Consider the following 56,480-nt stretch of genomic DNA (forward strand, 5'->3'; position numbering starts at 1 on the left):
GCCGGAGTAGTCGAATTCGGCCGCCTGGCCGATCACGATCGGTCCGGAACCGATGACCATGACGCTCTTGAGGTCAGTTCTCTTGGGCATTACTTGTTGTCCTCAGTCTTGGATGCGGTGGCAGTCGTGGATGCGGTGGCGGCGCCGGCGGCGGCCTGCTGGTTCTCCGCCATCAGGTCGATGAAGCGGTCGAAGAGGTACGCCGCGTCGTGCGGGCCGGCGGCCGCCTCGGGGTGGTACTGGACGGAGAAGGCGGGGATGTCCAGGCAGGACAGGCCCTCGACGACGTCGTCGTTGAGGCTGACGTGGCTGACCTCGACCCGGCCGAAGCGCTCTTCGGGGGCGCGGGTGGCCCCTTCCAGCGGGGCATCGACGGCGAAGCCGTGGTTCTGCGAGGTGATTTCGACCTTGCCGGTGCGGCGGTCCAGGACCGGCTGGTTGATCCCGCGGTGGCCGTAGCGGAGCTTGTAGGTACCGAAGCCCAGGGCCCGGCCCAGGATCTGGTTGCCGAAGCAGATGCCGAAGTACGGCAGCTTGGCGTCCAGCACCGAGCGCAGCAGGGTGACCTGGCTGTCCGCGGTGGCCGGATCGCCGGGGCCGTTGGACATGAAGACACCGTCCGGGTTGACGGCCTTGACATCCTCGAGGGTGGCGGTGGCAGACAGCACGTGAACCCGGACGCCGCGTTCGGCGAAGCGGATCGGGGTCATCCGTTTGATGCCAAGGTCAATCGCGGCGATGCTGAACCGCGGTTCGCCGTCCCAGCCCCAGTCGGCGGGTTCGACGGTGTAGGCGGCGTCGACGCTGACTTCCTCGGCCAGCCGGGCGCCTTCCATCGGGGCGCTGGCCAGCACCGCGTCCACCAGTTCCTTGTCCGTGGCGCGGGCCGCGTCGCCGGAGAAGATGCCGGCGCGCATGGTCTTGTGTTCGCGCAGGTGCCGGGTGATCGCGCGGGTGTCCACGCCCTGGATGCCCACGATGCCCTGGTCGATGAGTTCCTCATCGAGGCTGCGTTCGGAGCGCCAGTTGGAGGGTCGACGGGCGGCGTCGCGGACGATGTACCCGGCCACCCAGATGCGGCGGGATTCGGCGTCGTCCCGGTTCACGCCGGTGTTGCCGATGTGCGGCGCGGTCTGGACCACGAGCTGGCGGGCGTAGGAGGGGTCCGTGATGGTCTCCTGGTAGCCGGTCATGCCGGTCGCGAAGACCGCTTCGCCGAGGGCGGTGCCGGTGGCGCCGTAGCTGCTGCCGCGGAAGATCCGGCCGTCTTCGAGGACGAGCACGGCGGGGGTGGTTGCTGCTGCAACGGGGGCGGAGGTGTTCGCTGTCACTGTCTTTTCATTCGCTGTTGTGTCTGGCGCTTGGTTTTTCACTGCTGTTACTGACACTGCTGTTGCAGTCACTGCTGTCTCTGACACTGCGTGGGAGTCTGTCACGTCGTTACTTTCCACTATCGGCTTCTGCCTGAGGGGCTGCGGAGATCAATTCCTGGAGGGCGGTAAGCAGCGGGGCTTTGTCCCCGGCGCGTCGGGTTCGGAACCCGGTGTCCAGTTCCCGGCTGCCCAGCATCCAGCTGACCACCAGGAGCCCGTCCTTTTCGACAAATTTTCCGGCCATCCCGCTTTCCTGCCGGACCCCGGTGAGCCGGTCCGCCGGGATGTACACCGGCCCGGCGCCGGCGCGGTCGAAGAGCACGCCGGCGGGGTGGACGCTGAGCGCGGCGTTGGTGCGCAGGCCCAGCCGGTGGACCGCGATCCGGTCCAGCCAGTCACCGGCGCTGGTGGAGGCGACGTACTGGCCGTCGGCGCGGGCCAGCGGGGCGCCCAGTTCCGCGGGGACCGCGGGCAGGGGCTCGACGTCGGCCTGCCGGCGCAGGCGGTTCCGCCAGCCGACCCCGATCAGGACCAGGGCAACGACCACCAGGACCAGGGTGAGGAGCAGGGAGAGTTCCTTGACCATCAGGGCTGGGCCGCCACTGCGGGGGCGCTGCCGAGCCGCGCAGGGTGTGCTTCCGGGAGCCACCGGTAGGGGGCGTTGAGTTCGCCGTCCAGGACGGTCGGATGGCCCTTGAAGAAGGTGGCCACCACCTTGCCGGGCAGTTCCCGGCCGGCAAACGGAGAGTTACGGCCCATGGTTGCCATCTTAGAAGGGTCCACGCGCCAGCGCGCAGCCGGGTCAACGAGTATGACGTTGGCGGGTTCCCCGGCCTCCAGCGGCCTGCCCTGGTCCTCGAGCCGGCCGATCGCGGCGGGAGTGGTGGAGGTCACCCGGGCGAAGTCCGCCCAGCCCATCAGCCCGGTCTCGATCATGGTGTGCTGCACCACCGAGAGCGCGGTTTCCAGGCCGGTCATGCCCATCGCTGCCTGTGCCCACTCGCATTCCTTGTGCTCGCTCGGGTGCGGGGCGTGGTCGGTGCCGATGACGTCGATGGTGCCGTCCGCCAGCGCGGCGCGCAGCGCCTGGACGTCTTCCTCGGTGCGCAATGGCGGGTTCACCTTGTAGACCGGGTCGTAGCTGCGGACCAGCTCGTCGGTGAGCCAGAGGTGGTGCGGGGTGACCTCGGCCGTGACGTTGATGCCGCGCGATTTGGCCCAGCGGACAATTTCCACGGAACCGGCGGTGGAGACGTGGCAGACGTGCAGCCGCGAGCCCACATGCTGGGCGAGGAGCACGTCCCGGGCGATGATGCTTTCTTCGGCGACGGCGGGCCAGCCGGTGAGGCCGAGCACCGCGGAGACAACGCCTTCGTTCATTTGCGCGCCGGCGGTGAGACGGGGTTCCTGGGCGTGCTGGGCGACGACGCCGTCGAACGCCTTGACGTATTCGAGGGCGCGGCGCATCAGGACCGGGTCGCTGACGCAGACGCCGTCGTCGGAGAAGACCCGGACCCGGGCGCGGGAGTCCGCCATGGCGCCGAGCTCCGCGAGCCGTTCCCCGGCCAGGCCGACGGTGACCGCACCGACCGGGCGGACGTCCACCCAGCCGGCGGCGCGGCCCAGGCTGAAGACCTGTTCTACGACGCCGGCGGTGTCCGCTACCGGCGTGCTGTTGGCCATGGCGTGCACGGCGGTGTAGCCGCCCAGGGCCGCGGCGCGGGTGCCGGTCTCGACCGTCTCGGCGTCTTCGCGGCCCGGTTCGCGCAGGTGGGTGTGGATGTCAACCATGCCGGGCAGCGCTATCAGGCCGGCGGCGTCGATCACGGTGGCGTCCTGCGCCCCGGCGGCGCTTGCGTCGAGGTCCTTGCCGCGGGCGGCGATCATGCCCTCGCGGATCAGCAGGTCTTCAGCGGCGCCGCCGAGGATCGCGGCTCCCCGGATCAGGTAGGTTCCGGTGGTGCCGGACTCCGGTTGCTGTGGTGCCATCAGTGGCTCTCCTTGGAGTAGGCGGCGGGGGTGGTGGCTGGGCTGGCGGGTCCACGGGTGTCCCCGGACAGCAGCAGGTAGAGCGCTGCCATCCGGATGGACACGCCGTTGCGGACCTGGGCCAGGACGGTGGACCGGGGTGAATCGGCGGCGGCAGCGGAAATTTCGAGGCCGCGGTTCATCGGGCCGGGGTGCATGATGATGGTGTCCTTGAGGCCCAGCCGGTCAAGGGCGCGGAGGCGGTTGTCGTCGAAGCCCCAGCGCCTGGAGTACTCGCGGGTGCTCGGGAAGTAGGAGGCGTTCATGCGCTCGCCCTGGACCCGGAGCATCATCATGGCGTCAACGCCGCCGGCGAGGGTCTCGTCGAGGTCGTAGCTGACCGTGCAGGGCCATTGTTCGACGCCGACCGGCAGCAGCGTGGGCGGCGCCACGAGGGTGACCGTGGCGCCCAGGGTGCGGAGCAGCCAGACGTTGGAGCGGGCGACCCGGGAGTGCAGCACGTCCCCGGCGATCGCGACGCGCATGCCCCGCAGGTCGGCGCCGGTCGACGCGGTCCCGGCCAGTTTGGCCCAGTGCCGCCGCATGGTGAAGGCGTCCAGGAGCGCCTGGGTGGGATGCTCGTGGGTGCCGTCGCCGGCGTTGATGACGGCGGCGTCGATCCAGTCTGTCGCGGCCAGGCGGTGCGGGGCGCCGGAGGCCCAGTGCCGGATGACGACGGCGTCAGCGCCCATGGCGGCGAGGGTCTGCGCGGTGTCCTTGAGCGATTCGCCCTTGGAGACGGACGATCCCTTGGCCGCGAAGTTGATCACGTCCGCGGACAGCCGTTTGGCCGCGGCCTCGAATGAGATCCGGGTGCGGGTGGAGTCTTCGAAGAAGAGGTTGACCACGGTGCGGCCGCGCAGCGCAGGGAGCTTCTTGACCTCTCGCTCCCCGACTGCTGCCATTTCTTCGGCGGTGTCCAGGATGCGGGTGGCGTCGGCGTGGCTGAGGTCCTCGGTGGAGAGCAGGTGCCTCATGCGGTGGCCTCGATGACGACCTCGTTCACCGGACCGCCGTCGGCGGAGTCCGTCTCTTCGAGCCGGACCCTGACCTTCTCGGCAGAGGAGGTGGGCAGGTTTTTGCCAACGTGGTCCGCGCGGATTGGCAGCTCGCGGTGGCCGCGGTCGATCAGCACGGCGAGCCGGACAATCCGGGGCCGGCCAAGGTCGACTATCGCGTCCAGCGCGGCCCGGATGGTGCGGCCGGAGTAGAGGACGTCGTCGATCAGGACCACGACCTTGTTGTCGATCCCGGTCCGGGGCAACTGGGTGGGGTACGGCGGCCGCGTGGGCTGGTGTGAAAGGTCGTCACGGAACATGGTGACGTCCAGTTGACCGACGATCGCGGCGGGGTCAACGGAGGGGTCTGCGGCGGCGATCTTGGCGGCGAGCCGGACGGCGAGGGGATAGCCCCGGCGCGGGATGCCCAGCAGGACCAGGTCCTGGGAGCCCTTGTTGGACTCGAGAATTTCATGGGCGATACGAGTGAGTGCACGGTCGATGTCAGCCTGGTTGAGGACAACCCGGCTGAGGTGGACCCTGGCCGGAACCGGTGCTTCTGGTACAGAAGTCAACGCTCGTCTCCCCTTTCCCCGCCTCACGGGACGGAATTAAAAAAGGATCATTTGCGCTTCCAAATTATCACAGGGCCCGGTCCGGACCGGCCTTGCCGAAGGCGTGATGCGTCACATCCGGCTCCGGCGGCCAGGGCCGGAGGCAGCCAGGACCGGAAACGCCAAGGGCCGGTGCCCGCCTCGCGGCGGCACCGGCCCGTGAAGGGTGTTGTGGCTCCTCAGGCGAGCAGCGACGGCTTCAGCTGCTGAAGCCGGCCAAGGAGTCCGTTGATGAACGACGGCGACTCGTCCGTGGAGAGCGTCTTCGCCAGGGCAACGGCCTCGCTCACGGCAACGCCGTCGGGGACGTCGTCGTTGTAGAGCAGCTCCCAGGTGCCGATCCGGAGGATGATGCGGTCCACCGAGGGCATCCGCTCCAGTGACCAGCCCTGGGAGTAAGTTTCGAGGAATTCGTCGATGGTGCCCTGGCGGGAGACCACGCCCTCGACGATCTCCAGGGTGTACGGGTTGACGATCTGGTCCGTCCGTTCCCGGCGGGAGCGCAGTACGTCGAAGGCCGAGGTGGAGCGCTGCTCCGCCTCGAAGAGAACTTCCAGGGCCCGGTTACGGGCCTTACCGCGGGCGCTCACTAGTCGTTGACCCGGCCAAGGTAGCTGCCGTCGCGGGTGTCGACCTTAACCTTGGTGTTGTTTTCCACGAACAGCGGAACCTGGATCTCGTAGCCGGTTTCCAGGGTGGCGGGCTTGGTGCCGGCCGAGGACCGGTCGCCCTGCAGGCCCGGTTCCGTGTAGGTGATTTCCAGCACGACGCTCGGCGGCAGTTCAATGTAGAGCGGGGTGCCTTCGTGGATGGCGATGTTCACCATCTGGTTCTCCAGCATGAAGTTGGTGGCGTCACCGACGATTCCACCCGAAACGGTGAGCTGGTCGAAGTCGCTCGTGTCCATGAAGACGAAGTCCTCGCCGTCCTGGTACAGGTACTGGTAGTCGCGGCGGTCGACCGTGGCGGTCTCGATCTTGAGTCCGGCGTTGAACGTCTTGTCCACGACCTTGCCCGACCTCACGTTCCGCATCTTGGTGCGGACAAACGCGCCGCCCTTGCCGGGTTTGACGTGCTGGAACTCGATGATGTTCCAGAGCTGGCCCTCAAGCTTCAGCACGGTCCCGTTCTTGATGTCGTTAGTCGTTGCCACAATGTCCTCTGGTTTCGTTGTCCGCTGGTCTCAAGCCGCCAGCCGCTTATGCCAGGCAGGCATGCCCGTCGGGGCCTGCCAGCGCGTGTTTATCAAAAATCCAAGAACTATTCTACCGGTTCGCCCGGGCAGCTCCCGGACGGGCCTCAGCAGGCCAGGTCAAGAACGTCCCGCGCGCGCTGCAGCGCCACCGTTGAGGAATAGATCAGTGCCGCGTCGGCGGACCCGGCCACCCGCAGGTCCAGTGCCTTCGCGAAGGATTCGACCGCCGCGGCAATGTTGCCTGCGGCGAAGTAGGATCGGCCCAGGTGCTGCCGGACCACGGCTTCCTCGGCGGTACCCCGCACGTCGCTGAGCAGTTGCCGGTAGAGTTCGACGGCACGGTCGAAGCGGTGCGAGACCCGGAGGACTTCCGCTTCGAACATCAGCAGCCGGAAGGAATCCGGATCCTTGTAGCGGGCTTCGGCCAGCAGTTCGGCTGCCTCGCCGGGGTGGCCCTGGACCAGGCGGACAAAGATCAGGTCCGTGGCGTCGGTCGATGCTGCCAGGGCTGCCATGCAGGCTTCCTCGTCCACGAGTTGCGGCATCAGGGTTTCCGGGTTGATCCGGATTCCCGGGAACCCGCCGTCGGGCCATTCGCTGGTGCCACCGGAGTCGCTGATCATCAGGACGCGATTTCCTGGTAGGCCGCGAACAGCAGCGAGGTGTCCGGCACGTCGAGGATGCCCGGACGTCCGACGCCGTCCAGCACCACAAAGCGCAACAGGTCGCCGCGGGCCTTCTTGTCCCGGCGCATGCCGTCCAGCAGCGCCTGCCAGCGGTCACGCCGGTAGGTGATGGGCAGGCCGAGGCCTTCCAGGATGCTGCGGTGCCGGTCGGCGTCGGCGTCGCTGAGCCGGCCCACGCTGCGGGCCAGCTCCGCGGCGAACATCATCCCGACCGACACTGCGGCGCCGTGCCGCCAGGAGTACCGCTCGGCGAGTTCGATTGCATGCCCGAGGGTGTGGCCGTAGTTCAGGATCTCGCGCTGCCCGGTTTCCTTCAGATCCGCCGAGACAACCCTGGCCTTGACGGTGATGGCCCGTTCAATCAGCTCGCGCAGGATGTCCGAGCGGGGGTCAGCCACGGCCGCGGGATCCTTTTCGATCAGGTCGAGGATGGCCGGGTCCGCGATGAAGCCGCACTTGATCACCTCGGCCATGCCGGAAATCAGTTCGTTCCTGGGCAGCGTGTCCAGCGTGTCGAGGTCCGCGAGGACCCCTGCCGGCGGGTGGAAGACGCCCACCAGGTTCTTGCCTTCGGCGGTGTTGATGCCGGTCTTGCCGCCGACGGAGGCATCGACCATGCCGAGCAGGCTGGTGGGCATGTGGACGACCTTGACGCCGCGCAGCCAGGTGGCGGCGACGAAGCCGGCCAGGTCGGTCACCGCTCCCCCGCCGACGGCGACGATGGCGTCCGAGCGGGTGAAGTCGTTCTGCCCCAGCACCTGCCAGCAGAACGAGGCGACCTCGATGTGCTTACCCTCCTCCGCGTCGGGGATCTCGGCGGTCAGGGCCGTGAAGCCGGCGCCGGCCAGTTCCTCCCGGACCGCGTCGCCGGTGAGCCGCAGGGCGCGCGGGTGGATGACGAGGACGCGCTTGACGCGCTCCCCGAGAAGGCCGGGAAGTGCGGCGAGCAGGCCCCGGCCGACGACGACGTCGTAGTTGTCCACCGCAGCCTGGCCGGTGACGTTAATGACTGTTGATTCGGTGCTCACATTTCAACTTTCTTTGTCGCCGCCGGGGCGGCAGCCGCCGCGGTTTGTTCCGCAGCGTGCTTCTCCAGCGCATCTTCAAGCCGGGCAGCGAGTTCCGGAACGGAGCCGCTGCGAACGTCGAGAACCACGTCGGCAAGCCGTTCGTAGACGGGCTTCCGGGTGGCGAACAGTGCACGCCAGCGTGCCATCGCGTCGCCCGCCAGCAGCGGGCGCCCGGAGTTCCGCGCGATCCGTTCGGAGACGGTGTCGGCGTCGCACTCCAGATAGACCACCGTACAGCCGGCCAGCAGCTGCTGGGTGCCCGAGTCGAGCACGGCACCTCCGCCAAGGGAGATGACGGTGGCGCCGGCGGCTGCGTCCCCGACGGCCTGGGCCACCGCGCGGGCCTCAAGTTCGCGGAACACGGTTTCCCCGCGGCCGGCAAAGATACTCGAAATGCTGCCATGCTGGGCAACGACCTCGAGATCGGTGTCGACGAAGCGGGCGCCGGTCTGCTGCGCGAGCCGGTGCCCGATCGCGGACTTTCCAACCGCCATCGGTCCGATCAGGACGACCGGCCGGCGCGGCTCCTGGCGCGGGCCCTGCGGGAGCGTCTTACGGGCCGGCACTAGTGGCCGATCGAGTCCAGGGACGCCGGGATGTTGTCCAGGTAACCCTTGATGTTGCGGGCGGTCTCCTGCACGGAGTCCCCGCCAAATTTTTCCGTGACGGCTTCGGCCAGGACCAGGGCCACCATGGCCTCGGCCACGACTCCGGCCGCCGGGACGGCACAGACATCGGAGCGCTGGTGGTGCGCCTTGGCGGCTTCTCCGGTGCTGATGTCGACGGTCTTCAAGGCGCGCGGCACCGTGGCGATCGGCTTCATCGCAGCGCGCACGCGCAGGACGTCGCCGATGCTCATGCCGCCCTCAATGCCGCCGGCGCGGTTGGAGGTGCGGATGATCCGGCCGTCCGCGTCCTTGACGATTTCGTCGTGCGCGGCCGAACCGCGCCGCGCGGCGGTCAGGAAGCCGTCCCCGACCTCGACGCCCTTGATCGCCTGGATGCCCATCAGCGCACCGGCGAGGCGCGAGTCCAGGCGCCGGTCCCAGTGGACGTAGCTGCCAAGCCCGGGAGGCAGGCCGTAAGCGAGTACCTCGATCACGCCGCCGAGGGTCTCGCCCTCCTTGTGGGCGGTATCCACCTCGGCGACCATGGCGTCGGAGGTTTCCCGGTCGAAGCAGCGCAGCGGGTCGGCGTCGAGGGCCAGCACGTCTGCCGGCACGGGCAGCGGCCGGCCTTCCGGGACGGCGACGCTGGCGATGGACACCGTGTGGGACACGAGTTCGATGCCAAGCTGCTGCAGGAAGGCTGAGGCGACGGCACCGAGGGCAACCCGGGTGGCGGTCTCCCGGGCGCTGGCGCGTTCCAGGACCGGCCGGGCTTCGTCGAAGCCGTATTTTTGCATGCCGGTGAAATCGGCGTGGCCCGGACGCGGCCGGGTCAGCGGGGCGTTGCGGGCCTGGTCGGCGAGGAGTTCGGCACCCACCGGGTCGGCAGCCATGATTTGTTCCCATTTAGGCCATTCGGTGTTCCCGACCTGGATGGCGACGGGGCCGCCCTGGGTCAGTCCGTGCCGAACACCGCCAAGCACGGTCACGGAGTCCTGCTCGAACTTCATCCGCGCGCCGCGGCCGTAACCGAGCCGGCGCCGGGCCAGCGCGTCAACAATGCGGTCGCTGGTGAGTTGAACACCGGCGGGGACGCCTTCGATAATTCCGACCAGGGCCGGGCCATGGGATTCTCCGGCGGTCAACCAACGCAACATAGATCCATCCTGCCATGCATGATGCTTAGAACACCCGTCGAGGTGCCCCGACTGCGTCGCACATCACATCTATGACTTCCGCCGGGACCGGTCCTTCGAGCCCGGTGAAATGCCGCACCTGCTCGACTGCCTGATAGAGCAGCATTTCCAGGCCCGGGACCACCCGGCCGCCGGCGGCCGACCATGCGGTGGCTATCCGGCTGGGCCAGGGCTCATACGCGACGTCGAGGAGCACGCCCGCCGTCCGGCCGCCGAGCCGGGCGAATTCGTCCGCGAGGCCGTCGGCGGCGCCTGGCGGCAGCGTCGAGATCACGACGTCGGCTGCCATGATGGCCGGCCCAGCGGCGGCCAGGGGCAGGACGTGCACGGGCATCCCGACGGCGGCGGCCGCCCCCCGGGCTTCCGCGGCGCGGGCCACATCGCGGACGTGGACGGCAACGGAGGCGGCCCCGAGCTGCTTCAACGCCGCCACGGCGGCCGCGGCCGTTCCGCCGCCACCCAGGATGACGGCGGCCGGCCGCTCGGATCCGCCGGCGTACCGCACAGCGTTGACGATGCCGGCCACGTCCGTGTTGTAGCCGACGAGCCGGACCGGGGGGCCGCCGGCGGGGCCGCGCTCGAAGGCCACGGTGTTGATGACGCCGAGCTGCCGGGCGACGCCCCGGATCTCGTCCACCTCCGCGGCCATGGCGGCCTTCAACGGCATGGTGACGGAGAGGCCGCGCCACTGCGCGTCCCTGCGCACCTCCGCCATGAAACCGTGCAGTGCCGGCACCGTCACATCGATCGCCTCGTACGCGAGGTCCACACCGAGCCGGGCGTACGCGGCGCGGTGCAGCGCCGGCGACTTCGAGTGGCCGATCGGGTGGCCCAGGACGGCGGCCCGCAGGGTCACACGCAACGTCCGGGGTTGGCGTCGCACCAGGCGTTGTACTTGGCCACGTAACCGTTGTGCTCCGCGAGGGTCTTGGAGAACTTCGTTTCCTTGGTGTCCAGGTTGATGGTCACCCAGTAGAGGTAATCGTTGGTCTTGGGCTTCGCGGCGGCGTCGATGGCAGTCTTGCCCGGGGAGCCGATCGGACCCGCCGGCAGGCCGGGGTTCGCGTAGGTGTTGTACGGGTTGGACTTGTCCGCCTTTTGGGCTTCGTCGATGTGGAAGCTGCGGATCCCGAGCCCGTACGTCACCGTGGCGTCGGACTGGATCAGGCCGTTGGTCTCGGAGTTGTTGGGCTTGAGCCGGTTGTAGATGGCGCCGGCGACGTCGCCGTACTCGGCCTGACCGCCCTCGGCCTGCACAATGCTGGCCACCGTGACGGCTTCGTACTGTTTCGCCGGATCGGTGACTCCCTGGGCCTTAAGTTCGTCCAGGGTGCTTCCCACGAGTTTGCCCAGGACGTCCTTGGCAGAGGTGCCGACCGGGAACCGGTATTCGCCCGGGAACAGGAAACCCTCCAGGTTTTTGGCCTTCGCGGGAACCCCGAACTGCGCCGGCGAGTCGCTGAGGGCCTTCAGTTGCGTTACGGGCACGCCGGTGCCGTCCGCGATCGCCTGCAGCGACTCGCCGAGACGCATGCCGGCACTCAGCGCAAAGTACATGACCTTGCCCTGATCCTTGTTGAGCAGCACGGCAACGGCGTCCGAGTTGTTCATTTCCTTGCGCATGGTGAAGTTTCCGGGGCTCAGTGCCCCGCCGGAGGCAGTGAACTGTTTGAGGAAGGAATCTGCGCTGGCGATGACCTGCTTGGACTGCATCTCCGCGGCCACCGACTTTGGTCCGGCGCCCGGTGGCACGGTGATGGTGATTTCGCCTGTTCCCGGCCCCGGGTAGTCCGCGACGGTGTCCCCGCCAAGCAGCGGCTTCAAAAACTGCGCTCCCACCACGATCGCGACCACGAACACGGCCAGCGTCAGCAACAGGGCCAGGAACCTGCGGCGCCGACGGACCTTCTTGGACGGAGCCTTGGCGGTCGGGATGGACGCCGCCCCGGCCAACAACGGCTCAGGTTCGGCTTCGTAGCCGTGGTGCCCGTCGTCCTCTATGTAGCCGGGAACGAAGTGGGTCTGCTGCCGGTCGTAGCCGTACTGCAGTTCATCGGCGCGGCGAAGGGTTTCCTCACGGGACATCGCGGCGTACTCGGGCTGCACAGCGTCGGGGTGCGCGGCGTCGTGCAGCATGGTCTCAGGGTGCACGGCATCCTGGTGCACGGCGTCCGGGAACTGGTCGGCGTCGTGGTGCCCGGCCTCCGGGAACGGCTCGGGCTGGGCCGGCGCCTCAGCGGCGGGCTGCGGGTGCAGCGGCGCGGCGGACTGCGGCGGTGCTGCCGGCTCGGGCGTCTCGTCGCCGGCGCTCCGGCCGGTCAGATAGGCCTGCGGCGGGACGATGTCCTGGCTTTGGGTGGCCTGGGACTTTTCCTGGGCCCTGATCTCTTTGCGCGTCAGGGGGCGGCGGCCGGCGCCGCTGTTACCAGCACCAGAGGAGTCGTCACTGTTGACCGGGCTCACTGTAGCCTTCCATGTTGTGCACACTGCGTTCTGCAGAATGCGCGTCTACTGCCGGAGCGGCCTGAGCGCCGCCGCCGGATGGCCCCGGAAGGTGGTCTGCGCTGACGCGACTGCCCACATCCGTTCCCCTGGCCTTTTGCATGTCGATGGCGTGCTGCAGGATACCTGCTGCCGCAACCTGATCCACTACCTTACGGTGGTCCCGGCTGCTCATGCCAGCTTGGTGCAGGTCGCGGTGGGCGGAGACAGTGCTCAGCCTCTCATCGACCAGCCTCACCGGTATGCCGGACCCGCCCTCCAATAGTGTACTGACCAGTAGCTTGGCATAGTCGGTCGCCATCCGGGCGGAGGCGTGCTCCTCGCCCTTCATGGTCCGCGGCAGGCCGACGAAAATTTCCACGACGTCGAGCTCCAGCGCCAGCGTGGCGAGGATCCGCACGTCGTTGTTTTTCTTCGGGTTCCTGGCCAGCGTCCGCAGCGGAGTTGCGAGGATGCCATCGCGGTCGCACACCGCGACGCCGACCCGAACGGTCCCGACGTCTACCCCGAGTTTCACGCCCCGGGGGTAGCCGCCGGGGCCGGTCGGTTCACTCATCAGTCGTACCGGTTAACGCTTGGCGATGGCATCCGCGACGGCGGTGAGGGCGGCGCCGACCTTGGATGCGTCAGTGCCGCCGCCCTGTGCGACGTCGTCCTTGCCGCCGCCGCCGCCGCCAAGGATGCCGGCCGCCAAGCGCACCAGGGCGCCGGCCTTGACGCCTGCGGTGCGGGCGGCCTCGTTGGTGGCGACCAGGATCATCGGGCGATTGTTGCTGACGCCGGCGACCGCGACGGCGGCAGCGTCGGAACCGAGCCGGGTCCGCAGGTCGAGGGCAAGGCTGCGCAGGTCGTCGGCGCCGCCAACCTGGCCGGCATCGTGCACAACGACCTTGACGCCGGCCACGTCGGTGGCGGTGCCGACCAGCCGTCCGGCAGCAGCGGTGAGCTGCTCCTTGCGCAGCCGCTCCAGCTCCTTTTCGGCCGTCTTGAGCCTGGTCAGCGTACTGGCAATGCGTTCGGTCAGCAGGCCGGAGGGGACCTTCAGCATTTCGGTGAGTTCGGTGACGAGGGCGCGCTCGGCGGCGAGGTGCCGGAAGGCATCCATCCCGACGAAGGCTTCGACGCGGCGGTTCCCCGAACCGACGGACTGTTCGCCCAGCAGCGACAGGCTGCCAATCAGCGAGGTGTTCGACACGTGCGTGCCGCCGCAGAGTTCACGGGACCAGGCGCCGTCGATCTCCACGACGCGGACCTCGTTGCCGTAGTTCTCGCCGAACAATGCCATGGCGCCCAGCGCCTTGGCCTCGGCGAGTCCCATCACCTTGGTCTGCACCTGGAAGTTGTTGCGGATGGCGATGTTCGAGACTTCCTCGATCTCCGACCGCGTCGCGGAGCTCAGCCCCTCGCCCCAGGCGAAGTCGAAGCGCAGGTACCCGGCCTTGTTGAACGAGCCGCGCTGCGTCGCCTCCGGGCCGAGGATCTGGTGCAGGGCCGCGTGCACAATGTGCGTGCCGGTGTGCGCCTGTTCGGCGGCGTGCCGCCGCTCCCGGTCCACGGCGGCCAGGACCTGCGAGTCGGCGCCGATTTCGCCCTCGCGCACAATCGCCTTGTGTACGCTCAGGCCCTTGATCGGACGCTGCACGTCGAGGACCTCGACGACGAAGCCGTCTCCGGTGATCAGGCCGGTGTCGGCTGCCTGGCCGCCCGCCTCGGCGTAAAAGGGCGTTTCCGCCAGGACCAGTTCAATCTCGTCGCCGGTGGACGCCTGGGCGACTTTGCGGCCGGCGGCAAGGATGCCGCGGACCTTCGACTCGCCGGCGAGTTCGGTGTAGCCGGTGAAGACCGTCTCACCCTCGGCCAGCAGTTCCTGGAACGCGCTGAGGTCCGCGTGGCCGCCCTTCTTGCCCTTGGCGTCCGCCTGGGCACGCTGGCGCTGTTCGAGCATGAGCTTGCGGAACTCCGGCTCGTCCACCTGCAGTCCGGCTTCCTCCGCCATTTCGAGCGTGAGGTCGATCGGGAAGCCATAGGTGTCGTGCAGGGCGAACGCATCGGCGCCGGAGAGCGGGTGCCCGGCGGCCTTGGACTCCTTCACGGCGTCTTCGAGCCGTGCGGTGCCGGAGGCGATGGTCCGCAGGAACGCCTTCTCCTCGGCGTACGCGATCCGGCTGATCCGGTCGAAGTCGGTCGCCACGACCGGGTAGACGCCCTTCATGGCATCGCGGGAGGCCGGAAGCAGTTCCGGGAGGCAGGCCTGTTCGACGCCGAGCAGCCGCATCGAGCGGACCGCGCGGCGGATCAGGCGGCGCAGCACGTAGCCGCGGCCCTCGTTGGAGGGCGTGACGCCGTCGGCGATCAGCATCAGGGAAGAGCGGATGTGGTCCGCGACGACGCGCATCCGGACGTCGTCGGTGTGGTGCGGGTCTTCCGGGGTCTCCGCGGAGGTGTACTCGCGGCCGGACATGGCTGCGGCCTTGTCAATCACCGGGCGGACCTGGTCGGTCTCGTACATGTTCTCGACGCCCTGCAGGATCATCGCGAGGCGTTCCATGCCGAGGCCGGTGTCGATGTTCTTCTTCGGCAGTTCGCCAGTGATATCGAAGTCCACCTTGGAGCGGACGTTGTCGATCTGGTACTGCATGAAGACGAGGTTCCAGATTTCGATGTACCGGGTCTCGTCCGCGAGCGGGCCGCCCTCCATGCCGTAGGCCGGGCCGCGGTCGTAGTAGATTTCGGAGCAGGGACCGGCGGGGCCGGGCTGGCCGGTGGACCAATAGTTGTCCGCCTTGCCCATCTTTTGGATCCGCTCGGCCGGCACGCCGGTGTTCTTGAGCCAAAGGTCCTTGGCCTCGTCGTCCTCTTCGTAGACGGTCACCCAGAGCCGCTCCGGCGGCAGGCCGTAGCCGCCGTCGTCAACGCTGGTGGTCAGCAGCTCCCAGGCGTACTTGATCGCGTCTTCCTTGAAGTAGTCGCCAAAGGAGAAGTTGCCGCACATTTGGAAGAACGTGCCGTGCCGGGCGGTTTTGCCGACCTCTTCGATGTCGCCGGTCCGGATGCACTTTTGCACGCTGGTGGCCCGCGGGTACGGTGCTTCCTCCCGCGCCGTCAGGTACGGGATGAACGGGACCATGCCGGCCACCGTGAACAGCAGGGACGGGTCACTGGAGACCAGCGAGGCGGAGGGCACCGCCGTGTGGCCCTTGCTGACAAAAAAGTCGATCCAGCGCTTGGTGATCTCCTGCGACTTCATAACCTGGTTTTTTACCCTTCAATATTCACTGCGTAGTTAATGCCGGGGAATAGTCTTGTCGGCGGTTGCGCCGGCACGGTGGAGCGGGCCGGGGCAGGGTGGCGGGTCCCCGGTCCAAGGGGGCCGGGCCGCGCGTGCTTTTTCATTGTCTCCCGGCTAGCGCCGGAGCGCACCCCGGGTGGCGGCGCCGGCTACGGCGGCGGCATCGGCGTTCTCGTCAACTCCGAGCGCGCCCCGCAACTCGGTTTCCCGTTCGCACATGCCGGCGCGAACGGCGTCGGCGAAATCGTAGACGCCGTCAGCCAGTCGGCCGGCGGCCCGGTTCAGGCCCTCGGGCCCGAGCGCGGACTGCGCCGCGTTGAGCTTGCGGAAGGCAATCACTCCGATTGCGACGCCAATGCCCATCCAGATGATTCGGTTCATGTCGGCTCCTGTCGGCGGGGTCGGGTGCTCAGCGGCTGCGGCGGCCGGTGGCGGGCTTTTTCCGGGCGGAGAGCGCGGACCGGACACCGTAGCTGAAGGCGGCCACCTTGATCAGCGGAGAGCCGACAGTAGCCGCGACCAGCGAGGACAGGGCCGAGATGTTGGCCGAGGCGTCCGAGACGTTCGCGGCGATGCCGTCCACCTTCTTCAACTGCTGGTTCGTGGTGGTGACCGTTGCGGTGACTTCATCCATGAGCGGGGTGGCGCCGTCGCTGATCGAGCGGATGCTGCTGCGCACCTCGTCGAACACTCCGCCGAGCTTCAGGATGGGCACGGCGAGCAGCAGGACCAGCAGTGCAAACACTCCGGCCGCGATCAGGCCGGCAATATCGCCACCAGACATAGATTTCATCTCCTTGAAACAACGTGGATTCCTGCGTGGGTCCGGCTGCGGAATGCCTCGGCCGGGGAGCCCCCCAAGTACCTTACCTACAAAGAAGCCCGCGGCGCTTGCCACGGGCTTCTTTGTAGGTGTCGTGCGGGTTCTAGCGTGCGTAGAATTCCACGACGAGCTGCTCTTCGCAGGTTACGGGGATCTCCGAGCGCTTCGGGCGACGGACCAGGCGTGCCTGCAGGGCGTCCAGCTTGACGTCCAGGTAGGCCGGGACCATCGGGAGCACGTCGCGGTGGGCGCCGGCTGCGGCGACCTGGAACGGAGGCATGGTCTCGCTGCGGCTGTGGACGTGGACCAGCTGGCCCTCACCGACGCGGAAAGACGGGCGGTCAACGCGGATGCCGTCAACCAAGATGTGGCGGTGCACAACCAGCTGGCGGGCCTGGGCGATGGTGCGGGCGAAACCGGCGCGCAGCACGAGGGCGTCGAGACGCATTTCGAGCAGTTCGATCAGGTTCTCGCCGGTCAGGCCCTTGGTGCGGCGCGCTTCTTCGAAGGCGCGGGTCATCTGGGCTTCGCGGATGCCGTACTGGGCGCGCAGACGCTGCTTTTCGCGCAGACGTACGGCGTAGTCGGAGTCCTGCTTCTTGCGGGCACGGCCATGCTCACCGGGGCCGTACGGGCGGCGCTCCATGTACTTGGCGGCCTTGGGGGTCAGAGCGATGCCGAGTGCACGCGAGAGGCGTGCGGTACGGCGAGCACGAGTGTTGTTAGCCACTTGTGTCCTTCCAATATCTGCGGTGTGTCAGTGTTACTGGCCTCCACGATGGAGAGCATCGGCCAACCGCTGCCTTTTGCTACTGGGCGCAGGCAAGCCCATCCATACAGCAGGAACTGCCGCAAACTGGAGGGATTGTGTGTCCGCGCCTTGCCAGACAAACATCCATCCTAGCACGGCGGCTACTTGCCGCGGATGATCTTGCGCAGCCGCTCCAGCCTGCCGGCGATCTCGCGTTCGGCCCCGTTGCCGGTGGGCCGGTAGTAATCCCGGCCCACCAGATCGTCCGGCGGATACTGTTGCGCGGCCACGCCGTGCGGGGCGTCGTGCGCGTACTGGTAGCCCTTGCCGTGGCCCAGCTGCTTGGAGCCGGGATAGTGGGCGTCCCGCAGGTGCGCCGGAATGCCGTTGCCCATGCCGGCCCGGACATCCGCGATCGCCTGGTTGATGCCCAGGTACGCGGCGTTGGACTTCGGTGCGGTGGCCAGGTGGACCACGGCCTCGGCGAGGATGATCCTGCCTTCGGGCATCCCGATCAGCTGCACGGCCTGCGCCGCTGCGACCGCCGTTTGCAGCGCGGTGGGATCCGCCATCCCGATGTCCTCGGCCGCGGAGATCACGATCCTGCGGGCGACGAAGCGGGGGTCCTCCCCTGCCTCCAGCATCCGGGCCAGATAGTGCAGCGACGCGTCGACGTCGGACCCGCGGATGGATTTGATGAAGGCGCTGGCGACGTCGTAATGCTGGTCGCCCGCGCGGTCGTAGCGCACCGAGGCGACGTCGAGGGCGCGCTCGGTGTGCTTGAGTTCGATTCTGATGCCTACTTCTTCCGTGCCGGCGCCGCCGGCGTCACCGACATCGTCGGCGTCCCCGAAGGCGACACCGGCGGCGGCTTCCAGCGCTGTGAGGGCGCGCCGCGCGTCGCCGCCGGAGAGCCGGACCAGGTGGGCGACGGCGTCCTCGTCGAGTTCGGCCTTGCCGCCGAGCCCGCGCGGGTCCGCAGCCGCGCGGCGCAACAGCCCTTCGACGTCGTCATCGGTCAGCGGTTTGAGCGTCAGCAGCAGCGAGCGGGACAGCAGCGGCGAGACCACCGAGAACGAAGGGTTTTCCGTGGTCGCGGCTACCAGCACCACCCAGCGGTTCTCGACGCCGGGGAGCAGCGCGTCCTGCTGGGCCTTGTTGAAGCGGTGGATCTCGTCCAGGAACAGCACGGTGGTGGTTCTGTACAGGTCCCGTGCCGTCAGGGCCTCGTCCATCACCCGGCGGACGTCTTTCACTCCCGCGGTGATGGCGGACAGTTCGACGAACTTGCGGCCCGGCCCCTTGGCAATGACATGGGCCAGCGTGGTCTTCCCGGTTCCCGGCGGCCCCCAGAGGATCACCGAGCTGGGTCCTGCCGGGCCGGTGGCGTCACTGCCGGCCGCCAGCTGGCGCAGCGGCGAGCCTTGACCGAGGAGGTGCTGCTGGCCCACGACATCGTCGAGGCTCCGCGGCCGCATCCTGACGGCGAGCGGGCTGCGCGGGGCGGCGCGGCCTTGGCCCGGCGCCTGGCCGGCGGGCTCTTCGGCATCGTCGTCGCCTACGGACGCGTCGTCCCGTCCTGCAGCAAAGAGATCATCCACATAGATAGGCTACTTCTAGTTCCCGGCCGCCCCGACACGCGGGCCCGGGCGCCAGCCACCAACCGCCCGAGCCAGGAAGGTCCGCGATGCCCCATTCCGAGACACGTGCGGCGTTCGTCTCCGGTGAACGCCTGGCGGGCTGGGTGGGGCGGTTCGGCGCCAGCCACGGGAGCCTGCTGCTGACCGAGGTCGACGGCGGCGTGCAGCTGCGGGCGGCCGATGGCGCCGAGGCACGACTGCGGGCTCCGTGGCCCGCGGACGGCCGCCCGGGACGCGGCGACGATGCGGTGGCCAGGCTGGCCGCCCTGGCGTCGCAGCCGCGGCCGCTGGGAGTGGTCCTGGTGCGCCGCGGCGGCTATTCGGTGGCGGTGGTCTCCGCGGGCCGGGTGCTGGTGTCCAAGGCCGGCACCCGGCATGTCCAGTCCCGGACGGCGGCGGGCGGCTGGTCCCAGCAACGCTTTGCCCGCCGCCGCGCCAATCAGGCCGATGCCCTGGTGGAGGCGGTGGCGGCCCATGCGGCCCGGATTTTTGCTGATGACCGGATTGAGTATGTTGCGGCCGGCGGCGACCGGGCACTGGCGGAGCTGGTCCTCGCCGAACCGGTTCTGAAACCCTACGCCGCGCTCCCCCGGCTGCCCTTTCTCGACGTTCCGGACCCGCGGGCCGCCGTCCTGACGAAGGCCGCGGCCGACCTCTGCGCAGTGCGGATCCTGGTCACGGACCCGCCCGCGTAGCCCCGGCCGCCTGGTTTCGCCCCCAATTCGACGGTTCCCTGCCGGTTCGATGCTTCGGAACGTCGAACGGGCGGGGAACCGTCGAAACGGGCCCCGGGCAGCGGCGGCCGAGGCGTGCCTCAGCAACCGGTCAGGTGCCGCTTGGGCCGCTCCTGCCGGTACAGGTACCGTCCCGCCGTTGCGAAACCGGCACGGGCGTAGAGCTCCTGGGCCCCGGTGTTCGCCGCGGTGACCAGCAGCCAGTAGCCGGCCAGGCCCCTGCCTGCCCCCTCGCCGAGCAGGGCCGCAAGGACGAGGCTGGCGTAACCGCGGCGCCGCGCGTCCGGGCGGGTCGCCATGCAGTACAGGCCGCCCCAGCGGGCTCTCCCCTGTTCTGCGCCGGGCAGGGCCAGGCGCCCGACGGCGGCGGGCAGGCCGTCGTCGTCCCTGACCAGGGCGTAAAGCGAGGGGCATCCCGCGAGGATGCCGCGGGCGACGCCAAGGGCTGTCTCGTCGCCCCGGCCGTCCACGCTCCACCAGAGCCGCAACCAGTCCGGGGACGGCTCGGACGAGATCTCAACCCGGACATCCGGCGCCGGAATGTCCGTGCCGCCCGCACGGGCCAGCACCAGAGTCTCGGACTGGCGGGTAAAGTCCTCGGCGTCGAGTACGGCGTTGAGCGACGAGTAGCGCAGGTCGTCGAAGACCTGAAAAATCAACGGCTGGCGTCGGGCACGGTACCAGAGCCGGGCAGCCCGGAGCGCCGCGAGCTGGGCGTGCGGGTCGACTCCCGGTTCACGGGGCCACACCGAGTTGGCCCGCTGGGTCACGCCCGAGGCGGCGCGGAGCAGCCAGCCGCCGGACTCCTCCCGGTCGGCGGCGGGCCACGCGGCATCCATCAGCGCCTCCAGCGCAGGCCCGGATTGCAGTTCCAACGGGGTGTCCCTTTCCTGCACGGATCATGGGGTCGTCAGCCGACGGCAAAGGCCCCCCGGAATGCCGGAGAGCCTTCGCTGCGGAGCAGGTGCGGCTACTTGGCGCCGTCGTCCTTCTTGGCCTCCGGCTTGAAGTCCACGCCGGCTTCCTTGCGCTGCTGCGCCGTGATGGGCGCCGGCGCCTGGGTCAGCGGGTCATAACCGTTGCCCGTCTTGGGGAACGCGATGACGTCGCGGATTGACTCCACCCCGGCCAGCAGGGCGACGACCCGGTCCCAGCCGAACGCGATGCCGCCGTGCGGGGGCGCGCCGTACTTGAACCCCTCGAGCAGGAAGCCGAACTTCGTCTGGGCGTCTTCCTTGGCCAGGCCCATCAGCTCGAAGACCCGTTCCTGTACATCGCTCTGGTGGATACGGATGGAGCCGCCGCCGATCTCGTTGCCGTTGCAGACGATGTCGTAGGCGTAGGACAGGGCCGACTCGGGATCCTTGTCGAAGCTGTCCATGAATTCCGGCTTCGGCGAGGTGAAGGCGTGGTGCACGGCCGTCCACTGGCCGCCGCCGACGGCGACGTCACCGGACGCGACGGCTGCTGCGGCCGGTTCGAACATCGGCGCGTCGACTACCCAGCAGAAGGCCCAGTCGGCCGGGTTGATCAGGCCGGTGCGGTGGCCGATCTCGACGCGGGCCGCGCCGAGCAGGGCACGGGACGGCGACTTCTCGCCGGCTGCGAAGAAGATGCAGTCGCCCGGCTTGGCGCCGACGGCGTCGGCGAGGCCGGCGCGCTCGGTCTCGGTCAGGTTCTTGGCCACGGGGCCGGCGAGTTCGCCGTCTTCCTTGAACAGGACATAGGCGAGGCCCTTGGCGCCGCGCTGCTTGGCCCATTCCTGCCAGGCGTCCAGCGCGCGGCGGGCCTGCGAGGCGCCACCGGGCATGACGACGGCACCGACGTAGGGGGCCTTGAAGACGCCGAAGTTGGTGTCCTTGAAGAACTCGGTCAGCTCGGTCAGCTCAAGGCCGAAGCGCAGGTCCGGCTTGTCCGAGCCGTAGCGGGCCATCGCGTCGTGGTAGGTGATGCGCTGGATCGGGGTGGGAATCTCGACGTCGATCAGCTTCCAGAGCGCCTTGACGATGTTTTCGCCGAGCCGGATGATGTCGTCCTGCTCCACGAAGCTGGCTTCGATGTCGAGCTGGGTGAACTCCGGCTGGCGGTCCGCGCGGAAGTCCTCGTCCCGGTAGCAGCGGGCGATCTGGTAATACTTTTCGAAGCCGCCGACCTGCAGGAGCTGCTTGAACAACTGCGGTGACTGCGGCAGCGCGTACCAGGAACCCGGCGCGAGGCGGGCGGGGACGACGAAGTCGCGGGCGCCTTCCGGCGTCGACCGCGTCAGCGTGGGGGTCTCGACCTCGACGAAGCCGTCCTGGTGCAGCAGCTCCCGCGCCACCCGGTTGGCTTCGGAGCGCAGCCGCAGGTTATGGGCGGGACCGGGCCGGCGCAGGTCCAGGTAGCGGTGCTTGAGGCGGGCTTCCTCGCCGACTTCGACGTGCTCGTCGATCTGGAACGGCAGGGCCTCGGAGGTGTTGAGGATGATGACCTTCTCGGCGATGACCTCGATCTCCCCGGTGGCCAGGGCGGGGTTCTCGTTGCCCTCGGGCCGGCGCGACACGGTGCCGACCACCTGCAGCACATATTCGTTGCGGAGGCCGTGGAAGACCTCTTCCTCGCGGACTACCACCTGGGCGACGCCCGAAGCGTCGCGCAGGTCAACGAATGCGACACCACCGTGGTCACGACGCCGGCCGACCCAGCCGGCGAGGGTTACGGTTTGTCCAATGTGCTCGGAGCGGAGGGATCCGAGGTCATGTGTGCGCAGCACAGCACGCCTTTCTGAAGAAGACAGAGGGAAAATCAAAGTCAGGTCAAACAGGTACAGCCATCAGGACCGTCACTGGAACGGTCCCGTTCGAGTTTACCCGGTGGATCGGTGCCGCCGGCCCGGGGTCCGGGCGGCCGGCCTAGTTCTTGAGCACCCGCACCTGCAGGTCCTCGGCGGCGGGGGCCCACTCGGCCGGATCGGCGTCGACCTGCTCGCCGGTGCGGATGTCCTTGACCTGGTGCTTGCCGTCATCATCGGTGAACCAGACAAACGGGATACCGCGCCGGTCGGCAAATTTGATCTGTTTGCCGAACTTCTCGGCCTTCGCCGCGACCTCGGTGGCGATTCCGCGGGAACGCAGCCGCGCGGCCACGTCCTGCGCCGCCCCCCAGCTATCGTCGTGGCTCAGTGCCACGAGCACGGCGGTGGGTACCGCGCGGGAGGCTTTTGCCAGGTCCTGGCTGAGGATCCGCGACACGAGCCGGGTCACGCCGATCGAGAGCCCGACGCCGGGAAAGGTGCGGTTGCCCTTGCTGGCCAGGGCGTCGTAACGGCCGCCGGAGCAGATCGAACCGAGCTGTTCATGCCCCACCAGGACCGTCTCCACGACGGTGCCGGTGTAGTAGTCCAGTCCGCGGGCGATGCTGAGGTCAGCGACGACCTTGCCCGGGGCGCGCTGGACGGCGGCGGCGATGACCTGTTCCAGCTCGCTCAGGCCTTCCTCCAGCAGGTCGTTGCTGACGCCGAGGCCGCGGACCTGCTGGACGAAGGAGGTGTCCGTGGCGCGGATGCCGGCCAGTTGGAGCGCGGCCTGCGCCTGCTCGGCAGTGGCGCCGAGCTCGGACTGCAGCAGCTCGGCGACCTTGGCCGGGCCGATCTTCTCCAGTTTGTCGATGCTGCGCAGCACGCCTGCGGTGTCTGTGAGGCCGATCCCGTTGTAGAAACCTTCGGCGAGCTTGCGGTTGTTGATCCGGAGCAGGAAGTCCGGGATGGGCAGGGCGCTGAGCGCTTCGGCAATCACCAGCGCAATTTCGACGTCGTAGCGGAAGGGCAATTCGCCGTCGCCCACAATGTCGATGTCCGCCTGGGTGAATTCGCGGGCACGGCCTTCCTGCGGCCGCTCGCCGCGCCACACCTTCTGGATCTGGTAGCGCCGGAACGGGAACGCGAGGTAGCCGGCATTTTCCACCACGTACCGCGCAAACGGCACGGTGAGGTCAAAGTGCAGGGCCAGCGCGTGCGGGTCTGCCTTGGGCGCGGCGGCTCCCGCGCCGGCGGCGTCGGCCTCGTCGTCCTGGAGCCTGCTTAGGCCGTAGACTTCCTTGTCGATTTCGCCCTTGCGCAGCAGCTGTCCGACGGTCTCCACCGCGCGCGTCTCGATCGAAGAGAAGCCATGCAGCTCAAAGGTCCGCCGCAGGGTGTCCAGCACATGCAGCTCCACCAGCCGTTCCTCGGGAAGCCACTCGGGGAATCCGGACAGGGAGGCGGTGCGTGCCATGGTGGAATGTTCTCCTCTTACTACGACGACGGGTCCGACGGCCGCGGCGTTGCGCGCAGACCGGCCCGTCGTGCATAAACTGTGTGCGGCAGTCAGTTTATGCTTTCGCGGCGCGCATCTCTAATGCGCAGGCGCATCGCCAGCACTGCCGGCAGCATGCCTGCCGCACCCCCGGTTCGCCGCCACGGCGCGGCGATGGTGCGGCCCTACCCCAGGAGGACCTTTGGCGGCCAGTTCACGCAGTGCCCGCGAAGCCAAGCGGCGCGTCCAGCAGATGGAGGCCAAGCGCGAGCTCCGCCGCGGCCAGGAGCGCCGCCGGCGGCGTGACAACATCATTGCCATCACCGGCGGCGCTGTCGCCTTGGTCCTCGCCCTGGTGCTGCAGCTGACGGTGTTTTCCGGCAACCCCACGGAGGACGAATTCAAGGCTGCCGAAGCCGGGCTGCGGAGCCCCTCGGCCTCGGCCAGCGCGTCGGCCAGCCCGTCCCCCAGTGCGACCAACGGCGAGAACATCCCGAAGCCGGAAACCGCCGCGGGCAAGACCTTCACGGGCGAGCTGGCCTTTAACCGGGGCACCCTTGGCGTCGAGCTGGATGGGACCAAGGCCCCCCAGGCCGCCGCGGTGTTCAAATCGCTGACGGACCAGGGCTTTTTCAAGGGCCTTAGCTGCCACCGGCTGACCACCGGAGACTCGTTCGGGGTGCTGCAGTGCGGCTCCAAAACCGGGGACGGCGCCAGCGACCCGTCCTACACATGGGGTCCGCTCGAAAACACACCGGCGGACAACAAATACCCCGCCGGCACCATCGCAGTGGCACGCGGCGGCGGGAACGCCTACAGCAACGGGACGCAGTTCTTCATCGTGTACAAGGACACCACCATCCCGGCCGACGCGGCCGGCGGCTACACGGTGGTGGGCAAGGTGACGTCCGGCCTGGATGTCATCACCGGCATCGCCGCGGCGGGCGTCAAGCCGGGGGCCGGCGCCACCGACGGCGCACCGGCAGAACCAGTCACGATAGACTCGTTCTCTCTGAAGTAACCAGCCGGGGCCCTCGTGGCCGCGGTGCCGGTATTTCCCTCCAAGCGAAAGACTTCTAGCGGTGACAGACAGTCAGCAATCCGACGAAACAGTGGCAGCAGCTGCCCATGAGACCGAAGCCGAGGTCACGGTGACCGACGCGGCCCAGGAGCCCGCCCAGGAGCCGGCCGACGCCGCCACCGAGGCCGGCGGAACGGAACCCACGCCGTCGCCGGCTCGGGCCGATGCCGCCCCCTCGCCGGCCGTTTTCGCCGCCCGGCCAGGTGCGCCGTCGCCGGCCGCTTTTGCCGCCCGGCCCAAGGCTGCGCCCTCCCCCGCAGTGCCCGCCGCCACCGCTGCGTCCAGCGCAGCATCATTGGCCGAGGCCGCGCGGTGGGGCCGGGTGGAAGGTGACGGGCACGTCTTCCTCACCATCGACGGCGAAGAACACCCGGTCGGGCAGTACCCCGGCGTCAGCAATGACGATGCCTTGGGCTACTTCGCGCGGAAATACGACGACATCGTGGCCCAGATCGTCCTGCTGGAGCAGCGGGTGGCCTCCAAGGCCCCGGCCGCGGACATGCAGAAGACCGTGATCCACCTGCGCGAGCAGTTGGCCGAACGGAACATGGTGGGTGACCTCCGCGCCGCCGAAAGCCGGCTGGACGCACTGTCCGGCCAGATCACGGAGCTCGAAAAGACCGAAAAGGCCGAGCACGACGCGGTGCGCGCCGCCGAACTCGCTGCCCGTGAGGCGATTGTCGCGGAGGCCGAGCAGATCGCCGCGCACGATCCGGCGCAGATCCAGTGGAAGACCTCGAGCGCCCGCATGAACGAGCTCTTCGAGAGCTGGAAGACGGCGCAGAAGAGCGGGGTCCGGCTGGGCCGCAGCAACGAGGACGCGCTCTGGAAGCGTTTCCGGGCCGCCCGTACGGTCTTCGACCGGCACCGCCGCGCTTACTTCTCCCAGCTGGACAGCAACAACTCCGCCGCCAAGGCCGCCAAGGAGAAGCTGATCACGGAGGCCGAGGCGCTCTCGTCCTCGACCGACTGGGGCTTCGCTGCCGGCGAGTACCGGCGGCTGATGGATCAGTGGAAGGCCTCGCCGCGGGCCAGCCGCAAGGACGACGATGCGCTCTGGGCACGTTTCCGGGCCGCGCAGGACGTCTTCTTCACCAACCGGCAGGCCGCCAACGATGAGATCGACCAGGAGTACGGCGTCAACCTCACGGTGAAAGAGGCCCTGCTGGTCGAAGCCAATGAGCTGTTGCCGATCAAGGACCTCGCCGCAGCCAAGAAGGCCCTGCAGTCGATCCGCGACCGCTGGGAGGAGGCCGGCAAGGTTCCCCGCGCGGACATGGCCCGGATCGAGGCCGGCCTGCGGAAGGTGGAGGACGCCGTCCGGCATGCCGAGGACGAGAACTGGAAGCGTTCGAACCCTGAGACCAAGGCGCGCACCAACAGCGCTCTTTCGCAGCTGGAGGCAGCCATTGCCGGGCTCAAGGAGGACCTGGCCAAGGCTGAAAAGGCCGGCGATGAGCGCAAGATCAAGGCGGCCCGGGAAGCTCTGGACGCCCGGCAGGCCTGGCTGGAGCAACTGGAGCGTTCCGCCAGCGAACTCTCGTAGGCACCACCGACAGCCAAGCTGAGTATCGGCCAGGCCCCGCACCGGTTATCCACATGACCGGAGCGGGGCCTGTCCTGCGTTCGGGGCCCGGGCGCACGATGGCTGCATGGTCTTCCCAGCCGGCCAGCCCGCCCCGCTTCGCCCCGCCCCGCTTCGTCCTGCCGGGCCCCCACCGGAGCCGTCCGACCGCAGCTCCGGCAGCCCTCCGCCGCTGTTGTACTTTCCCGGATCCCCGTTCTCCTGGGCGGAACTTCAGGCCATGACTGCCGACGGCCTGCTGACCCGGTTGTCCCAGCGCGGCTTCCTGCCTCCCGGGGCGGCGTCCACCCCGATGCTGCGGGCCCGGGCGGCCGCCGGCTGTCTCCCGCCGCCGGTCCGGAAACGGGTGGTGGCCGGGCGGATGACGGCGGCCTGGATCTACGGCTGCGCGGATGAACCGGACCGCCTCGCCCTCCTGGTCGATGCCCACCACCGGGTTTCAGGCCTCCGCGGGATGCGCGGGTGCAGCTTCCACGAAGTCAGGCTGGGCCCGTGCGACGTCGTGAGCCTGGGCGGTCTGATGGTCTCCAGCCCGCTGCGGACCGCGCTGGACATCGCCCTGCACGTTGCCCCTGACCGGGCGCTGCCCGCGCTGCAGGGCTTCCTGTCCGCGCCGGAGCTGAACGTCCCGCTCGGGCTGCTGGTCCGCGCAGTGGAAGCCTCCCCGCGGCTGCCGTACAAGAAGGCTGCCCTCGCCAAGCTGGCGGCGTTGGCGCAGGAAGGGCCAGCGGCCGGCGGGGCCTTTGGCGGCTAGCTGCGGCGCCGGTTGCCTGTGGTGCGGTAGACGTCGAAGACGCCGTCGATCCGCCGGACAGCGCTGAGCACGTGGCTGAGGTACTTCGGATCGCCCATTTCGAAGGCGAACTTGGAAATGGCGACCCGGTCGGTGGAGGTGTGCACGCTCGCCGCCAGGATGTTGACGTGGTTCTCGGACAGGACCCGGGTGACGTCCGAAAGCAGGGACTTGCGGTCCAGCGCTTCGACCTGGATCTCGACCAGGAACACGCTGGACTGCGTCGGCGCCCATTCCACTTCCACGATCCGGTCAGGCTGGTCCATCAGGCCGGCGACGTTGGTGCAGTCAGTCCGGTGCACCGAGACGCCGGAGCCGCGGGTGACGAAGCCGAGGATCGGGTCCGGCGGGACCGGTGTGCAGCAGCGTGCCAGCTTGACCCAGACGTCGTCGACGCCTCGGACCACGACGCCGGAGTCCGAGTACCGGGTCTTGGACACCTGGGCCGGGATGGAGACCTCGGTCAGGTCGTCCTCGGGCGTGTCGTTGCCGCCCAGGCTTTCGACGAGCCGCTCCATCACCGACTGGGCGGAGGTGTGCCCGTCGCCCACCCCGGCGTAGAGACCCGAGATGTCGGTGTACTTGAAGTCCTCGGCGATCGCGGCGAGGGCGTCGTGCGTCATCAGGCGCTGCAGCGGGAGGTTCTGCTTGCGCATGGCCTTGGTGAGCAGGTCCTTGCCGCGGTCGATCGCTTCCTCGCGGCGTTCCTTGCTGAACCACTGCCGGATCTTGTTCCGCGCCCGGGCACTTTTGACAAAATGCTGCCAGTCCTGGCTCGGACCGGCGCCCTCGGCCTTGGACGTGAAGATCTCCACCCAGTCGCCGTGGTTCAGTTCGCTGTTCAGCGGAACCAGTTTGCCGTTCACGCGCGCGCCGATGGTCCGGTGCCCCACCTCGGTGTGGACCGCGTAGGCGAAGTCCACGGGCGTTGACCCGGCCGGCAGTGCCATCACCTCGCCCTTGGGGGTGAAGACAAACACCTCGCGGGCGTTGATCTCGAAGCGCAGCGAGTCCAGGAACTCGCCGGGGTCCGAGGTCTCCTGCTGCCAGTCGACCAGCGAGCGGAGCCAGCCCATGTCGCCGTCGCGGGGGCTGCCGGGGCCGGCCGCGGTCCGGTTCGGCTGGTCCTTGTACTTCCAGTGTGCCGCGACGCCGTATTCGGCGCGGCGGTGCATCTCGTGGGTGCGGATCTGGATCTCCACGGGCTTGCCGCCCGGGCCGATCACGGTGGTGTGCAGCGACTGGTACATGTTGAACTTGGGCATCGCGATGTAGTCCTTGAACCTGCCCGGCAGCGGGTTCCAGCGCGAATGCATCGCCCCCAGCGCCGCGTAGCAGTCCCGGACCGAGTCGACCAGGACCCGGACGCCCATCAGGTCGTTGATGTCGTCGAAGTCCTTGTCGCGGACGATCATCTTCTGGTAGATGGAGTAGTAGTGCTTGGGCCGGCCGGTGATCGTGGCCTTGATCTTCGCGGCGCGCAGATCCTCGGTGATCTGGTTCCGGATGACCGCCAGGTTTTTCTCGCGCTCCGGGGTCCGGTCCCCCACCATCCGCACGATTTCCTCGTAGACCTTGGGGTAGAGGGCCGCGAAGGACAGATCCTCCAGCTCCCACTTGATCGTGTTCATGCCCAGGCGGTGCGCCAGCGGGGCGAAGATTTCGAGGGTTTCGCGGGCCTTCCGCGCCGACGATTCCGCGGAGACGAAGCGCCAGGTGCGGGCGTTGTGCAGCCGGTCCGCGAGTTTAATCATCAGGACCCGGATGTCCTTGGCCATGGCCACGACCATTTTGCGGACGGTTTCGGACTGGGCGGCCTCGCCGAAGCTGACCTTGTCCAGTTTGGTGACGCCGTCCACCAGCATGGCAACTTCCGGCCCGAACTCACCCTTGAGGTCCTCCAGCGTGTAGGACGTGTCCTCCACCGTGTCGTGCAACAGGGCGGCGGCGAGCGTCGTTCCGCTCAACCCCAGCTCCGCGAGGATGGTGGCGACGGCCACGGGGTGCGTGATGTAAGGGTCACCGCTCTTACGCTTCTGTCCGCGGTGGCACCGTTCCGCCACCACGAACGCCCGCTGGATCAGTTCGAAGTCGTCCTTCGGGTTGTTGGCGCGCACGGTGCGCAGCAGCGGTTCCAGGATCGGCGAGTACGCCGGGGTGCCGCGGCCGGTCAGCCGCGCGAGCCGCGAGCGGGTGCGCTCCCGGCGCCCGGGGAAGGTCGGCCGGGTGCCGGAGTTGTCCACGGGCACGGCAGCGTCGGGGCGTCCGGCAGCTACGAGGCCGGTCTGGGCCCCTTGGCCGGTACCCTTGGCCGCCTGAGCTGCAGGCGCCGGCGTCGAACGTTCTTCCACTGAAGCACCTCTCACAACCCGTTAATTATTCAAGTCTATTCCGCGCCGGGACACTTCGATAACCGCGCCCCAACGGCGACGGGCCGGAGAGCGTCGAAGTGACGTTCTCCGGCCCGTCATGCGGATACCGGCTAGGCCGTGGCGGGTTCCGCTTTGGCGGCGCTGTCCGCCCGGCGCTGCTGCACCCGCCGCGCCTGTTTGACCAGGTCCGGCTCGCGGTGGCGCAGCGCGGCGTACAGCGGCGCGGCGATAAAGATGGTCGCCGCCGTGCCGATCAGGATTCCCACGAACAGGGCCAGCGAGAGGTCCCGCAGGGTTCCGGCGCCCAGCAGCCCGGCACCGATGAACAGGATGGCACCGACCGGCAGGATGGCTACCACCATGGTGTTGATGGAGCGCACCAGGGTCTGATTGACGGCGAGGTTGACCTCTTCGTCGAAGGTCCGCCGGGTGGAAGCCTGCAGGTCCGAGGTGTTTTCGCGGATCTTGTCGAACACCACCACGGTGTCGTAGAGCGAGTAGCTGAGCACCGTGAGGAAGCCGATGATGGCGGACGGGGTTACCTCGAAGTCGCTGAGCGAATACACCCCGGCGGTGATCAGCATCGTCACCACCATGCCGGCGAGGGCGGACAGCGACATCTTCCAGGTCCGGAAATACAGCGCCATCAGCACCGCTGCAATGCCCACGAAGATCAGCAGGCCGAGCAGCGCCTGCTGGGTAACATCCGCGCCCCACGTCGGACCGACGAAAGTCGAGGTGACCTCGTTGTCGGTCACGCCGTAGGCCTTGGTGAGTCCGTCCTTGATCCGGAGCGTCTCGTCATCGCTGAGCTTGTCCGTCTGGATGCGCATCGTGGTCCCGGCGACGTTGGCGACGCGCGGCACGGTGCCCGAGACGACGTCGTGCACGGCCTTCTCGCCGAGGCCCGGGTCCGTGTCCTTGACGTTGGAGACCGTGAACTCGGAGCCGCCGCGGAACTCGATGCCGAGGTTGAACCCGCCCTTGGCGATGGGCAGCAGGATGGACAGTGCGACGGCGACGGCGGCGACCAGGAACCAGATCTTCTTGGATCCGACGAAGTCGTACGAGCGCTTGCCCGTGTAAAGATCATTTCCGAATGTGGCGAAACTGGCCATTTACTTGCCTTCCTTGGACGCGCTCTTGGAGGAACCGGCAAGCTGGGCCTGGTTGCGCTGTTCCTGCCGTTCGGCGAGGCGTCGTTCTGCAATGGTCATCCGGCGCTCGGCCTCCGCCGCCGCACCGGTGTTCTTGGCGCGCGGCGCGGGGACCGGCTTGTCCTGCGGGGAACGGATCCGGCCTGCGCCCCGGTAGAGCGGCACGGCACCGAGGCGCTTTGGATCGAGGCCGGAGAACCTGTGGCCTTCGCCGAAGAACTTGGTCCGTGCCAGGACCTGCAGGGCTGGGTGCGTGAACATGAAGACGACGATCAGGTCGGCGATCGCGGTCAGGCCCAGGGTGAAGGCGAAGCCGCGGACGTTGCCGACCGCCACGAAGTACAGCACCAGGGCGGCGAGCAGGTTGACGGCCTTGGAGGCCAGGACCGTCCGCTTGGCACGCTTCCAGCCGTTCTCGACGGCGGATACCAGGCCGCGGCCCTCCCGCAGTTCATCGCGGATGCGTTCGAAGTAGACGATGAAGGAGTCCGCTGTCTGGCCGATCGCCACGATGAGGCCCGCGACGCCAGCCAGCGAGAGGCGGTAGTTCTCCGTCCAGCCCAGGATCGCAATGGCCAGATAGGTGAGCGCGCCGGCGACCACCAGCGAAGCGACCGTGACGAAGCCAAGCGCCCGGTACTGGAACAGCGAGTAGACCACCACCAGCAGCAGGCCGATCAGACCGGCGAGCATGCCCATCCGGAGCTGTTCCCCGCCGAGCGTGGCCGAGATCTGCTGTTCGCTCTGGATTTCGAAGCTGATCGGCAGGGCACCGAAGCGCAGCTGGTCGGAGAGCGCCTTGGCAGTCTGCTCGGTGAAGCCGCCGGTGATCTGCGGGCGGCCGTCGGTGATCACGGCCTGGGCCCGCGGCGCGGAGATGACCTGGTCGTCCAGGACGATGGCGAACTGCGCCTTCGGGTCGGCCCCGGTCTCGCCGCCCGCGGCAACGTAGAACCGGTTCAACCGTTCGGTGATGGTCTTGAACTTGGCGGTACCCTCGCCGTCGAACTGGATGTCGACGGCCCACTGGTTGGTCACGGCGCCCTGGGCTCCGCGCTGCAGCTGGAAGGAGGATGTGGTGATGTTGGAGCCCTTGACCTCGACCGGTCCCAGGATGTACTTCAAGGCTGGTTTGCCGTCTGCCGCGGGTTCGCAGGTCACCAGCGGTTTGGCCGGGTCGGAGCGCTCCTGCTTGTCCTGCGACGGGTGGTCGCAGTCCAAGGCCTCGTACTTCTTGTAGACGTCTGCGGTGATCCAGTTCTCGTCGCTGCTGTTGGTGGGGGCCGCGGTGGGCTTGGGCAGCTTGTCGTCCGGGGCCCGGGACTCGACGGGGACGGCTGCGCCGGCGCCGGCCTGGATCACCGGGCGGAAGTTCATGTCGGCGGACGCCTGGATCAGCGCGCGGGTCTCCTTGGACGGCGTGCCCGGGAGGCTGACGACGACGTTGCGGCCCGACTGCGTGCTGATTTCGGCTTCGGCGACGCCCGATCCGTCCACGCGTTGGCGGATAATCGCCACGGCCTGGTTGAGCTGTTCTTCATTGATGCTCGAACCGCCCTCCACCTTGGGCGCCAGGATCATCTGGGTGCCGCCCTCGAGGTCCAGTGCCAGCTTGGGGGCCCAGCTGGCGTGCCCGGCCATGGTGCCGCCGGCCAAGACTGCGGTCAGGACGGCGATCATCACGCCGAGCCAGACCAGCACCCTGCGGGCTGAGTTTTTGGGGCCAGTTCGTGCCATTGTCGATCTTTCTATTGTTGACGGAGGAACCGCCGGTGCGGACCGTCAGGCCTGCACCGGCGGATGTCCGCGCACCGAAGCCTCGCGGGATAGCTCAGGAGGCAGACTAGCTGTCTTTCTTGCCTTCGTCGTTCAGGCGGCGGAGGGTTTCGTCCGGCGTTTCGGTCCGGTTCAGGTCGCCCGCTGCCGGCGCACTCTCGACGGCGGCGTCGGTCCGGTGGTCGGTCAGGGAGGAGGCGTCGTCGGGAACGACAGTGGGCTCCTCGACGGCGGCGACCGGCTCGACGATCTTGGTGACGGCCTGGCGGTGCACGGTGGCGGTGTTGCCCGGGGACAGCTCCAGGACAACCTTGTTCTCAGCGTCGTCAATGGCCACGATGCGGCCGAAGAGGCCAAAGCTGGTCATGACCTCAACGCCGGGTCCGAACTTCGACTGCAGCTGCGCCTGCTGCTGCTGCGTCTTCTTGTTGCGGCGGAACATCATGAAGACGAAAACGCCGAGCATGACGAACAGGAGAATTGTCATTGGATCCAAAGTGAATGTTCCGATCTGTACTGGGAAGCTGGTTTCACAGCAACGTCCGCCTCGCTCCGGGCTGGTGGAACCTGGCAGATAACCATGCCCGGCCGACAGCGCCTAGCGGTAACCGCACACGGAAACAAAGGCCCGAACGTGCCGAGCGTCATTCCAGTCTAAAGGGAAAAGGTCAAGACCGGGTGCTATTGAGCATTACGGATCCATTCCGGATCCGATTCTCCTTCGATCCCGGCACCGTAAACGGCGGCTTCGGCCCCGTCCTCCCCGGCCTGGAACAGGTCCAGCGGATCCTGTCCGAAGACTCCGGCCGGTACGGCGAAGCCCAGGTGGGTCCAGGCCGGTGCCAGTGCGATCCGTCCGCGCGGCGTCCTGCCGAGCAGCCCTTCACGCACCAGATAGGGCTCGGCGACGGTCTCGACCGTCTCGGTTTCCTCGCCGACGGCGATGGCAAGCGTCGAAAGGCCCACGGGGCCGCCGCCGAATTTGGTGATCAGCGCCTCCAGCACGGCACGGTCCAACCGGTCCAGGCCCCGCTTGTCCACTTCGTACATGTCCAGCGCGGCGGACGCCGTACGCGCGTCGATCTGGTCCACCCCGTGCACCAGCGCCCAGTCCCGGACGCGCCGCAGCAGGCGGTTGGCGATGCGGGGGGTGCCCCGCGAGCGGCCGGCGACCTCGCTGAAGCCGGCGGAGTTCACCTTCAGGTCCAGCAGGCCGGCGGAGCGCCGCAGCACTAGCTCCAGCTCCTCCACCGAATAGAACTCCAGGTGGCCGGTGAAGCCGAACCTGTCCCGCAACGGCCCGGGCAGCAGGCCGGCGCGGGTGGTGGCGCCGACCAGGGTGAAGGGCGGCAGCTCCAACGGGATCGCCGTGGCACCGGCCCCCTTGCCGACGACGATGTCGACGCGGAAGTCCTCCATCGCCATGTAGAGCATTTCCTCGGCCGGCCGCGACATCCGGTGGATCTCATCGAGGAAGAGGACTTCGCCCTCGGAGAGCGATGACAGGATCGCCGCCAGGTCCCCGGCGTGCTGGATGGCCGGCCCGCTGCTGATCCGCAGCGGCGCGTTCATTTCGGCGGCGATGATCATGGACAGGGTGGTCTTGCCCAGGCCCGGCGGCCCGGAAAGCAGGACGTGGTCGGCGCTGCGCCCGCGCATCCGGGAGGCCTCCAGGACCAGCGAGAGCTGTTTGCGGACACGGTGCTGGCCCACGAAGTCGTGCAGGTTCTTGGGCCGCAGGGCAGCCTCGATGACACGCTCCTCGGGCTCCTCGCCACCGGCGACCAGGGACGGCTCAGCCACGGGCGCCTACCCGGTTTCCGGCGCGGGCGCCGTCCTGGCCCAGCCAGCGGAGCGTGGCGCGGAGAATTTCCGCGACGTTGCCTTGGTCAGCGAGCTCCGGCGAGTCGGCCAGCGACTTGTCGATGCTGGCGGTGGCGTCTTTTTCGGACCAGCCCAGGCTTGTCATGGCCGCCACCACCTGCGGTTTCCAGACGGCTTCGGCGGAACGCGTTGCGGCGGCACCGTCGGCACTGCCCGCGGTGCCGTGCGGGACCAGCTTGCCGGCCAGTTCCAGCACGATCCGGCCCGCGACCTTGGGGCCGATGCCGGGGACCTTCGTGAACGCCTTGCCGTCGCCGGAGTGCGCGGCGACGCGGATCGCTTCGGGTTCGTGGACGGCCAGCACGGCCAGCGCCAGCCGGGGACCGACGCCGCTGACACTGAGCAGGACATCAAAGACCTCGCGCTCGTCGTCGCTGGCGAAGCCGAACAGCGTCAGGGAATCCTCGCGGACGATCAGCGACGTGAAGACCTTGCCCTCCTCTCCGACGCGGAGCTTGCTGAGGGTCTGCGGCGTGGCATTGACGCTCATGCCGGCACCGTTGAGGTCGATCACCGCCGAGGACAGGCCGACGTGCGCAACGGTTCCGCGGAGAAAACTGATCAAGGCCTGGCTCCTGGGTTGTAGCCGGTCGGTGTGCAGCCGGGCTCGAAACCTGTTCAATCCCTTGCGAAGCACCGGAAAGACCGGCTATCCGAACATATCTACGAATACCCTAGCAAGCGGCCCGGACATTCAGCGGGCACGGCGCGCTTTGGCTTCCGCATCCGCCCAGGCCCGCTGGGCGGGCGTCAGGGACCGGCTTCCGGGTCCGGGCGCCGCCGCCCCCTGGCCGACGGCGCCGCCCGCCCGCCACGCATGCGTGATCGCCAGGGCCAGCGCGTCGGCGGCGTCGGCGGGCCGGGGTGGCGCGTCCAGCCGCAGGATCTTGGTGACCAGTTTGGTGACGGCGTCCTTGTTCGAGGTGCCGCTGCCGGTGACGGCGGCTTTGACCTCCGACGGCGTGTGCAACGCCACCGGGATGCCACGGCGCGCGGCCGCGGCGATGACGACGCCGGATGCCTGGGCCACGCCCATCACCGTGCTGACGTTGAGTTGGGAAAAGACCCGTTCAACGGCGAGGACGTGCGGCTGGTACTTGTCCAGCCAGTCCTCGATCGAGGTGGCAATGACCAGCAGCCGCTGGTCGAGGCTCTCGTCCGGGGACGTGCCGACGACGCCGAACGCGACCATGGTGGCGCGCCGGTTCGGCTCAACGTCCACGACGCCGATCCCGCAGCGGGTGAGGCCCGGATCGACGCCGAGGACGCGAAGGGTCACTCGGCTTCCAGTGCGGCCTGCACTTCATCGCTGAGGTCGGCGTTGCTGTAGACGTTCTGCACGTCGTCGAGCTCTTCCAGGGCGTCCACGAGCTTCATGAACTTCTTGGCTGCGTCCAGGTCCAGCGGCACCTGCATCGAGGGCACGAACTCAGCCTCGTCGGTGTCGTACTCGATCCCGGCTTCCTGGAGCGCATCGCGGATGGCCTGCAGGTCGGTCGGTTCGGAGTGGATCTCGAAGCTGTCGCCGTGGTCCTTGACTTCCTCGGCGCCGGCGTCGAGGACCGCCATCAGCACGTCGTCCTCGCTCAGCCCGTTCTTCGGCAGCGAGACGACGCCCTTGCGGGAGAACAGGTAGCTGACCGATCCGGGGTCGGCGATGCTGCCGCCGTTGCGGGAGATGGCGAGCCGGACTTCGGAGGCGGCGCGGTTCTTGTTGTCCGTCAGGCACTCGATCAGCAGGGCCGAGCCCTGCGGGCCGCGGCACTCGTACATGATTTCGGTGTAGTCCACCACCTCGCCGGTAAGGCCGGCGCCGCGCTTGATGGCGCGGTCGATGTTGTCAGCGGGGACCGAGGTCTTCTTGGCCTTGGTGACGGCGAGTTCCAGGCCCGGGTTGCCGGCCAGGTCGGGGCCGCCCATCCGCGCGGCGACTTCGATGTTCTTGATCAGCTTGGCGAACGACTTGGCCCGGCGGCTGTCCAGGATGGCCTTCTTGTGCTTGGTCGTCGCCCATTTGGAGTGGCCTGACATGCTTACGCTTCTCCTCTGATCATTCGAATAAACAGTTCATGCACGCGCTTCTCACCGGTCACTTCCGGGTGGAAGGAGGTTGCCAGCAGCTTGCCGGAACGCACAGCAACAATTCTAGCGGTCCCGTCGAGGGATTCCGGGTGGCCGGCCTTGGACGGTTCCACCTGGGCGAGGACCTCGACGCCGGCGCCGACGCGTTCCACCCAGGGTCCGCGGATAAAGACCGCATGCACGGGGGCAATGCCGCCGCCCGCACCGGCCTGCAGTCCCTTGAACTCAAGGTCGGTTTCGAACGATTCCCGCTGCCGGCCGAAGGCGTTGCGCCGCACCGTGATATCCAGTCCACCGAAGGTCTGCTGCGGGTTGCCGGCCAGGTCCGTGGCCGGATCGGCGATGTCGTCGGCCAGCAGGATCATGCCGGCGCAGGAGCCGTAGACCGGCAGCCCGGATTGTATGTGTTCGCGCAGCGGGTCACGCAGGTCGAAGGCCCGGGCGAGCTTGTCGATGGTCGTCGACTCGCCGCCGGGAATGATCAGGCCGTCGAGTCCCAGCAGTTCGGAGGGCCGGCGGACGCCGATGCCGGTGGCACCCGCGCCGGCCACGACGCGCAGGTGCTCGCGGAAGTCGCCTTGGAGCGCAAGGACACCGATCCGGAGACCGGACGCCACGCCGGAGCCCGGCGAAGAAAGGGGGTTGGTCATCGTGCCAGCATAAACTGCCGTACCGCCCGGGACCGCGCCTGCGCGGGCCCGCGGGCCCGGTCCACGGCTGCCGCTGGGATATATTACAAGGCATGCTCTACTTCAGCGTTCCGCTCGGCAAGCTCGTCCGCCGGGTCTCCCGGCTCAGGGGCGGAGGCTCGGCACTCCCCGGCCTGGTGGTCGAAAAAATCGACCCCGGCTTTATGCGGCGGACGCTCTCGGCGCTGCCGCTGGGCGTCGCCGTCGTCAGCGGCACCAACGGGAAGACCACCACCACGAAGATGGTGGTGGAACTGCTGGAAAGCCAGGGCTTGAAGGTTTTCACCAACCGCACCGGCAGCAACTTCACCCGCGGCGTGGCAGCGGCACTGCTGGGCGAGGTCGACTGGCGCGGCAGGCTCGATGCCGACGTCGCGGTGCTGGAACTCGATGAGGCGCACGCGGTGCACTTCGTCAACCAGGTCCCGCCGCGGTACTGCCTGCTCCTGAACGTCCTCCGCGACCAGTTGGACCGGTTCGGTGAGATCGACAAGACTGCCGAACTGCTCCAGCACATCGCGGCGAGGACCAGCGGGACGGTGGTCCTGAACCGCGAGGACCCGCGCCTGGCGCGGATCGCGGAGACGTTGCGCGGGCCGCAGGCCGGCGGCCCGGAGGTCCGCTACTTCGGCCTTGACGACTCACTGCTCAGCACCTTCCCCAACGACGACGAGATGCGGGCGGCGCCGGGCAGCCCGGTGCCGCCGGCCGCCGCGAAGCCGGCCGCCGACGTCGTCCTCCGCCGGGTGGGCCCCGACGACGCGGACTTTGAGTACGACGGCGGTACGGTCAGCACCGGTATGAAGCTCCGCGGCGTGTACAACATCTTCAATGCCGCGGCGGCCCTGACGCTGGCGCGCGTCGTGGCCGGGGCCCGCGGGACCGGCACGGACCACGACGGGCTGTTGAAGGCCCTGTCCAACGTGGCGCCGGCTTTCGGCCGCGGCGAGAGCCTCGTGGTGGACGGGCTCCCGCTGGAACTGGTCCTGGTGAAGAACCCCAGCGGCTTCCGGCTGGGGCTGAAGTCGTTTCCGGCGGCCGGGTACGCCACGATGATTGCCATTAACGACAACTACGCCGACGGCCGGGACATGTCCTGGCTCTGGGACGTGGAATTTGACACTTTGCGCGACGGCGGCGTGGACCAGCTCACCGGGTCCCGCGCCTATGACATGGCACTGCGGCTGCAGTACGACGACGTCGCGATCGGCGCTGTCGACACCGAGATCGCGCCCGCCCTGGCCGCCTTCATCCGCGGCGCACAGGGCAAGCCCAAGCGCATCTTCTGCACCTATACGGCGATGCTGGCGATCCGCCGTGAGCTGTCCAAAATCACCACTGTGGAGGTGGTCTCATGACCCCCCGGACCCCCGAAACCCCGGACGGGCTCTCCTTCGGACACGTGCTCCCGCCCGAGGACAGCGCGGCGCCCGGCAAGGGCACCGTACGGGTCCTGCAGCTTTACCCGCGGGACATGAACATCTACGGCGACTGGGGCAATGCCCTGGTATTGGCCCAGCGCCTTCGCTGGCACGGCTATACCCCGGAACTGCTGGAATACAACGTCGGCGATGACTTCCCGGCCGGCGTGGACCTGGTGGTGGGCGGCGGCGGCCAGGACAGCGGCCAGCTGGTGATCCAGGACGACCTGCTGTCGCGCGAAACGGTCCTCAAGGAGTTGGCCGAAGACGGGACCCCGATGCTGGTCATTTGCGGGCTGTACCAGCTGTTCGGCAAGTTCTTCAAGACCCGGACCGGCTCGGTCATCCCGGGCATCGGGGTCCTGGACGTGGAGACCCACGGCACGGACGAGCGGCTGATCGGCAACGTCGCGGTGGCCTCCCCCGAGTTCGGCACCGTGCTCGGCTACGAAAACCACAGCGGCCAGACCACGCTGGGCCCCGGCGTGGCACCGCTGGGAACCACCGCCAAGGGCACCGGCAACAACAGCTCCGACGGCCAGGAAGGCGCCCGCTACCGCAACATCGTGGCCAGCTACCTGCACGGTTCGCTGCTGCCGAAGAACCCGGCACTGGCGGACTTCCTGATCAGGACCGCCGTGGAGCGCAAGTTTGGCAGCTTCACACCGGGCACCCCGGACGACTCCTACGCCGTCTTTGCCCGCGAACACGCGGCCCGCCGGCCGCGCTGAAGCGCCGGGAGGACTGCACCAGCGGCGCCGTCGTCAGTGTCCGGCCTCGCTGTTCCGGAGCAGTTGCGCGAACTCTGCCGGCCGGGTCGCCGGCCACCAATGGCCGCTGTCCACGCTCACCACTGACAACTCGTCCACCCAGCCGTCGAGGTCCTCCACCAGGTCCGGGGACAGGAACGGGTCCCGGGCCGGCACCACCACCTGGACCGGGATCGTCACGCGGGCGGCCGGCGGCCAGTTCTGTGCGCGGAACATATTGGTCCGGTACAGGGCCAGCCCGCGGACGGGGTCGTTACCGACGCCGCGCCTGGCCACTCGCTCATAGCGCCGCGTGAGGAATAACCGCCAGGCCGCCTCCGGGAGGACCGGCAGCAGGAAAGCTCCGATGTACCAGCTGCGGAGCAACTGTCCGGCCATCTGCGGCCAGGCCCGCGGGTTCCGGGACCGTGTGCGGATCCAGCGTGAGAAATGCCGCAGGTCCGGGCCGGAGATGCTGGTGTACCGGCGGATCAGTCCGGCGGCCCGCGGATCCTGCACGGCGGCCCAGCCCTGGATCGAGCCCCAGTCGTGGCCCACCAGGTGCACCCCGGCGGCGCCGGCGTCGGCGAGGACGGCAAACACGTCGTCCACCAGCGTCGCGAGGGAGTAGTCGCCGGGGCCGGGGTCGACGGCGGATTTACCGGCGTTCCGGGTGTCGTAGGCGATGACGTGGTGGGTGGGCGCGAGCTCGCCGATGGCAGCCAGGAACACCCGGTGGTCATCAGGGTAGCCATGGATCATGAGCAGGCTGGGCACGTCCGGACCGGGTTGCCGGCCGTATTCGAAGACGGCGAGCCGGGCGTCGCCCGACCGGACTTCACGCCGTCGTTCCGTTCCGGTTTCCAGGGAGTCCATGCCTATCGCTCCTTCGTGATCAGCAGTTCGTGCGCACCGGCGGATGCGGCGCCCATTGATTCCACCACGGTCTTGGTCCGCTGCCGGGTGGCCGCGTCCGCGGCGGCACCGGCGCAGGGACCCTGCGGAGCATCGGAGGCCACCGAGCACCACCGGTAGGGTCCACGGACGATGACGGACGGGGCCCAGGCGAGATCCGCGGTGGTCCAGGTGCCGGAAGCATCCTGGCTGAACTGCGCCCGGACCAGCAGGCCTTCATTGTTGACCACGTAGGACGGTGAAAGTTCGGTGACGCCGTTGCCCAGGCCGTAGACAATCCAGGTGCCCTTGTATTGTTCGATCGGCAGCACGGAGTGGGTGTGGTGCCCGTAGATCATCGTGAACAGCCCGCTGTCGACCAAGGCGTGCGCGACGTCGCGCTGCTCGGCGTTCGGCTCGCTGGCGTACTCGTCCCCGGCATGCATCACGCCCAGGACGATGTCGGCCCCCATTGACCGGGCCTTCCGTGCCTTGGCGATCATGGCGTCAGGGTCGAGCATGTCCACCTGCCAGGGCTGCTCCGGCGTTTGCCCGTTGAGGCCGTAGGCGCCCTCAATCACCGCGATCTTCGCCGCGGCGGTCTGCAGGATCAGCACGCCGGTGGAGACGGCCTCGGTGCGGTAGGACCCGGTGTGCTGCAGCCCGGCGGCGTCGAGGGCGTCCAGGGTGCGGACCAGCCCGGCGGTCCCCCGGTCGATGGTGTGGTTGCTGGCCGTGGTGCACGCCTGGTATCCCACCTGCTGGGCGGCGGTGATGATTTGCGGCGGAACGTTGAAGGAGGGGTAGGCGGAGAACGGCCCGGTGGGTCCGGCGACCGGGGTCTCCTGATGGCAGATCGCCAGGTCGCTTTTTTCGATGTACTTCCGCTGGCCTTCCAGCAGCGGTCCGAAGTCCAGGCCCTTGGCGCCGGTCGCGAGGGCGTCCGCGCGGGCCTGGTCCCAGAGCTGGGCGTGGACCAGCATGTCGCCGGTCACCAGGACCGAGGTGCAGCGGATGGCCGCGCAGGCCGGGCCCTTGCCCGGCGTTGGGGTCGGCGTTGGGGTGGGAGCCGCCGTCGGCGTTCCGGGCCGCGTCCCGGCAGCTGCGGACCCCGGGGACGCGTCCTGATGGGACGCCTCCGGATTGGACGCCCCCGCTCCCCCGTCGGGTCCGGCGGCGAGGCCACATGATGCCAGGGCAACCGACAGGAACAGCGCGCCGGCGCCGGCAAGGAGGCGCCCACGCGGTGAAGTAGCGAGTTTTTGCATGCCTCATCGTACGGTGCGCCGGATCACAACACGCGCAATGCGTCATTGAGAACACCCGGTCAGCATGAAAGAGTCACTTCATGACCAATCCCTTATTGACGTCCAGCGCCCTGCCGTACGGACTGCCGCCTTTCGCTGAGATCGAGGTCCGGCACTACGCCGAGGCCGTGGAAGCCGGCCTTGCCGAACACCTGGCCGAAATCGAGGCTATAGTCGCAAACCCGGAGCCGGCGACGTTCGAGAACACGGCGCTGGCGATGGAGCGTTCCGGGACATTGCTGCAGCGGGCAGCGGCCTCCTTTTTCACCGTGGTCTCCGCGGACGCCTCGGAACCCATCCGGGAACTGGAGACCCTGCTCTCCCCCGCGTTTTACGCCCATCAGGACGCCGTGTACCTGAACCGCGGCTTGTTCGAGCGCTTCGCCGCCATCGACACTGACCGGCTCGACCCCGAGTCCGGCCGGTTGGTAGCCGAATACCTCAAGGAGTTCCGCCAGTCCGGCATCCAGTTGGACGCTGCGGGCCAGGCCCGGCTCAGGGCCATCAATGCGGAACTGTCCAGCCTCGGCACCGAATTCGGCCAACGGGCCAAGGAGGGCATGAAATCCGCCTCGCTGCTCCTGGACGATGCGGCCCAGCTCGCCGGGCTTCCCGCGGACGACGTCGCCAGCGCTGCCGAAGCCGCCCGGGCCGCCGGGCACGAGGGCAAGTTCCTGCTCACCCTGATCCTGCCCAGCAACCAGCCCGCGCTGGCCGCGCTGGAGAACCGGGAGGTCCGGCGCCGGCTTTACGAGGCCTCCATCGGCCGCGGCAGCGGCGGGGGCAGCCTCGATGTGCTGGACCTGGTCAAGGACATGGTGCGGCTGCGTGCCGAGAAGGCCACACTGCTGGGCTTCGACAACTTCGCCGAGCTCGTCGTCGACCAGCAGACCGCACCGGATTTCCAGGCCGTGCAGGCCATGTTGAACCGCCTCGCTCCGGCCGCCGTCCGGAATGCTGACGCTGAGGCGGAGGCCCTGGCCGAGGCCGCGGGGCATCCATTGGAGGCCTGGGACTGGGCCTACTACTCGGCCCGGGTGAAGCGTGAACGGTACTCGGTGGATGAACAGGCCCTGCGCCCCTACTTCGAACTGGACCGCGTCCTGCGGGACGGCGTCTTCTTCGCCGCCAACGCATTGTACGGGATCACCCTTCATGAGCGCACCGACCTTGCGGGGTACCACCCGGACGTCCGGGTCTGGGAGGTCAGGAATGCCGACGGTTCGGAGCTGGGCCTGTTCCTGGGCGACTACTACACCCGCGATTCCAAGCGCGGTGGAGCCTGGATGAACTCGCTCGTTGACCAGTCCGGCCTGCTGAACACCCGCCCGGTGGTCATCAACAACCTCAACATCTCCAAGCCGCCGGCCGGCGAGCCGACGCTGCTGACCCTGGACGAGCTGCGCACGACGTTCCACGAGTTCGGCCACGCCCTGCACGGTCTCTTCTCGTCCGTGACCTATCCCCGGTTTGCCGGCACCTCGGTGCCGCGGGACTTCGTTGAGTACCCCTCGCAGGTCAACGAAATGTGGATCATGTGGCCCGAAGTGCTGGCCAATTACGCCAGGCACCACGCCACCGGCGAGCCGCTGCCGCAGGAGACAGTGGACAAGCTCAATGCGGCCGCGCTTTGGGGCGAGGGCTTTGGCACCGCCGAGTACCTCGGCGCGGCGCTGCTGGACCTGGCCTGGCACGTTCTCGACAGCACCGAGATCCCGGACGACGCGCTGGGCTTCGAGGCCAAGGCCCTCGCCGCGGCGGGTGTGGCGCACAGCCTGATCCTGCCGCGCTACCGGACCGGCTACTTCCAGCACATCTTTGCCGGCGGCTGGTACGCCGCGGGCTACTACTCCTATATCTGGAGCGAGGTGCTCGACGCCGAAACGGTGGAATGGTTCAAGGAAAACGGCGGCCTGACCCGGGCGAACGGCGACTTTTTCCGGGCCGAGCTGCTCTCCCGGGGCAACAGCCGTGACCCGCTGGAGTCCTTCCGGGCCTTCCGCGGCCGCGATGCCCGGATCGAACCGCTGCTCAAACGCCGCGGGCTCGAGTGATCCCCTCATCGATTGCTCCGTAGACGCCCTTTTGGAGCCTGAAAAGGGCCGTACCGGAGCAGTCGACGGGGAACACGAACGACGGCGGCCGGTCACCCGAAAAGGTGACCGGCCGCCGTGGTACTTGCAGCTATGGCGCGGGTTACCAGCCGCGCTCGGCGAGCCGGTGCGGCTGCGGGATTTCGTCGACGTTGATGCCGACCATGGCCTCGCCCAGGCCGCGGGAGGCCTTCGCGATGACGTCGGGATCGTCGTAGAAGGTGGTGGCCTTCACGACGGCGGCGGCGCGCTGGGACGGGTTGCCGGACTTAAAGATGCCGGAGCCGACGAAGACGCCGTCGGCACCGAGCTGCATCATCATGGCGGCGTCGGCCGGGGTGGCGATGCCGCCGGCGGTGAAGAGCACCACGGGGAGCTTGCCGGTGGAGGCAACTTCCTTGACCAGTTCGTACGGGGCCTGCAGCTCCTTCGCCGCGACGTACAGCTCGTCCTCGGGCAGGGCGGCCAGCTTCAGGATCTCGGCCCGGATCTGGCGCATGTGGGTGGTGGCGTTGGAGACGTCACCGGTGCCGGCCTCACCCTTGGAACGGATCATGGCCGCGCCTTCGTTGATGCGGCGCAGGGCCTCGCCGAGGTTGGTGGCGCCGCAGACGAAGGGGACAGTGAAGTTCCACTTGTCGATGTGGTTGGCGTAGTCCGCCGGGGTGAGGACCTCGGACTCGTCGATGTAGTCCACGCCGAGGGACTGCAGGATCTGGGCCTCGACGAAGTGGCCGATCCGGGCCTTGGCCATGACCGGCACGGAGACGGCGTCGATGATCTTGTCGATCATGTCCGGATCGGACATGCGGGACACGCCGCCCTGGGCGCGGATGTCGGCGGGAACGCGCTCGAGCGCCATCACGGCCACGGCACCGGCATCCTCGGCGATCCGGGCCTGCTCGACGTTGACGACGTCCATGATGACGCCGCCCTTGAGCATCTCCGCCATGCCGCGCTTAACACGGCTGCTGCCCGTCACGTTCTTGGCGGACGCGCCGGCTTCGCTGCTTACATCAGGTGTAGACACAAAAACCCCTATGGGTAGATAGATGACCTCGCCGGGACGCGGACGGCACGCAGATGGGAATCTCGCATACACCGGCTCGCGCACACCGGATTACCGGGAACGATTGGCCGGTAGAGCTAATACTAGTCCCCGCGATGGCGGGGTTGAATTCGCGTTACGGTCTCCGCAGCCGGGTTCCGCAGCCGGGTTTCGGCGGCCTCGCAGGGCGGCCGGAGGCGGCGTCAGGCGGCCTGCTCGCTGGCCGTTCCTTTCGACTCTTCGGCGGACTGCCGGTGGACGGTGGCGACGCGCTGCACCACGGTGATAAAGCTGGCCAGGCCGAGCAGGCAGAGTGTGGCGAACAGGACCATCCTCGGCAGCCCGATGCCGGTGAACCCGGTAACCACGAGGACAGAGACCAGCCGTTCCGCCCGTTCCGCGATGCCCACGTTGGCGTCGAAACCCAGCGCCTCCGCCTTGGCCCGGGCGTAGGAGACCACCATGCCGAGGACCAGGCAGACGAGGGCGGCGACGGCGATCGCCGTGTCGGCGCCTCCGGTGAAGAACCAGATGGCGACGCCGGCGAACAGCGCTCCATCGGCGACGCGGTCCAGGGTGGAGTCGAGGAAGTTGCCCCAGCGGCCGCCGCGCTCCTGCAGCCGGGCCATGATGCCGTCGACGACATCGGAGAAAATGAAAGCAGTGATGAACAGTGTTCCCCACCAGAGCTGCCCCAGGGGGTAGAACACCAGGGCGCCCACCACGACGCCGGCGGTGCCGACGATTGTCACCGCGTCCGGCGAGACCCCCCTGCGCAGCAACCAGCGGGCCAGCGGCGAGAACAGGGCGGTGAAGAAACCCCGCGCGTATCTATTGAGCATCCGTCGTCCCGGAAGGCATCGGCCGGCCCGCGTGCTGGTTATCGGCGGCCTTGTGGTCGTCGGCGGCCTGCGGCCACGCCTCGGCGACCTGCTCGCGGACTTCGCCGAGGGTCTGGGTGATGGCCTTGGTCTGGGCGATGATCGGGAAGAAGTTTCCGTCGCCGCCCCAGCGGGGCACCACGTGCTGGTGCAGGTGTCCTGCGACGCCGGCCCCGCCGGTCACGCCCTGGTTCATGCCGAGGTTGAAGCCGGTCGGGTTGGCGACCTTGCGCAGCACCCGCATCCCGGTCTGCGTCAGCTCCGCGAACTCCGCGGTCTCCTCGACGGTCAGATCGGTGTAGTCCGGAATGTGCCGGTACGGGCAGACCAGGAGATGGCCGGGGTTGTACGGAAACAGGTTGAGCACGACATAGCAGGACCGGCCCCGGTGCACGATCAGGGAGTCCCCGTCCGAGCGTTCCGGCGCCGCGCAGAACGGACAGTCGTTCTGGTCTTTGAACTGGTGCTGCCCGCCCTTGATGTAAGCCAGGCGGTGCGGAGTCCACAGGCGCTGGAAGGCATCCGGCACCCCGGCCAGGACAAAATCGTCGGTTACGCCGTCGTCACCCGGGTAGGCCGGGTAGTCACCTGTGGTCTCCTGCACGTGCTGCTCCCCCGCTACCTGGTCCGGTTGCGGACGGCGTCCACGATCCGCTGCACCGCGTCCGCCACCGGCACTCCGTTATCCTGGCTGCCGTCACGGAACCTGAAGGACACCGCGCCGGCCTCGGCGTCGTCCCCGCCGGCGATCAGCACGAAGGGGATCTTGTCCTTGCTGGCGGTACGGATCTTTTTCGGGAAACGGTCTGAAGAGATGTCCACTTCGGCGCGGATGCCGGCCGCCTTGAGCTGGTCGACGACGTCGAACATGTAGTCGTTGAAGGCCTCGGCCACCGGGATGCCAACCACCTGCACCGGTGCAAGCCAGGCCGGGAACGCGCCGGCGTAGTGCTCGGTGAGCACGCCCATGAAGCGCTCGATGGAGCCGAACAGGGCCCGGTGGATCATCACCGGACGCTGCCGGCTGCCGTCGGCGGCCTGGTACTCGAGTTCGAACCGTTCGGGCAGGTTGAAGTCCAGCTGGATGGTGGACATCTGCCAGGTCCGGCCGATCGCGTCGCGGGCCTGCACCGAGATCTTGGGACCGTAGAACGCCGCTCCGCCCGGATCCGGGACCAGCTCGAGGCCCGACGCCTCGGCAACCTCCGCGAGGGTCTGGGTGGCTTCCGCCCAGGCGTCCTCGGTGCCCACGAACTTTTCCGGGTCCTTGGTGGACAGTTCCAGGTAGAAGTCCTCCAGCCCGTAGTCCTTGAGCAGGCCCAGGACGAAGTTGAGCGTCTTGGTGAGCTCGTCCTTCATCTGGTCGCGGGTGCAGTAGATGTGGGCATCGTCCTGGGTCATGCCGCGGACCCGGGTGAGGCCGTGCACCACGCCGGACTTTTCGTACCGGTAGACGGCACCGAATTCAAAGAGCCGGAGCGGCAGTTCACGGTAGGACCGGCCGCGGGAACGGAAGATCAGGTTGTGCATCGGGCAGTTCATCGGCTTCAGGTAGTAGTCCTGGCCGGGCTTGCGCACGGTGCCGTCCTCGTTCAGTTCGGCGTCGATGTGCATTGGCGGGAACATGCCCTCGCGGTACCAGTCCAGGTGGCCGGACACCTCGTACAGGTGGCCCTTGGTGATGTGCGGGGTGTAAACGAAGTCGTAGCCGGCGTCGACGTGCCGTTGCCGGGAGTAGTCCTCCATGGTCTTGCGGATGATGCCGCCCTTGGGGTGGAACACCGGCAGGCCGGAGCCCAGCTCGTCCGGAAAGGAGAAGAGGTCAAGCTCGGCGCCGAGCTTGCGGTGGTCGCGGCGTTCGGCCTCGGCGATCCGCTCCTGGTAGGCCTTGAGGGCCTCCTTGGTGGGCCACGCGGTACCGTAAATCCGCTGCAGCTGCTTGTTCTTCTCGCTGCCGCGCCAGTACGCCGCGGAGGAGCGGGTCAGCGCGAAGGCGTTCGAGATCAACTTGGTGTTGGGCAGGTGCGGGCCGCGGCACAAATCGCACCACACCACGGTGCCTTCCTTGCGCTCCACGTTGTCGTAGATGCTCAGCTCGCCGCCGCCGACTTCGACACTGGAGCCGTCGGCGTCGGAACCGGCGCCCTTCAGGCCGATCAGTTCGAGCTTGTAAGGCTCGTCCTTCATCGCCTCCCGCGCCTGGTCCTCGGTCACCACCCGGCGGACAAACTTCTGGTTTTGGTTGATGATCTTTTGCATCATCTTTTCGAGCTGTCGGAGGTCCTCCGGGGTGAACGGTTCCTCGACGTCGAAATCGAAGTAGAAGCCGTCGGTGATGTACGGGCCGATGCCGAGTTTGGCGCCGGGACGCAGCTGCTGCACGGCCTGGGCCATGACGTGCGCAGTGGAGTGGCGCAGCACGTTCAGGCCGTCCGGGGAGTCGATGGTGACACCCTCGACGGCGGCACCCTCGGGCAGCGGCTGGTCCAGGTCCGTCAGCTCGCCATTGACGCGGGCTACCACGACGTCGCGGCGCTCAAAGAAGAGTTCCGCGCCGGTAGTCCCGGTAGTCACCTTGGTCTCTTCGCCGTCGACGAGAAGGGTGATCTGCTGGGCATCTGACACGGGTGTCTCCTATTCAAAGTTTAGGCTTCGTAGCTTGTGGCGTACGGGGACCACAGCCAGCCTCGTCCATGCTATCGGGTTCGGGATGGCCAACCAACGCGGGCCGTCATGCGAACCCGAGCCCGTCAGCCGCCGAGCCCGGTGATGGCGAGGTCCCGGCCAATCCCGTCCAAGGGACCCTGACCGGGCGGCTCCGCCTGCTCCTGACCCGGCGCGCCGGGCGCGGGGACGGGGTACGGCAGCGTCTCCGTCCGGCTGAGGTCCCAGGCCATGGACGCACTGAGGCTGATGCCGCGCGGCCCGGTCCGCCGGGTGGTGCCCCGGATCAGCAGCAACCGGGTGCCGAACAGCAGCGGACCCGCCTGTTCCTGGGCCTCGTGGAAGAACACCGAGTCCACGCAGCCGGTGCCGTCATCGATGCTGATGAACACCACCCGGCGGCCGCCGCGCATCGGCGGCGTCTGGGTGGCCACCCGCACCCCGGCCACCAGCACCTCGGTGCCGTTGCGCAGTCCCAGCAGCTGATCCGCCGTGGTGACGCCCAGCCGGTCCAGCAGGGGCCGGTGGCTGGCCATCAGGTGCCCGCTGACATCCACCGCCATCAGGTCCAGTTCGGCCCGGACGGTTTCCACCAGGGTGGGCGCCGGCAGCCCGCCCTTGAGGTTGTGGAGTTCGACGTCGCCCAGCGGCAGCGCCAGCTGGCCCGCCATGGCCTCCACGCCCTTGCGCTGCGGCCGGACCTGCAGCTGCTGCAGGTGCTGGACCAGGTCGGCCCGGTTGGCGGTTCCGCCGGAGGCGCGGTGCAGTGTGTCGAAGGCCCCCAGCTGGGCCAGGCGCTGGATGCTCGGCCTGCTGATCCGGGAGCGGGCCCGGAGGTCCGCGAGAGAGTCATAGGGCTGTCCGGCAACGATCCGCTTCAGCTCGGCGCCGGACAGTCCGAAGATACCGTTCAGGCTCAGCCGGATCCCCAGCTTGCCGCGGTCCGGCCCGGTTTCAATCCGTTCCACCCGGTATTCGGCCTGGCTGCGGTTGATATCCAGCGGCAGGATGGGGATCCCCAGCCGCCGGGCCTCTGCCACCAGCAGGCGTTTGGGGTACATGCCGGGATCGTGTTCCCAGAGTCCGGCCAGGAAGGCTTCGGGATGGTGGGTCTTCAGCCAGGCCGACTGGTAGGTGGGCACGGCGAAGGCCGCGCCGTGCGCCTTGCAGAAACCGAAGCTGCCGAATGCCTTCAGGGTTCCCCAGACCTTGTCCACCACCTCGGGGGTATAGCCCCGGACACGTGCCTCGCGGCGGAAGAATTCCTCCACCTTTCCTTCCAGCGCCTCGTTGCCGAGGGCGCGCCGGAATTCGTCGGCCCGGGCGAGGCCGCAGTTGGTCATGACATGGAAAGTCTTGAGGATCTGTTCATGAAAAACGGTCACCCCGTGGGTTTCCTGGAGTACGGGCTTGAGGTCCGGGTGCGGGTAGACCTCCGGCGCGAAGCCGTGGCGGTGTTCCAGGAAGGGCCGGACCATATCCGACTTCATCGGCCCGGGCCGGAACAGCGAGATGTCGATGATGAGGTCATTGAATTCCCGGGGTGCCAGCTTGCCGATCAGTTCCCGCTGGCCCGGGGACTCGATCTGGAAGCAGCCCAGGGTGTGGGTGCTGCGGATCAGCTCATAGGTGGGTTCGTCGTCGAGCGGGACGGCGTTGAGGTCGATGCGGCCGTCCGCGGCGATGTAGTCGGGCCCGCCGCCGTCCGGTCCGGGCGGGTGCCGCCCGGCCGCGACTACCTCGGCCTTGGACGGGTGCAGGCGGATGACTTCCCGGACCGCGAAGGCCATGGCACTTTGCATGCGGACGCCGAGCACGTCGAGTTTGAGCATGCCCATCGGGTCCATGTCGTGCTTGTCGAACTGGCTCATCGGCAGGCCGAGCCCGCTGGGCTGGACCGGGGTGCGGTCCAGCAGCGTCGCGTCGCCCAGGATGACACCGCAGGGGTGCATCGAGATGTGCCGCGGCAGCCGGTCCAGCCGTTCGGTCAGGTCCACCAGCAGGTCCAGTTGCTGGTTCCCGCTGAAGTCCCGTTGCTCCACCCGGCCGGCGAATTCCTTCAGCTCCGGCTTTTCCACCAGGGCCTCGCGGAAGTTCCGGGCCGAGAACCGCCACAGCTGCTTCGCGATCTCATCAATGTCGGCGCCTTCCATGCCCAGGGCCAGGCCCGCGTCCCGCACGGCGCCGCGGGCCCGGTAGCCGTTCTGCATACTCATCAGGGTTACGCGCTCGGACCCGAAACGCTCGAAGATCTTCCGGTAGACGTTGTGCCGTTCGGCACTTTCGACGTCGATGTCGATGTCCGGGAGGGTGGCGCGGTCCCGGGACAGGAAACGTTCGAAAATCAGGTCGTGCTGCAGCGGATTGACCTGGCTGACGTCGATCAGGAAGTTGACCAGGCTGGAGGCACCGGAGCCGCGGGCTGCGGCCCGGACCCCCATGTCCTGGATCATCCGGGAGACCTCGGCGACGGTGAGGAAGTAGGCGGCGAAGCCCAGGCTGTCGATGATCCGCAGTTCGTGCTCCAGCCGGGCGCGCAGCGCTGTGGCGGGATCCCCGGTGATGCCCGGGAACCGCCGTCCGATGCCCGCCTCGCAGCGTTGCGCCAGCTCCACGATCGGGTCCCCCGCGATCCCGATCACCGCGGCCTCCGGCACGACCGGCTGCTTCCAGCCCATGTCCGCGGCAGGATCGATCCGGCAGCGGTCCGCGAGCGCCTCGGTGTGAGCCAGCAGGCTTTTCAGGTCCGCGGCGCCATATCCGGCGGCGTGCATGATTTCCTGGCCGAGCCGCTGCATCTGGGCGGCGGATTTCAGCCAGCCCTGCCCGTTGGGCTGCAGCAAGGGTGCGGCGGAGAGCTCCGGCAGGGATTTCAGCGTCCGGGCCGAGTCCAGCACATCGGCCGTCGCTGCACCGTCCTCGGCGCAGTACCGCACGGCGTTGCTCAGCACCGCCGGAACGGAGTGTTCCGCGGCGAGTTTGAGCATTCGTACGGCGTGGGCCGTGCTCAACGGCTCACCCGGCGGGCTGAGCTGCGAGACGACCTCGGCCACGAGGGTTCCCGGCGGCATGGCATCGAGCCAGCGTTTAAAAAGGGTGCGGGGGCGCAGGTAGCGCCGCCCGCCCATGGCACGGCCGACGTCGGAGTCCGGCCCGACCAGCACGGTCAGGACTGGTTTCAGGGTGTGCGGATCCAGGGCGCGCGATGCCAGTTCAGCGCGGGTGACGGCAACAGGCACCGCTCCCCCGGCCTTGCCCGAGGTGCGGGCATGGGCGTCGGAGACCAGCCGGCAGAGTGCGCGGTAGCCGGCGCCGTGGTTCTGTCCGTGGGCCAGCACGACGACGCGCCCCCCGAGCTGGGTGCGGAGGTCACCATCGTCGGCGAAGACGGCGAGGTCCACCCCCACCACCGGGTCGAGCCCTGACGCCATGCAGGCCTTCAGGTGTTTGACCGTGCCGTAGAGTCCGTCGCGGTCCGTGCAGGCCAGGGCCGTGGCACCGTCGGCGGCGGCCGCCGCGGCCAGCTCCTCCGGCCAGGACACCCCATAGTGGGCGCTGAAGGCGGTGGAAACGTGCAGATGGGTGAAGCTCATGCCGATTCGGACCTTGGGAATGGCGCCAGGGCGTCGTGGATCCGCAGCAGCCGCCAGCGGCCACTGCCCAGGTGCCGGCTCAGGTCCAGCGTGATGGTCCGTTCCGGATTCCCGGCACCGCGGTCCCGGTCCCGTCCGCGCGTTTGGAGCTGGACCTGGACCCGCCAGATTTCATGGTCCACCAGTCCTGGGCCGCTGCCCAGTGGTGCGCGCTGTTCCTCTGCCCACCATTGGCGCCGCTCAAACCAGCGGACCGGCTCGGCGCAGAGGACATAGTGCCGCCCCGCCCAGTCCAGGGACTCCGGCTGGCCGGCAGGCGTGCAGGCGACATCCACCGATTCGCTGAACATCCCCATGGCGCCTCCCGGAACGTGCCGCCAAACAAGGGTCTTGAGTGGGCACTTTTGAGTTGAGTATTTGCAGTGGACTCGAAGGTCATCCGAAAGCAGTCATTCGAACATACTTTCGAATACTTCCAGTCTACGACGGTCAGCGGACAAAACCTAGATCGGGGGTGGACGGACACCGGTGCAGGTAGCAGGATTGAGCCATGAGCTCCCACAATGCACTCCTGAAGCACGTAACCGTCGCCGCCAAGGATTCAACTTTGGTGGCGACGTTCGCTATCGACGGGAACATCCCGAGTTCCGGCGCCTACGTGGTGGGGCTCGTGGCGGCCACTCCGGACCACTCCCACCAGCGCCGGATGGAAATCGAGTTCATGAACGGCGAGGCGGTGTCCTTTTTCTGCTTCAGCCACGACGGCACGGAGGAGAACTTCGACCTCAAGGGCGTGGAGCACTCCGGCAACACCATCATCGGGACCTTTCCAATCAGCACGGTGCGGGGCCTGGTTAAGGGCCATCTGATGTCGGCGTACAGCGACTGCGAGGGCAGGGACTACCAGGCCAACGTGCCCGTCGAGGAGTCGCTCTGATAGCCGTCCCCGGGCCGTGCGGCCGGGCGGATGACAGGAGCGCGTGATGCATCCACGAGTCGACTTCATCTCCTTGGGCGTCCGCAGCGTTGACGCCTCGCGCCGTTTCTACGTTGATGGCCTCGGCTGGCCCCTCCACCGCGAGGTTCCCGGCGAGGTGGTCTTCCTGCAGGCAAACCACGGGCTCATCCTCTCGCTCTGGAACGCCGGGCAGATGCAGGCCGAGGCGGCAACCGATGCCCCCGCCGGCGTCCCCTGCATCACCCTGAGCCACAACGTCGGCAGCGCCGAGGAAGTGCAGAGCGTCATGCGCCAGGCGCAGGCCGCGGGCGCCGTCGTGGTGGTGGCCCCGAGGACCCAGCCCTGGGGCGGCTACACCGGGTACTTCGCCGATCCGGACGGTTTCCGCTGGGAGGTCGCGTTCAACCCCACCTGGACGGTCGACGCCGACGGCGGGGTCACCGTCTAGGTGCCGGCCCGGCCAGCCGCTAGAACAGGCTGCCGACCGGCTCGATCAGCTCCGGGGAGTCGTTCCTGACGTTGCCGACGGCGGGACCCACCGCGTCGATCCGCCAGCCCTCGGCGACGTCGTGGGCGCCGGCACGGACCAGGCCCACCAAGGCCGCGGCGTCGTCCGCCTGCGGGTCCAGCCAGGTCTCCATGGTCCGGCGGTCCATCGGCAGCGGGACCCGGTCGTGCAGGGCGGTCAGCTCCGCCAGCACCCCGCCCGCGTAGCCTTCCGGCGGCGAGTCGGTGGTCATGATCGAGGTCGAAAGCAGCCAGCGGCCCGGGTCGCCCTCGGGTTTTGACGGGTCCTTCCACCATTCATAGAGGCCGGCAAAGACCACCGGGCTGCCGTCTTTCGGGTGCACGTAGTAGGGCTGCTTGCCGCGGCCTTCGCCCTTCCATTCGTAGTAGCCGTCGGCCGGGACCGCGCAGCGCCGGGACCGGGTAGCTTTGCGGAAGGCGGGCTTCTCCAGCACGCTCTCGCTGCGGGCATTGATCATCTTGGAGCCGATGCGCGGGTCCTTGGCCCACGACGGCACCAGCCCCCACCGGGCCACATGCAGCTGCCGGACCGGAACACCGTCCACCAGCCGCTCCAGGACAATGGGCACATCCGCCGTCGGCGCGACGTTCCACGACGGCGGCACGTGCACCTCTTCCTCCAGCTCGGCGTCGAAGTCAGCCAGCAGGTCCCCGACGGCCCGGGCCATCACGTAGCGTCCACACATGCCACCAGCATGCCATCGGGCGGCGCCGCGGAAAAGTGCCCGGCCCGCCGCCGGTGGACAGCGCCTGCGGGAATACACCCCGGCGGGTTACGGTTGTTCAAAGTGATATCCGGCTGTCGGCCGGCAGCACCCATCAGCTTGAGGAGAACTTCGTGGACTTCACCCCCGATTCCGGCACCATCACCATGTTTTCGACCACCTGGTGCGGTTACTGCAACCGGCTTAAGAAGCAGCTGGACGCCCAGGGCATCGGCTACACGGAGATTAACATCGAAGAAGTCGAAGGCACCGCCGAACTGGTCGAGCAGCTCAACGGCGGCAACCGCACCGTGCCCACCGTGCTCTTCCCGGACGGCACCGCGGCCACGAACCCGTCCGCGGCCGAGGTCAAGAGCCGCCTCGCGGCCTGACCCCTTGTAGGACAAAGCCACCGCATCATCGACGGCGCGGACTCCCGAACCCAGGAGCCCGCGCCGTGCCGTTTCCTGCCGCTCGGGCAGTCATGAAAGGAGCCACCCATGGTCCATCGCGTCAAAGGCGCAGTCGTCAGGTCCAAGAACGCCCCGGTCACCCTGGAGACCATCCTGGTGCCGGAACCCGGACCCGGCGAAGCCCTCGTGGATGTCCTCACCTGCGGCGTCTGCCACACCGACCTGCACTACAAGCAGGGCGCCATTAACGACGACTTCCCGTTCCTGCTCGGCCATGAGGCCACCGGCGTGGTCAGCGCCGTCGGCCCCGACGTGACCGAGGTGGCCCCCGGTGACCGGGTGGTGCTGAACTGGCGCGCCGTCTGCGGCGAGTGCCGTGCCTGCCGCCGCGGCGAACCGCAGTACTGCTTCAACACGCACAACGCCGCGCAGAAGATGACCCTTGAGGACGGCACCGAACTCACCGCCGCGCTCGGCATCGGCGCCTTCGCCGAGAAGACCCTCGTCGCCGCCGGCCAGTGCACCAAGGTGGACCCCGACGCCGACCCCGCCGCCATCGGGTTGCTCGGCTGCGGCGTGATGGCCGGCCTCGGCGCCGCCATCAACACCGGCAACGTCCAGCGCGGCGATTCCGTCGCCGTGATCGGTTGCGGCGGCGTCGGCGTGGCCGCCGTTGCCGGGGCAGCGCTCGCCGGCGCCACCACCGTGATCGCCGTGGACATCGACGCCAAGAAGCTCGAACGCGCCAAGGAACTCGGCGCCACCCACACCGTGGACTCCTCCGGCGTGGACCCGGTCGAGGCGATCCGCGAACTGACCGGCGGCTTCGGCGCCGACGTCGTGATCGACGCCGTCGGGCGGCCGGAAACGTACAAGCAGGCCTTCTACGCCCGCGACCTCGCCGGCACCGTGGTCCTGGTCGGCGTCCCCAGCCCGGAGATGACCCTTGAGCTGCCGCTGCTGGATGTTTTCGGCCGGGGAGGTTCGCTGAAGTCGTCCTGGTACGGCGACTGCCTGCCGTCCAGGGACTTCCCGATGCTGATTGATCTCTACCGGCAGGGCCGGTTGGACCTGGACGCCTTCGTGACGGAGCGGATCACGATCGACCAGATCGAGGAAGCCTTCGAGAAGATGCACACCGGCGCGGTGCTGCGCTCGGTGGTCGAACTGTGAGCGGCACCTCGGTGGAGGGGCTCAGGATCGAACGGCTCGTCACCGCCGGTACGTTCTCGCTCGATGGCGGCACGTGGGACGTGGATAACAATGTCTGGATCGTCGGCAATGACGCGGAATGCCTGGTGATCGATCCTGCCCACGACGCCGCGACCATCGCGAACGCCGTCGCGGGCCGCACCGTCACCGCCATTCTGCTCACCCACGGCCACGACGACCACATCGCCGCGGTCGGCGAATTCCGCGGCCTGGTCAACGCACCGGTGTACCTGCACCGGGACGACTGGATGCTCTGGGACCGCGTCTTCCCCGGAACCGAGCCGGATCACGGCATCGAGGACGGCGAGGAATTCGACGTCGCCGGCGCCCGCCTGGTGGCGCTGCACACGCCGGGGCACTCGCCCGGGTCGGTGAGCTTCTACCTCGCCGGCGAGAGCACCGTCTTCACCGGCGACACGCTGTTCCAGGGCGGCCCGGGCGCCACCGGACGGTCCTTCAGCGACTTCCCCACCATCGTCGGGTCGATCAAGGACCGGCTGCTCACGCTGCCGGCGGAGACCGTGGTGCGCACCGGGCACGGCGATTCGACGAGCATTGAGGCAGAGGCGCCGCACCTGGCCGAATGGATCGCGCGCGGGCACTGACACGGCGCCGGGCCTGGGCCATCCCGGCCGGGGCCGGTGGCCCGGGCCGGGCGCCAAGGCCGGGCGCCGGGCAGAAAACCGCTGCTAGCCCACCTGGATCTGGATCTGGTCGTCGCGGTGGAACATGCGGCGGCCTTCCAAACCGTGGAATTGGATCCACAGCGCCGATCCGTCGGGCATCGCACCGTCAACCGTTCCCTGCCCCAGGTCGGT

General features: G+C 68.3%; 54 protein-coding genes (2 of these 54 cut by a window edge). 12 read left to right on the plus strand and 42 right to left on the minus strand.

The annotated features are described in order from the left end of the window. From carB to AC3ANP_RS14625, 20 genes are all read right to left on the minus strand, one after another. A protein-coding gene (gene carB / locus AC3ANP_RS14530) for a carbamoyl-phosphate synthase large subunit (RefSeq protein WP_488330855.1) crosses the window boundary here: on the minus strand, positions 1-90 show its 5' end (the start). Its footprint begins 3,258 nt before the window's first position; the window shows 90 of its 3,348 coding nt (coding positions 1-90); it begins with the start codon at positions 88-90; its stop codon lies beyond the left edge, outside the window. Further along, positions 90-1,331: a glutamine-hydrolyzing carbamoyl-phosphate synthase small subunit gene (gene carA / locus AC3ANP_RS14535; protein WP_488330856.1), complete on the minus strand. Its 1,242-nt coding sequence runs from the start codon at positions 1,329-1,331 to the stop codon at positions 90-92. Before carA ends, carB begins: the two co-directional genes overlap by 1 nt. Positions 1,332-1,440: 109 nt before the next feature. Continuing rightward, positions 1,441-1,959 carry a PH-like domain-containing protein gene (locus AC3ANP_RS14540; protein ID WP_488330857.1) on the minus strand — a complete coding sequence of 173 codons (519 nt, stop codon included), beginning with the start codon at positions 1,957-1,959 and terminating at the stop codon, positions 1,441-1,443. Next, entirely contained in the window at positions 1,959-3,362 is a 1,404-nt protein-coding gene (locus AC3ANP_RS14545; RefSeq protein WP_488330858.1) for a dihydroorotase, read from the minus strand. Before AC3ANP_RS14545 ends, AC3ANP_RS14540 begins: the two co-directional genes overlap by 1 nt. After that, the gene (locus tag AC3ANP_RS14550; protein WP_488330859.1) at positions 3,362-4,378 is read right to left on the minus strand and encodes an aspartate carbamoyltransferase catalytic subunit; all 1,017 of its coding nucleotides are present in this window, start codon (positions 4,376-4,378) and stop codon (positions 3,362-3,364) included. The genes AC3ANP_RS14545 and AC3ANP_RS14550 overlap by 1 nt, the downstream gene beginning before the upstream one ends. Continuing rightward, positions 4,375-4,974 (minus strand): bifunctional pyr operon transcriptional regulator/uracil phosphoribosyltransferase PyrR, encoded by a 600-nt coding sequence (gene pyrR, locus AC3ANP_RS14555; RefSeq protein WP_488330860.1) that lies wholly within the window; start codon positions 4,972-4,974, stop codon positions 4,375-4,377. The genes AC3ANP_RS14550 and pyrR overlap by 4 nt, the downstream gene beginning before the upstream one ends. A 218-nt stretch (positions 4,975-5,192) precedes the next feature. Beyond that, positions 5,193-5,603 carry a transcription antitermination factor NusB gene (gene nusB, locus AC3ANP_RS14560; RefSeq protein WP_488330861.1) on the minus strand — a complete coding sequence of 137 codons (411 nt, stop codon included), beginning with the start codon at positions 5,601-5,603 and terminating at the stop codon, positions 5,193-5,195. Further along, positions 5,603-6,166 carry an elongation factor P gene (gene efp, locus AC3ANP_RS14565; RefSeq protein ID WP_488330862.1) on the minus strand — a complete coding sequence of 188 codons (564 nt, stop codon included), beginning with the start codon at positions 6,164-6,166 and terminating at the stop codon, positions 5,603-5,605. Before efp ends, nusB begins: the two co-directional genes overlap by 1 nt. 146 nt (positions 6,167-6,312) lie before the next feature. Continuing rightward, a complete protein-coding gene (locus AC3ANP_RS14570; protein ID WP_488330863.1) occupies positions 6,313-6,831 on the minus strand; it encodes a tetratricopeptide repeat protein in 519 nt (172 codons plus the stop codon). Next, positions 6,831-7,922 (minus strand): 3-dehydroquinate synthase, encoded by a 1,092-nt coding sequence (aroB, locus tag AC3ANP_RS14575; RefSeq protein WP_488330864.1) that lies wholly within the window; start codon positions 7,920-7,922, stop codon positions 6,831-6,833. The genes AC3ANP_RS14570 and aroB overlap by 1 nt, the downstream gene beginning before the upstream one ends. After that, positions 7,919-8,458 (minus strand): shikimate kinase, encoded by a 540-nt coding sequence (locus AC3ANP_RS14580; protein WP_488333072.1) that lies wholly within the window; start codon positions 8,456-8,458, stop codon positions 7,919-7,921. The genes aroB and AC3ANP_RS14580 overlap by 4 nt, the downstream gene beginning before the upstream one ends. A gap of 71 nt (positions 8,459-8,529) precedes the next feature. Next, a complete protein-coding gene (gene aroC, locus AC3ANP_RS14585) occupies positions 8,530-9,729 on the minus strand; it encodes a chorismate synthase (RefSeq protein ID WP_488330865.1) in 1,200 nt (399 codons plus the stop codon). Between the two features lie 25 nt (positions 9,730-9,754). Then, the gene (locus AC3ANP_RS14590) at positions 9,755-10,624 is read right to left on the minus strand and encodes a shikimate dehydrogenase (protein ID WP_488333073.1); all 870 of its coding nucleotides are present in this window, start codon (positions 10,622-10,624) and stop codon (positions 9,755-9,757) included. Continuing rightward, the gene (gene mltG / locus AC3ANP_RS14595) at positions 10,621-12,231 is read right to left on the minus strand and encodes an endolytic transglycosylase MltG (protein WP_488330866.1); all 1,611 of its coding nucleotides are present in this window, start codon (positions 12,229-12,231) and stop codon (positions 10,621-10,623) included. Before mltG ends, AC3ANP_RS14590 begins: the two co-directional genes overlap by 4 nt. Then, on the minus strand, positions 12,212-12,826 hold the full coding sequence (ruvX, locus tag AC3ANP_RS14600) for a Holliday junction resolvase RuvX (RefSeq protein ID WP_488330867.1): 615 nt from the start codon (positions 12,824-12,826) through the stop codon (positions 12,212-12,214). The genes mltG and ruvX overlap by 20 nt, the downstream gene beginning before the upstream one ends. Before the next feature lie 12 nt (positions 12,827-12,838). After that, the gene (gene alaS, locus AC3ANP_RS14605) at positions 12,839-15,517 is read right to left on the minus strand and encodes an alanine--tRNA ligase (protein ID WP_488330868.1); all 2,679 of its coding nucleotides are present in this window, start codon (positions 15,515-15,517) and stop codon (positions 12,839-12,841) included. 156 nt (positions 15,518-15,673) lie between these two features. Further along, on the minus strand, positions 15,674-15,922 hold the full coding sequence (locus AC3ANP_RS14610; protein ID WP_488333074.1) for a hypothetical protein: 249 nt from the start codon (positions 15,920-15,922) through the stop codon (positions 15,674-15,676). Positions 15,923-15,968: 46 nt separating this feature from the next. After that, the gene (locus AC3ANP_RS14615) at positions 15,969-16,343 is read right to left on the minus strand and encodes a DUF948 domain-containing protein (protein WP_488330869.1); all 375 of its coding nucleotides are present in this window, start codon (positions 16,341-16,343) and stop codon (positions 15,969-15,971) included. Positions 16,344-16,485: 142 nt separating this feature from the next. After that, complete coding sequence (rpsD, locus tag AC3ANP_RS14620) at positions 16,486-17,112, minus strand: 30S ribosomal protein S4 (protein WP_091251848.1); 627 nt, start codon at positions 17,110-17,112, stop codon at positions 16,486-16,488. A gap of 182 nt (positions 17,113-17,294) precedes the next feature. Continuing rightward, positions 17,295-18,734: a replication-associated recombination protein A gene (locus tag AC3ANP_RS14625; RefSeq protein ID WP_488330870.1), complete on the minus strand. Its 1,440-nt coding sequence runs from the start codon at positions 18,732-18,734 to the stop codon at positions 17,295-17,297. A gap of 86 nt (positions 18,735-18,820) precedes the next feature. Here AC3ANP_RS14625 and AC3ANP_RS14630 point away from each other — a divergent pair, with 86 nt between their 5' ends. Continuing rightward, entirely contained in the window at positions 18,821-19,468 is a 648-nt protein-coding gene (locus AC3ANP_RS14630) for an acVLRF1 family peptidyl-tRNA hydrolase (protein WP_488330871.1), read from the plus strand. Between the two features lie 119 nt (positions 19,469-19,587). Here the strand turns inward: AC3ANP_RS14630 and AC3ANP_RS14635 are convergent, their stop codons facing one another. The 3 genes from AC3ANP_RS14635 to hisS all read right to left on the minus strand — a co-directional run bounded on the left by AC3ANP_RS14635 (position 19,588) and on the right by hisS (position 23,757). Beyond that, positions 19,588-20,346 (minus strand): GNAT family N-acetyltransferase, encoded by a 759-nt coding sequence (locus AC3ANP_RS14635; protein WP_488333075.1) that lies wholly within the window; start codon positions 20,344-20,346, stop codon positions 19,588-19,590. 131 nt (positions 20,347-20,477) lie between these two features. Continuing rightward, positions 20,478-22,259, minus strand: coding sequence for an aspartate--tRNA ligase (gene aspS / locus AC3ANP_RS14640; protein WP_488330872.1), 1,782 nt, complete (start codon positions 22,257-22,259; stop codon positions 20,478-20,480). A 139-nt stretch (positions 22,260-22,398) separates the two neighbouring features. Further along, positions 22,399-23,757, minus strand: coding sequence for a histidine--tRNA ligase (gene hisS, locus AC3ANP_RS14645; protein ID WP_488330873.1), 1,359 nt, complete (start codon positions 23,755-23,757; stop codon positions 22,399-22,401). A 223-nt stretch (positions 23,758-23,980) separates the two neighbouring features. Here hisS and AC3ANP_RS14650 point away from each other — a divergent pair, with 223 nt between their 5' ends. From AC3ANP_RS14650 to AC3ANP_RS14660, 3 genes are all read left to right on the plus strand, one after another. Beyond that, complete coding sequence (locus tag AC3ANP_RS14650; RefSeq protein ID WP_488330874.1) at positions 23,981-24,799, plus strand: peptidylprolyl isomerase; 819 nt, start codon at positions 23,981-23,983, stop codon at positions 24,797-24,799. 61 nt (positions 24,800-24,860) lie between these two features. Further along, positions 24,861-26,405 carry a DUF349 domain-containing protein gene (locus AC3ANP_RS14655; RefSeq protein WP_488330875.1) on the plus strand — a complete coding sequence of 515 codons (1,545 nt, stop codon included), beginning with the start codon at positions 24,861-24,863 and terminating at the stop codon, positions 26,403-26,405. A gap of 259 nt (positions 26,406-26,664) precedes the next feature. Beyond that, a complete protein-coding gene (locus AC3ANP_RS14660; protein WP_488330876.1) occupies positions 26,665-27,198 on the plus strand; it encodes a type IV toxin-antitoxin system AbiEi family antitoxin in 534 nt (177 codons plus the stop codon). On the opposite strand, the gene AC3ANP_RS14665 is transcribed toward AC3ANP_RS14660, so the two are convergent. From AC3ANP_RS14665 to pdxT, 9 genes are all read right to left on the minus strand, one after another. After that, positions 27,195-29,588, minus strand: a complete 2,394-nt coding sequence (locus AC3ANP_RS14665) for a RelA/SpoT family protein (RefSeq protein WP_488330877.1) — start codon at positions 29,586-29,588, stop codon at positions 27,195-27,197. The two genes, AC3ANP_RS14660 and AC3ANP_RS14665, sit on opposite strands and share 4 nt — an antisense overlap. A gap of 131 nt (positions 29,589-29,719) precedes the next feature. Further along, the gene (gene secF, locus AC3ANP_RS14670) at positions 29,720-30,727 is read right to left on the minus strand and encodes a protein translocase subunit SecF (protein ID WP_488330878.1); all 1,008 of its coding nucleotides are present in this window, start codon (positions 30,725-30,727) and stop codon (positions 29,720-29,722) included. After that, the gene (gene secD, locus AC3ANP_RS14675) at positions 30,728-32,503 is read right to left on the minus strand and encodes a protein translocase subunit SecD (protein ID WP_488330879.1); all 1,776 of its coding nucleotides are present in this window, start codon (positions 32,501-32,503) and stop codon (positions 30,728-30,730) included. It lies immediately after the preceding gene. Between the two features lie 106 nt (positions 32,504-32,609). Beyond that, a complete protein-coding gene (gene yajC / locus AC3ANP_RS14680) occupies positions 32,610-33,029 on the minus strand; it encodes a preprotein translocase subunit YajC (RefSeq protein ID WP_488330880.1) in 420 nt (139 codons plus the stop codon). 194 nt (positions 33,030-33,223) lie between these two features. Beyond that, a complete protein-coding gene (ruvB, locus tag AC3ANP_RS14685) occupies positions 33,224-34,345 on the minus strand; it encodes a Holliday junction branch migration DNA helicase RuvB (RefSeq protein ID WP_488330881.1) in 1,122 nt (373 codons plus the stop codon). Next, complete coding sequence (gene ruvA / locus AC3ANP_RS14690) at positions 34,338-34,991, minus strand: Holliday junction branch migration protein RuvA (RefSeq protein WP_488330882.1); 654 nt, start codon at positions 34,989-34,991, stop codon at positions 34,338-34,340. Before ruvA ends, ruvB begins: the two co-directional genes overlap by 8 nt. Before the next feature lie 129 nt (positions 34,992-35,120). Beyond that, positions 35,121-35,705 (minus strand): crossover junction endodeoxyribonuclease RuvC, encoded by a 585-nt coding sequence (gene ruvC / locus AC3ANP_RS14695; protein ID WP_488330883.1) that lies wholly within the window; start codon positions 35,703-35,705, stop codon positions 35,121-35,123. Next, entirely contained in the window at positions 35,702-36,457 is a 756-nt protein-coding gene (locus tag AC3ANP_RS14700) for a YebC/PmpR family DNA-binding transcriptional regulator (protein ID WP_488330884.1), read from the minus strand. Before AC3ANP_RS14700 ends, ruvC begins: the two co-directional genes overlap by 4 nt. Before the next feature lie 2 nt (positions 36,458-36,459). Further along, a complete protein-coding gene (gene pdxT, locus AC3ANP_RS14705) occupies positions 36,460-37,158 on the minus strand; it encodes a pyridoxal 5'-phosphate synthase glutaminase subunit PdxT (RefSeq protein ID WP_488330885.1) in 699 nt (232 codons plus the stop codon). A gap of 92 nt (positions 37,159-37,250) precedes the next feature. Between pdxT and AC3ANP_RS14710 the strand changes: the two genes are divergently transcribed. Then, on the plus strand, positions 37,251-38,555 hold the full coding sequence (locus AC3ANP_RS14710) for a MurT ligase domain-containing protein (protein WP_488330886.1): 1,305 nt from the start codon (positions 37,251-37,253) through the stop codon (positions 38,553-38,555). A gap of 116 nt (positions 38,556-38,671) precedes the next feature. Then, a complete protein-coding gene (locus AC3ANP_RS14715) occupies positions 38,672-39,349 on the plus strand; it encodes a type 1 glutamine amidotransferase (RefSeq protein ID WP_488333076.1) in 678 nt (225 codons plus the stop codon). A 33-nt stretch (positions 39,350-39,382) separates the two neighbouring features. Here AC3ANP_RS14715 and AC3ANP_RS14720 read toward each other — a convergent pair whose 3' ends face one another. Together AC3ANP_RS14720 and AC3ANP_RS14725 are read right to left on the minus strand one after the other, a co-directional pair. Then, the gene (locus tag AC3ANP_RS14720) at positions 39,383-40,243 is read right to left on the minus strand and encodes an alpha/beta fold hydrolase (RefSeq protein WP_488330887.1); all 861 of its coding nucleotides are present in this window, start codon (positions 40,241-40,243) and stop codon (positions 39,383-39,385) included. A 2-nt stretch (positions 40,244-40,245) separates the two neighbouring features. Continuing rightward, the gene (locus AC3ANP_RS14725) at positions 40,246-41,529 is read right to left on the minus strand and encodes a CapA family protein (RefSeq protein WP_488330888.1); all 1,284 of its coding nucleotides are present in this window, start codon (positions 41,527-41,529) and stop codon (positions 40,246-40,248) included. Positions 41,530-41,609: 80 nt separating this feature from the next. Here AC3ANP_RS14725 and AC3ANP_RS14730 point away from each other — a divergent pair, with 80 nt between their 5' ends. Next, positions 41,610-43,622 (plus strand): M3 family metallopeptidase, encoded by a 2,013-nt coding sequence (locus AC3ANP_RS14730; RefSeq protein WP_488330889.1) that lies wholly within the window; start codon positions 41,610-41,612, stop codon positions 43,620-43,622. Between the two features lie 142 nt (positions 43,623-43,764). Here AC3ANP_RS14730 and pdxS read toward each other — a convergent pair whose 3' ends face one another. The 6 genes from pdxS to AC3ANP_RS14760 form a co-directional block, all read right to left on the minus strand. After that, positions 43,765-44,691 carry a pyridoxal 5'-phosphate synthase lyase subunit PdxS gene (gene pdxS, locus AC3ANP_RS14735; RefSeq protein ID WP_488330890.1) on the minus strand — a complete coding sequence of 309 codons (927 nt, stop codon included), beginning with the start codon at positions 44,689-44,691 and terminating at the stop codon, positions 43,765-43,767. Between the two features lie 221 nt (positions 44,692-44,912). After that, positions 44,913-45,551 (minus strand): phosphatidylinositol phosphate synthase, encoded by a 639-nt coding sequence (gene pgsA / locus AC3ANP_RS14740; RefSeq protein WP_488330891.1) that lies wholly within the window; start codon positions 45,549-45,551, stop codon positions 44,913-44,915. Then, positions 45,541-46,194 (minus strand): HIT family protein, encoded by a 654-nt coding sequence (locus AC3ANP_RS14745; protein ID WP_488330892.1) that lies wholly within the window; start codon positions 46,192-46,194, stop codon positions 45,541-45,543. The genes pgsA and AC3ANP_RS14745 overlap by 11 nt, the downstream gene beginning before the upstream one ends. 14 nt (positions 46,195-46,208) lie before the next feature. Continuing rightward, positions 46,209-48,215, minus strand: a complete 2,007-nt coding sequence (gene thrS, locus AC3ANP_RS14750; RefSeq protein ID WP_488330893.1) for a threonine--tRNA ligase — start codon at positions 48,213-48,215, stop codon at positions 46,209-46,211. 125 nt (positions 48,216-48,340) lie between these two features. After that, positions 48,341-51,847: a DNA polymerase III subunit alpha gene (locus AC3ANP_RS14755; protein WP_488330894.1), complete on the minus strand. Its 3,507-nt coding sequence runs from the start codon at positions 51,845-51,847 to the stop codon at positions 48,341-48,343. After that, entirely contained in the window at positions 51,844-52,203 is a 360-nt protein-coding gene (locus tag AC3ANP_RS14760; protein ID WP_488330895.1) for a DUF6504 family protein, read from the minus strand. Before AC3ANP_RS14760 ends, AC3ANP_RS14755 begins: the two co-directional genes overlap by 4 nt. A gap of 194 nt (positions 52,204-52,397) precedes the next feature. Here AC3ANP_RS14760 and AC3ANP_RS14765 point away from each other — a divergent pair, with 194 nt between their 5' ends. Further along, complete coding sequence (locus tag AC3ANP_RS14765; RefSeq protein ID WP_488330896.1) at positions 52,398-52,784, plus strand: hypothetical protein; 387 nt, start codon at positions 52,398-52,400, stop codon at positions 52,782-52,784. A 46-nt stretch (positions 52,785-52,830) separates the two neighbouring features. Then, positions 52,831-53,253, plus strand: coding sequence for a VOC family protein (locus AC3ANP_RS14770; RefSeq protein ID WP_488330897.1), 423 nt, complete (start codon positions 52,831-52,833; stop codon positions 53,251-53,253). 19 nt (positions 53,254-53,272) lie between these two features. Here AC3ANP_RS14770 and AC3ANP_RS14775 read toward each other — a convergent pair whose 3' ends face one another. Then, a complete protein-coding gene (locus tag AC3ANP_RS14775; protein WP_488333077.1) occupies positions 53,273-54,001 on the minus strand; it encodes an SOS response-associated peptidase in 729 nt (242 codons plus the stop codon). 170 nt (positions 54,002-54,171) lie between these two features. On the opposite strand from AC3ANP_RS14775, the gene AC3ANP_RS14780 reads away from it, so the two are divergent. The 3 genes from AC3ANP_RS14780 (at position 54,172) to AC3ANP_RS14790 (ending at position 56,267) form a co-directional block, all read left to right on the plus strand. Further along, positions 54,172-54,429 carry a mycoredoxin gene (locus tag AC3ANP_RS14780; RefSeq protein ID WP_056739948.1) on the plus strand — a complete coding sequence of 86 codons (258 nt, stop codon included), beginning with the start codon at positions 54,172-54,174 and terminating at the stop codon, positions 54,427-54,429. Between the two features lie 108 nt (positions 54,430-54,537). Beyond that, complete coding sequence (locus tag AC3ANP_RS14785) at positions 54,538-55,623, plus strand: S-(hydroxymethyl)mycothiol dehydrogenase (protein WP_488330898.1); 1,086 nt, start codon at positions 54,538-54,540, stop codon at positions 55,621-55,623. Then, positions 55,620-56,267: an MBL fold metallo-hydrolase gene (locus AC3ANP_RS14790; protein ID WP_488330899.1), complete on the plus strand. Its 648-nt coding sequence runs from the start codon at positions 55,620-55,622 to the stop codon at positions 56,265-56,267. Before AC3ANP_RS14785 ends, AC3ANP_RS14790 begins: the two co-directional genes overlap by 4 nt. An 84-nt stretch (positions 56,268-56,351) precedes the next feature. Here the strand turns inward: AC3ANP_RS14790 and AC3ANP_RS14795 are convergent, their stop codons facing one another. After that, a protein-coding gene (locus tag AC3ANP_RS14795; protein WP_488330900.1) for a hypothetical protein crosses the window boundary here: on the minus strand, positions 56,352-56,480 show its 3' portion. The gene runs 105 nt beyond the window's last position; 129 of the gene's 234 nt are visible here — the last part of the coding sequence; the start codon falls outside the window, past its right edge — the gene reads right to left on this strand; its stop codon occupies positions 56,352-56,354.

The sequence above is a fragment of the Arthrobacter sp. JB02-1C genome (assembly GCF_057748045.1).

What these genes read in the sequence shown, in the direction of transcription:
- AC3ANP_RS14635 (WP_488333075.1), bottom strand. Translation starts at nt 20,346, where the DNA reads ATGGATGCCGCGTGGCCCGCCGCCGACCGGGAGGAGTCCGGCGGCTGG.
- AC3ANP_RS14765 (WP_488330896.1), top strand. Translation starts at nt 52,398, where the DNA reads ATGAGCTCCCACAATGCACTCCTGAAGCACGTAACCGTCGCCGCCAAG.
- AC3ANP_RS14630 (WP_488330871.1), top strand. Translation starts at nt 18,821, where the DNA reads ATGCCCCATTCCGAGACACGTGCGGCGTTCGTCTCCGGTGAACGCCTG.
- AC3ANP_RS14545 (WP_488330858.1), bottom strand. Translation starts at nt 3,362, where the DNA reads ATGGCACCACAGCAACCGGAGTCCGGCACCACCGGAACCTACCTGATC.
- alaS (WP_488330868.1), bottom strand. Translation starts at nt 15,517, where the DNA reads ATGAAGTCGCAGGAGATCACCAAGCGCTGGATCGACTTTTTTGTCAGC.
- AC3ANP_RS14580 (WP_488333072.1), bottom strand. Translation starts at nt 8,458, where the DNA reads ATGGCGGTTGGAAAGTCCGCGATCGGGCACCGGCTCGCGCAGCAGACC.
- AC3ANP_RS14725 (WP_488330888.1), bottom strand. Translation starts at nt 41,529, where the DNA reads ATGCAAAAACTCGCTACTTCACCGCGTGGGCGCCTCCTTGCCGGCGCC.
- aroC (WP_488330865.1), bottom strand. Translation starts at nt 9,729, where the DNA reads ATGTTGCGTTGGTTGACCGCCGGAGAATCCCATGGCCCGGCCCTGGTC.
- AC3ANP_RS14730 (WP_488330889.1), top strand. Translation starts at nt 41,610, where the DNA reads ATGACCAATCCCTTATTGACGTCCAGCGCCCTGCCGTACGGACTGCCG.
- AC3ANP_RS14785 (WP_488330898.1), top strand. Translation starts at nt 54,538, where the DNA reads ATGGTCCATCGCGTCAAAGGCGCAGTCGTCAGGTCCAAGAACGCCCCG.
- AC3ANP_RS14775 (WP_488333077.1), bottom strand. Translation starts at nt 54,001, where the DNA reads ATGGCCCGGGCCGTCGGGGACCTGCTGGCTGACTTCGACGCCGAGCTG.
- secF (WP_488330878.1), bottom strand. Translation starts at nt 30,727, where the DNA reads ATGGCCAGTTTCGCCACATTCGGAAATGATCTTTACACGGGCAAGCGC.
- AC3ANP_RS14610 (WP_488333074.1), bottom strand. Translation starts at nt 15,922, where the DNA reads ATGGGCATTGGCGTCGCAATCGGAGTGATTGCCTTCCGCAAGCTCAAC.
- AC3ANP_RS14660 (WP_488330876.1), top strand. Translation starts at nt 26,665, where the DNA reads ATGACTGCCGACGGCCTGCTGACCCGGTTGTCCCAGCGCGGCTTCCTG.
- ruvX (WP_488330867.1), bottom strand. Translation starts at nt 12,826, where the DNA reads ATGAGTGAACCGACCGGCCCCGGCGGCTACCCCCGGGGCGTGAAACTC.
- pdxT (WP_488330885.1), bottom strand. Translation starts at nt 37,158, where the DNA reads ATGACCAACCCCCTTTCTTCGCCGGGCTCCGGCGTGGCGTCCGGTCTC.
- AC3ANP_RS14700 (WP_488330884.1), bottom strand. Translation starts at nt 36,457, where the DNA reads ATGTCAGGCCACTCCAAATGGGCGACGACCAAGCACAAGAAGGCCATC.
- AC3ANP_RS14770 (WP_488330897.1), top strand. Translation starts at nt 52,831, where the DNA reads ATGCATCCACGAGTCGACTTCATCTCCTTGGGCGTCCGCAGCGTTGAC.
- hisS (WP_488330873.1), bottom strand. Translation starts at nt 23,757, where the DNA reads ATGGCACGCACCGCCTCCCTGTCCGGATTCCCCGAGTGGCTTCCCGAG.
- AC3ANP_RS14710 (WP_488330886.1), top strand. Translation starts at nt 37,251, where the DNA reads ATGCTCTACTTCAGCGTTCCGCTCGGCAAGCTCGTCCGCCGGGTCTCC.
- AC3ANP_RS14570 (WP_488330863.1), bottom strand. Translation starts at nt 6,831, where the DNA reads ATGATCAGCGACTCCGGTGGCACCAGCGAATGGCCCGACGGCGGGTTC.
- pgsA (WP_488330891.1), bottom strand. Translation starts at nt 45,551, where the DNA reads ATGCTCAATAGATACGCGCGGGGTTTCTTCACCGCCCTGTTCTCGCCG.
- AC3ANP_RS14540 (WP_488330857.1), bottom strand. Translation starts at nt 1,959, where the DNA reads ATGGTCAAGGAACTCTCCCTGCTCCTCACCCTGGTCCTGGTGGTCGTT.
- AC3ANP_RS14760 (WP_488330895.1), bottom strand. Translation starts at nt 52,203, where the DNA reads ATGGGGATGTTCAGCGAATCGGTGGATGTCGCCTGCACGCCTGCCGGC.
- AC3ANP_RS14720 (WP_488330887.1), bottom strand. Translation starts at nt 40,243, where the DNA reads ATGGACTCCCTGGAAACCGGAACGGAACGACGGCGTGAAGTCCGGTCG.
- AC3ANP_RS14550 (WP_488330859.1), bottom strand. Translation starts at nt 4,378, where the DNA reads ATGAGGCACCTGCTCTCCACCGAGGACCTCAGCCACGCCGACGCCACC.
- AC3ANP_RS14615 (WP_488330869.1), bottom strand. Translation starts at nt 16,343, where the DNA reads ATGTCTGGTGGCGATATTGCCGGCCTGATCGCGGCCGGAGTGTTTGCA.
- AC3ANP_RS14715 (WP_488333076.1), top strand. Translation starts at nt 38,672, where the DNA reads ATGAACATCTACGGCGACTGGGGCAATGCCCTGGTATTGGCCCAGCGC.
- secD (WP_488330879.1), bottom strand. Translation starts at nt 32,503, where the DNA reads ATGGCACGAACTGGCCCCAAAAACTCAGCCCGCAGGGTGCTGGTCTGG.
- yajC (WP_488330880.1), bottom strand. Translation starts at nt 33,029, where the DNA reads ATGACAATTCTCCTGTTCGTCATGCTCGGCGTTTTCGTCTTCATGATG.
- AC3ANP_RS14755 (WP_488330894.1), bottom strand. Translation starts at nt 51,847, where the DNA reads ATGAGCTTCACCCATCTGCACGTTTCCACCGCCTTCAGCGCCCACTAT.